Raw genomic sequence first — 57,671 nt, forward strand, 5'->3', positions numbered from 1 at the left:
TTTGGTCGGCTACATTTTTTACAATCTTAATGATTTCGTCCGTCTTATTGAGCTGCACGACCGTTTCTTTCGCCAAATCAAGCAGCTGTTCTGTATGGTCGGCCAGTGTATTTGATCCGCTAGCCACAATATTAAGCTCGTTGCTCGCTTGTGAAAGGGCGCTGGATATTTGACCGGAAATGTCCATTAGCTCTCTTTGCTTCCGCACCTGAACCGCTATGCCTCCAACCACCTGTCCCTCCGGATCATGAAGAGGGGTGGCCGTACCCGTAAACTCAAACCCGTAAAATTCGGCAGGGACATCGGCCTTGATAGGGGCACCCCCTTTAATCACCTGGGTCAGCGGTTCTTCCTCATGCAGTAGCTGTCCAGCTCTAATAGGAAGCTGGATATTCTCGCCTGGCCAGTAAGCTATAAATCTCTCCTTGTCACAAACTGCAATGGATAACTCAACGGGAATCGCTTGTTTGAATACAGGGACCATCGCAATCAGTTGCTCTAAGGATGTAATCGTCATGGTGTAAATCCCCCAATATATTTGATGAAAAATTTCCTGTTATATAAACTATCGGAAATTTTTTTGTTAAAATCAATAGAATTTCATTATTCCATAAAATCGTTTAAAGACAGCAGGGATTAGCGAAAAGCTTCGCTTGATAGGCGGTTTCCTTCTTTGTCCAGGCCCACTACGTTGTAGTGATCCGCTTTGGCGGGCAGGTTCACAAACCAATAGGTGTCTCCATCTTCACTTTTGATCAACTTGGCCGGATAAAGATGGTTCAAATGATCGGACACCTGGATTTGCTGAATCCGTGAGTCCTTAATCACCCCGAAGAACACCGGAGTATGTTCCAATTCAAGCCAGCCGCTTTGTAAAGGCTTCTTGGCAGGTTCACTGGAATTGTATTCAAAAGAAACCGAAGCTTGCTGCAGCGGGGACCACTCCTTCGATTCTTTAGTGTATTCATATTCATCTACCTCCAGCAGCAAGGTACGGGACCCGTCCATTTCGTGAACCCTTCTGCTAAATATCAGCATCCTGTTGTCTTCAAGACTCTGCTTGAGCAAAACTTGATTACGTGTATCCGGATGTGCCGCATCAAGGGCGTTCTGCCAATAAAGATCCGTCACAGCAGTCTGGCTTTGACTAGCATGAAGGCGCTCCTGTACACCTGGAAGAGGGTGTTTCATTAGCAAAATGGTCACTGCCGCGCCTGCCAGAATCACGGAAAGTCCGACTATACCTGATCGGCCAAAGCCTTGCCGTTTCTTCTGATTGGTGGAAGCTAAAGCCTTGCTTTTGATTTTCTCTTTCAATTCCTGGGTAAAAGCTGCCGAACGCAGCGGATTGTCCTCCAGTTCCTCGTACCATGCCGGTTCAGACGGTTTCATAGCAGTAGTCCTCCTTTAATAAGCTGAACATCTTCTTGCGCGCCGTATATAATCTAGACTTCACGGTTCCCTCCGGAATTTGGAGAATGTGAGCCATTTCAGCCAAAGAAAGTCCATATTTCGCTTGCAGCAGAAGAACCTCCCGATATTTCGTGGGCAGACTGAGTAATTTCCTCCAAACCTCATTCGTAGCCTCATGCTCTAGATAAGATTGCTCCGCTGAATTCCCCTGTCCCCTGGACCGAATCACGTCAACCAGCAGAACTCTGCGAAAAAAAGCCGACTTCCGGTAGTTGTAGCTAACATTTCTCGTAATCCGCAGCAGCCAAGTCTTTACGGAAGCTTCTCCCCGAAACGAAGCTATGTTCAAAAAAGCCTGCAGAAAGACATCCTGGGCAATATCATCAGCCATACTTCGATTTTTGGTCAGGGAATAAGCAAAATTCCAAATATCCTGCCCAAAATGATCCATCAGATGTTCAAGTGTATTTGTGTCCATATTGGCCAGGTGCTTCATATAATCCTCGTTCAACATCCTCACCTCATTCAAATAGACAACTTAAGGCCTGCTTGGGTTCATTGTGGAACTGGGATTATCCACAGATTAATAAAAGAGACACTCTTGGTGAGTGTCTCTTGATGAGTGGAAGGATATAGGGACGCAAAAGCTGATTCGATTCCTTGGATGAATGGGGGTTAAGGCTCACCATTCCTCGCCATGTTCTTTCAGAATAGAGGTGATTTCCTCAAACGAGTGAAGTCTTTTCGCAATGTCCACGATAAATTCTACTGCAAATCTACGTTCCATTCTCATATGATAGCCGTTTAACATCAAAAATGACTTTGTTACCAGGTAGGCCGTCCGCTTATTTCCGTTATGGAAGCAATGATTTTTTACGAGGGATTCAAGCAAAGCTGCAGCTTTCTCAAATAAAGTCGGATAAGCATCTTCTCCAAAAATGCTTTGCTGTGGTCTATGTACCGCAGATTCCAGCAAGCCGTGATCCTTGACCCCCGCCTGCTCTGCGTCATTCATTCTTGTCATTATGAAATAATGTGCTGAAATAACCTCTTCCTTGGTAAGAAAGGTCGTCATATTATTATCGGTCCCTTAAGTCTTCAAGAATGCCGGTATCTTCTTCAAAAACATCAAAAAAGGCCTCAAGCACCTCTGGTCTTACGTGATCAGGAAGCTGGCCTTGGTGAGCCTTTCTCAACACTATTTCACCACGGTCATTTTCGATAAATTCAATCTCGTCACCTTGTGATACATTCAGCTTGCCAGCCAGATCTTTAGGTACACTTACGCCCAAACTGTTGCCCATTCTTCCTATTTTTCGGGTATAACGGTTATTATTAGGTTTATCATTTGCCACTTTAACCACACCACCCATTCTATTTCTTCCCTCCTACAGCATGATCCTAACCCATAAAAATATACATACGTTATAACGGTATTTACAGTTATAACGTATGTATATTTTATCAGATTATTTTCATTTTAAAAATGGGTCCATTTATCTGTAGAAAGTACCCCTTTTGATTCCAACGATCCCTCGCTCGATTTAACGCTTCGTCTGGTTAGGACTTGTATTGGCTAAAATAGGCAGCATTTTCTCACTCTTTTCCATAAGCGAGCTGCATTGGCCACAGATCGGTTGATTCAATAAAACGAAGTTGTCCCTCATCCATCCGTTGCAATTTTCGTTGGTGCATGACCAAATCGCTGTCATTTCCTCTGGAAGGTCGATCATCTGTCTTTTCCGTGAATAGTACAAGTAGCATCCCTCTTTCTCTTCTGGAATAATGAGCGAAAAAAAAGCCCCAACACCAGTTGGGACTTTCTCACACTGTCTTACAGTTTAACAACGTTCTCGGCTTGCGGGCCGCGGTTGCCTTGTACTACATTAAATTCAACGCGTTGACCTTCGTCCAGCGATTTGAAGCCGTCGCCAACGATAGCGCTGAAGTGAACGAATACGTCGTCTCCGCCTTCTACCTCGATAAAACCAAAACCTTTGTCTGCGTTAAACCATTTTACTGTTCCTTTTTCCATGATTCATTACCTCCATATATTTAATTTGTACATGATCTTCAAATTTCAAAAAAAAATCACATATTGTACAAGGCTATAAATGAAAATCATAACCCTCTACAATATGTGAGTTCAGGTCGAAATTCCAATAAAGTAACTATAACACGATTGAGTCGGTTTTGCAAGTTTAGTGCAAATGCCAGCTGATTGATTCCCTTAACCTAATCATGAACATGCGACATGCGACTGTCATCGAAAGCAATACCGAAGCGCACCGTAACCAATCCTGTGGCTATTCAAATCCACAAATTTTTCAAAGACTCATGGTCTAGTATCTATCCGCTTTCGTAATTGGAATCCATACCTCCACACAAAAAATGCCCTTATCCTGACTAAACATCTCAAATTCCGGACCCTCAGCTTGCGTGTAGCCGGACGTTGGGAACCATTCAAGGAAAATCCGTTCGCGTAAGCGACGAACAACCCTTGTGGTTTCCGAACCAGCATGCTTATCGGTAAAGAACACCGCCCAGGTAAGTGACGGAACAGGCAGCACGAAGTATCCCGGAGGCACGTTACTGCTAGGCGAATCATAGCAAATCATATAGGAGAACATCCTCGGCGAATAATTGAAAAGCGCAGCGTTAAGCGGAGTATTATAGTCCAGCCTGATATCACGATGGAATTGGGCCACGGCGCCGCTGCCGATATTATCATCCCAGAACTTAGTGATCTGGGCGTTCGTCCGCTCCGAATCCACGATGATATCCGTTTTAATTCCGCATACCTCGAAAGCAGGCTTCTGCATGATCCGATAACTGATCTCGCTATCGCCATCCATAGACATATGGAAGGAAAGCTTAGGATAGGCCTTGAGCGACGTGCCCGGGTTCCGCGCCAGCGTGGGCATGATGCCGTGCATGCTTTTGAATGCCCGCGAGAAAGCTTCAGGTGATTTATACCGATACTTGGCAGCTACATCGATGACTTTCTCCCCGCCCTCACGCAAGTCGAACGCGGCCAGCGTTAGCCTCCTGCGGCGAATATATTCAGAGATGGAGATATCCGTTATATAGGAAAACATACGTTGAAAATGGTATGCCGAGCAGTACGCTCTTCGAGCCACCTGCTGAAAGTCAATTTCCTCTGTGATATGGGCTTCAACATAATCAATCGCACTATTGATTCGTTCCATTGAATTCATAGGTTTTACCTCATCCCATCCATTCGGCTAGATTTCCCTTCTGCGCGAAATGATAACTCTCGTACATGTATGGCAAGGCTATCCTTCTCTTCTTTTGATAAATAGATTATCTTTACCATTGAAAGCGATTACGTCCTTAGTGTTATTCTATATTTTTTAGGATGCAGGATCAACGCATGCGGACAAAATCTTATTCGATGCTCCGTTTATTTCACCATCCCATTTATTTGGCTCCCTTATGAGAGGACCTGATATCTGTCGTGCATATACTGCAAGGCTAGCCTTCATTTTTTTTGATATACATAAATTATCACCGCTTATGTATGCGATTACATTACACAAAACTTCAGGAGGTCGAGCCAACAAAACAGCAGTGGGATGAAGGCAGGGTTGGCGGTACAAGAAAATCCTTGTGCCGCAAACCTCGGAAAGTACCGAGAGGCTAGATCATATTTGGGGAGGGGAAGTAACACCATGAATAAACGGTTTAAGCAGATTTGGATGGTGTTGTTTGCAGTTGCCTTATTTTTGTCACAGTTTGGAATAACGCACAATGCAAGGGCGGCAGATCCAAGCAGCCCAAATGTTATCTACGATATGCAAAGCGATGCCAAGCTTGTCGCTGGCGCATTCACTTCTACCGATAACTTGCAAAAATCTGGTGACAATGCCTTTAACGTTACTGAAAATGACGGAGTAAAAACAATCGAAATTTCTGGAAGAACAGCAAACTATAACGGCGTTGATATTCTGACCGCCCCAATAAAGGCGATTGGCGGGGCAACCTTTGAGCTTCAAGTAAAAGGTCACCTACCAGCAGATGCAACAGGCTACGAGGACGATCAAATGCTGCTTGGCAAGTCTAATGATGGCTATGACTATTTAAAGACTACGGATAGCGCTGCAGCAGGTGATTCGTTTACATTGGATTATACTTTTGACTATGCAACACTTAGCGGCTATGTCGATAAATCAACCAACCTAAGGATCCAAGATACTAAAGGCACTTTAGATAAGTTCGTTATCGACAGTATCATGATCACATCCACAGGAACTACCCCAGCAATCCCAACACCTCCTACCGACACACCTCCGGCTTCTGATGAGGCTGTTACTGCCTACGACTTGCAACAGGATACCGGGCTTGCTGATCTCGTTTCTGCTGGTGGAAATACCTATTTGCAAAAAGCCGGCCCTCTAACCATCAACGCGATCTCTAACGGTAACGGCACAGTATCTCTTGACCTTTCGAACAGAACAGATAGCTGGCATGGCGTTGACATTAAAGCTTCTGCAATCGGCTTAACAGCTGACGCTGATTACACTGTTGAACTGACAGGGCATGTTCCTGCTAGCGTTACGATTCCTAATGGCGCACAAATTATTTTAGGTGGTTCAGCATCTTCCTATACAACTTTAAAATCAGTTGATGCAGCTGAGACATTCACATTAAGTTATAGCGGAACAGCAGCTGCAGATACAGGCGAAACCTCGGGGCTTAGAATACAAGCCGACCCTGGTTTATCCCGATTTATAATTGATACACTTGTAATTAAAGTTAAAGGTGGAACAGCCATGCCTCCTAAATCATTGTCAGATGTTCCTGGTGTCCATGTTTCGCTGACATCCAATGGCGACAGCTGGTCAGGCGCTAACATTATTTTGGGTACCGACAGTTCAGTATGGCCTTTCTCTACTGGCGACGCAGTAGCTTTCACTCCGGTTAAAGATGCGAAATATCACCTTACATTCAACGCGACTTCCACAGGGGCAACTGGATATCGAGTACGTTGGATTACAGGCAATGATAATGGCGGTTATACTCAAGGAGATAATGGAGTTGTCACAGCAGATCCTAACCGCACCTATGCAGTTGGCGTAAAGGCTGACGGAATTCCGGCTTCGTACACGGGTGTCGAAAAAGCTGAAGCGACTGACTTTGCAATCGACTTCACCATGAGCGGCAGCGAACCTGATCAAGGACTTATTGGTAACATTGGTATTCGTGGCACATCAGGAAGTAATGACTTTATTCTGAACAGCATTAAGATCACGGATGATAGTGGAAACGTTCTGGTAGATTGGGCTGCCGAGGCTTCTACATTCGTGCCAGACGATTATGTATGGCCGGAACCGAAGTGGGATCTGTCGCTGCCCTCGCTGAAAGACGCTTACAGCAAATACTTCAAAATCGGCAACATCATGGAGCCAGAGCAAACTACGGATACAACACTTACTGCCATGTACGACAAGCAGTACAACGTAGTAACCGCTGAAAATGCGATGAAGCCTGAAAATCTCTTGAAGAACATCTCTTCGGCAAGCGATTTACCGGATCTCAGCAAATATAACTTTGCAGGTTCTGATCAAATTGTTAAGTGGGCTGAAGAGAATAAACAGTCCATCCACGGGCATACGCTTGTATGGCATTCACAGACTCCAGCTTTCATTAACTCTGGGGATTCTGGTACACGTGCAGCCGCCAAAGCTAATATGGAAACTTATATTACCAACGTAATTAAGCATTTCAATAGTCCTAACTTTATTTCCTGGGACATTGTAAACGAAGCTTTCGACGACAACACAGCAAAATTCAACGGTACAGATTGGAGAACAGGCTTACGCAGTTCGCCTTGGCTTACAGCTTATACTAATGGCGCGGACGCGAGCAAAGGCGAGAGCGGCGCGGATTATATTTACGATGCGTTCGTATTCGCACACTTAGCTCAGGCCCAAATTGGCAGCACAGCTACGTTGTATTACAACGACTACAACGAGACTTACAAGTACGAGGAAATTGCTCAAATGGTTGAAGACCTTAACGCGCAGTGGGAGCAAGATTCCCGTTATGATGATCGCAAGTTGATCGAAGGCGTTGGCATGCAATCTCACTTCTGGATTAATAGCAAGCCGGACGTGAATGCACAAGAAGTAGAAAGAGCTATCAAGAGATTCGTTGATGCTGGAGCTAGAGTCAGTGTTTCTGAGCTTGATATTCCTTACTCAGCCAACAACAACTATCACCTTGACGAAGCGAAGTTAGCTGAACAAGCGAATGAGTACGGCACCCTGTTTACCATTTACAAGAAATATGCTGCCAATATCGACCGAGTTACATTCTGGGGTAAAGCCGATATTCAAAACTGGCGTGGATCGGGTATGCCTTTGCTGTTCGACAACAGCTTTAGACCTAAGGCGGCATTCTATACGATTATAGGTTTAGGTGCAAATACCACTTCCCCGTATACGCCACCGGTAAGCAACCCCACCGCTCCGACGGGCTCCAGCAATGGAGCGGGTTCTGGTTCTACAGAGCAGACGCCAACTCCAGAGCAGAACCCAACTCCAGAACAGACACCAACTCCGGAGAAGCCGCTGTTGGATAGTAAACTTGTAGACGCAAAGCAAGTGAAAGCTGCTGTGCAACAAGCACTGCAAGCGAACGAGCCAATCAACTTCTCTGACGTACCTGCTACGCGCTGGTCTACTAAGGCAATACAATTTGCTTCGCAACTGGGTCTTATCCAGGGTAAGCCTGATGGTACGTTCCGCGGTTCTGAAGAAGTAACACGCGCAGAATTTGCTACGATGATCGTTCGCGCGCTGGGTCTTGACACGACAAGAGCGGATGGTTCCTTCTCTGATACGGCCGGTCACTGGGCGAGTACTGACATTAGTGCATTGCATCGTGCAGGTATCGTGAACGGTACGGGTGATGGCAACTTCAAGCCGGATCAAGAGATTACTCGCGCCGAAATGGCTGCAATCTTGGCTCGTATTCTGAATATGAACGCAGCTAATGGAACGAAGTTCTCCGATATCGACACTAACTGGGCCGCTAACTATATCAATCAGCTTAGCCAGGCAGGTATCGTGAGCGGTGTCGGCGACGGCAAGTTTGCGCCGAACGCCACCGCTACCCGCGAGCAGTCGGTAGCAATCATCGTACGGATGCTAAACATTGTGCTTGACCTGGGACTTGACCTGTAAGCCATATAGTAAGGTAGTCAATAGCATTTGAAATTAAAAGGCCGTCCTTTGCTCCAATGAGTAAGGGAGGGCCTTTTGTTGCAGTGAGGACAACCAACATATTGTAAGCATCAAAGCTGCTGACAGTACAGTTCATGAATCACCAACAGCCAGCGATAGGTTTTACGGCTAATCAGTGTGAGCAGACGTAACACGGAGGCTCGACTGGTTGAAGCCCAATAGACCTCAAAAATGCAGAATTCAAAAAGTTTGGGCTCTATCTTGGACTACAATTGAGTTTAGACAAGGCAAAAACCCGCTCAGTGAGCGGGTTTTTAGTATGGAGGCGAGGGGAGTCGAACCCCTGTCCGAAGGCAACGCCACATAGGTTGAGCTTCGCTGTGGGTGTATTGACAGATTTGGGGTCACCTAAACGCTTGCTCCGCAATGCTAGCATCGTAAGCGATACTTAAGTTCACAGTTCAGATAAGCATCAGTTGCTCAATAAAACGTTTGATGGCTTTGACTGGTTGCGAATCCTTGGTTGCTTCTGAAATCCACTCATTATCTTGAATTAAAACTTGGTTAGCTTTGCCGGGTTTAAAAACATTAGCTATGCAACCAACGCTTTAGAACCAACTGTCGTCCCCAGTCTTTTTATATCGATCTTCAGTACTATCAATATATATGTTTTAGCTGTTGCTAATAGTCTGGGTACACAATGGAAGCACATTCTAATAGAGCATCCTCTAAAGTTCCCGGATTATTGTTATTAGGGAAAATATAAATTTCGCCGATCTATCGGAAACCGTCGGAAATACCATCAACATGTTCCAGAACAAGGCAGACATCGCAAACCGAAACTATACATTATAAAACTCTAATCATTCCCTTTATTACAATAATAGAGGTAATATAAACTAAAATATGTATTATGTTTACAAAAAGGAAGATTAAGTATATTATCTCAATATAGATATGTTTTTGTTACAAATATGAGAGTTGATTACCTATTACATTGCTCAGAAATGTATCTAAACTATGAAATGAAATGGGGAGGATTTAATGAAAAAACCAATTAGTTTTCTATTGAGTGTGGCTCTAGTATTCGTATTTAGCATGCCTGCATACGCAAAGGAATAAATTTCCATCAATGAAGCCAATGGTATCTCGATGCCACTTACAGCATTTGACACTGAATACGGGCAAGCTGATAGTAAGCCGGATGCACTGAGTAAAGAGGGGAAGAATGCAGCAATCGATCTTCAGAATATTCAAGTTGAAAACAATAATATTAGTTTTACCGCAGCTTTAGAATATAACAACCAACATGCAGAGATTTCTGCTTCGGGTAAACTGTATAAAAGTTCCAAACAAAAAGATGGCGTAAATAGTGTTGTGGGCGATATCCAAGATAAAACAAATACTTTTAATTTCTTGTTATTCGAAGTATATAATGACAGTTCGAGGAATAAAGTTACAACAATCAACTCTGCAATTATTGACTCCAATTTTAGTCATAAACCACATATGAACATCTACTTAACTGACGCGTCCGGTAATCTCCTTTTATTTGAAATTCCAATCCCAAAAGAATTAAGTAAGTTATCAGTTTCAAACAATGACCAAATTGAGCCTACTAAAGACTACGCTTGGTTCATAAATGTCCTTAAACCTCACGAGCCTATAATCGTTCCCGCAACGCCTGAAGCCCTTCAGGCGGCAGGATTAAGTATCCATAGCGACGTATCGATACTAGCTGTGAATGGGTACTCCGACTGGGCGGACAACCTTGTTACTTATAGAGAAACCTTGGGCGGAACACCCTATCAATGGACTACATTAGCATACGGAACGTGGAAAGCTGCAGATGTAACAGGACAAAACACCTGGACAAATACTTTTAAAATTTCCGAAAGTACGACGATTAATGGCATTGTTGTCCCCGATGTTAATAATCTTTTGAGATTCCGAAATGTAACCCTTACAAATGCAGTGGGTGCAAAATCGAGCATTTCGCGTTCATTTGTACAAGGGCAACTGGATGGCAAATCTAATGGCTCATCGTTAGCCATGCTCGTAGGAAATAAAATTTGGTCAACTGCATTGCCTGCGGCACCCTCGCTTAGCGATATCCAATCATGGATTACTGCAGTCAATAATGCCTTGTCTAGTAAAACCGTCACCCTCGGCAGTTCCGGGACGGTTTTGAACAGCGGACCAGTCGTTACGCAAAGCGCAGACTCAGCTAGCTATGAAATGTTTAGAAAAACGGCAGATGCAAATGGAAATACGTTGTCCAATGGTCATTATTTAACATTGCAAAGCGATGTACAATTCGAGCAAGGTAGTACCACAGCAACATCCGCCACTGCAAATGGAATGATGACAATCAAATGGGATATCTATACAGCTAGCACTAAGTACTCTTCTGAAAGTAAAACAATTTCATTCCAGTATAACGTTAAGAAGAATTAGTTCGTATCTTATTCAATCATTGGCGGCCTTTAACCTTTGGGCCGCCAATGATTGTTCATTTATAAAGAGTAGAATATATGTTTAAACGTAGTAGAACTATTTTTATAGTACTCCTTTCCAGGTTTTTAGTATCGACGTTATTTAACTACCTATTTTATCAAAAAGCTTTTAAAGCAGTATCTACACTGGATCAATCCGTTAATATCGTCATTAATAATGATCTCATAGATTAGAACGTGATTCATTCCATACCCTTCTTATTAAACCATGTCATTTCCGAGAAAAAGATATACCTTGGCGATGCAGCCTTTTTTCAAAGGACCTTAATCCATGTAAGTTTTAAGTACGAAGAATTAATACAACTCCATGGGAGTTTGCGAGGTTGGAAAGATATTAGCGACGTCAGCAAAAATCGGCTGTTTGGTATGTTACAAGACTATGCTGGTTATTTTGATAGGCTGTCCAATCAATCAACAATTGAAAATAAGCACTCAAGAAAACACGCGATATTATCAGAACCGGAAATTCAGATCATGCAGACTGTATCAGAAGAGATTGGTGAGTTAAACGTAATAAAAAGCAATACCCAATCAAATTCCTTACAAGAAAATTGGATTAAAATGATGAAAGCAAATGAAGATTACGTTAACTCGAATAAAGTAATTCAAAAGCACCAAATAATTTCCAAATATATTGTCCATACAAATACAGAGAAGCAATAGTTGTACTTTGCTAATTATTCTAATTTTATTGAAATCGGGATTGATTGATTTATCATTTGAAAACTGCTTCAGATATGATACAGTGAGGCATCGCTTAAAAAAGATTTTGATTACTTTATTCTGTATACTATCGATTGTAATGTTTTCAATTCCAGTAATCGCAAAAAACGAAGATCCACATAACAGTTAATTATAGGATTAAAAAATGGAGTTGATGTTGACGAATTTATATTAAAACATAATCTATCTGGGGGGTGTATACTATGCAAACTATAAACTCCTTGCAGTATGTTGAGACGATACGAAATTCGTTGATGACCAATGGGACAAAATTAAGGATCTGCTGCAGCCGGGAAGAAAAGTACAAGGAGGGAACCCCGAACGATCATCACAAGATGCTGAATGCTATGCCTCCTAATGCTGGTAGATGAGAATCGAGGAGCCATTCCCAAGCAGATGGAGATTGCCCAGCGAGTGGGTGTCAGTGACGTCATGACCCATCATACCGTGAAGAGTTAATGTACCCGAGGCTTAGAGGCCACATTTCAGTACCGAAAACGGTCGGAGCTTGGGCATCCCTCTGTGATTACCGGAGAATTGGAGTCCCGAATCATTTCACTGGCCTGTTCAGAGTCCCCGGAGGGCTATACCCGCTGGACCATTCAATGTTTTGATCGGCGGGATTAGCTCTATCGTACAATTGCAACGAGAAATCACGGCACGGGAAGTTGACCATAACCAAGCACAGCAGTCCGTGGAGTGATACTTTACTCACCCAGCCGCCAGAGGTAATTAAAGCATCTTTATCCTCAAACTGAATTTGGTCAAGGCATTAATTAACTCGAAAAAAATTTCTGAATTGTTATTATTTAGGGAATTCTGCAGGCAAATTCTATTAGTTGGCGTATAATTGAAACGAGGTGATTCGAATGTATTTTGAACGCACAAATAACGCAAAAATTGTTATGATTGTGCTAGGTGTTTTGTTTACCCTTTTGACATTTATATTTTATGGTATAAGCAACTTTGGTGAGCTAATTCATTATGGCATTGCCGATCGATTGATGCGAAAAATTGATACAGTTGTGTTTTTTATCTTTGCGGTTTTATCGTTCGCTGCCAGCATCGTGCTTCATTTCATCATGAAAGATGCGCAAGATGAACTTGATGCGATGGCAGCACAAATTTCACGCGAAATTGAAAAAGCAAAACAGGCCAAATAAACATGCCAAATCTTAGAGTTCAGCTTTTTTGTTACGTTACAAATTGGAGAATAGAGCGATATATGAAATTTTGTTGATCCGACCTTCAAGTTTGTTTCTGCCAAAATGACAAATATATAGAGATCAAAGTAAAGACAGTAATTGAATTTTATAAGCCTCTTCAATGATACATCCTAACAAAAGAAAATGGTGGTTTAACAACCTACACACTTTAAGAACGACTACGATGCCCTTTTTAACAACTGGGTTTGGTATCACCCTACATCAGCAGAATTATTTCTTACGCATCGTCAGAATCAACACAATCCCAGCAACCACTCGTTTATACTAACCGTAACGTATTCGAAAACGCAGAAAAGCGACCTCACGAGGTCGCTTTTCTGATACTACATATGGAGGCGAGGGGAGTCGAACCCCTGTCCGAAGGCAACGCCACATAGGTTTCTACGGGTGTAGTGACAGTTTTGATGTCACCCTAGGAACTCCCCGTCACCGGATTCCCTTTGGGTCAGCCTGGTTGTCTTCTTCAGCTAGCCGCAGGCGGAGACTAGACAGCGTATCCCACTATAGGTTGAGCCCTCATCCCGGCACATGGGCGATGCAGAGCGAGAGCACGTCTGCAGGTTATTAAGCTGCGAGAGCGTAGTTAGATTGTTGTTTGCCGTTTAATAGGCTTTAGCGTTGATGAAGTGGACGCGTCCCCACTACCCGCTACCCATGCTCGAACAACCCCCGTCGAATCCAAAAACGCCCCCGTAAAATGAGAATCGGCTCACCAGCACCTTACAGCGCCGGGCCTATCTGCAAAAAGGGTGTCTTCCGGATTAAATCGGATGCCGAAGCTCCAGGAAGCACATTACTTACTTGATCCTTCCCTCCATAAAAGAAGGTCAAGCGCCATCGTATAGCAGAAACGCTATATCAACGGTACATCAATTATTATAACACAACCGGCGAAGAACTGCTCGCCAAGTTGCTGGAACTGCCGATAAATCCTGCTAATTCGCTGCGAAGTTACCGTGCAACCTTCTGACGTTCCTTCAAAGCACGCTGAATATCGCGCTGAGCGTCTTTCTTGGCTGCTGTTTCGCGTTTGTCGAACTGCTTCTTACCTTTACCAAGGCCAAGCAGCAGTTTGGCGTAACCGTTCCGCACATAAACCTTTAGCGGTACAATTGTGTAGCCTTCCTGCTTCGACTGTCCAAGCAGCTTGTTGATCTGCGATTTGTGCATCAGCAGCTTGCGCGCGCGCGTCGGATCGGTCGGATTGTTGCGGTTGCCCTGTTCAAAAGGACTAATATGCATGTTGTGGACGTGGATTTCTCCGTTCCGAATCGTCGCGAAAGCGTCACTGATGTTCGCCCGCGCCGCCCGCAGCGATTTAATCTCTGTTCCCGTCAGCACCATGCCCGCCTCATACGTATCTTCGATGAAGTAGTCATGGGAAGCTTTCTTGTTTTGGGCCAAAACTTTGCCTTCCGTCGTTTTCTTACCCATGTGCTCACTCCCTTAATCAAATAATACCTGGCGACTCAGAACTCAATTGTATCAACAGCCGCAGGCAAAATCAAGGCTGCGGGCACAAAGCCCGCAGCACAAGATGAATACCTTATTGGGAACCTCATTCATCGAAAAATGAACAGTAAAGAATTGAGGCTTTTCTTATTTCTTTTTCTTCCGGACGAAAGCCGCGGTAGCGTTCTTGGCAGAACCCCCTCTGCCCGAACCGCCTTCGCCGCTGCGGCTTGAACCGCCAGCGCCGTTAGCGGCTTTGCCGCCGCCCTGCTTTTTCTTCTTGCGTTTCTTGCTGCCGGAGCCGGAAGGATCTCCGGTGACGGCAGCACCGCCCGCGCCGCCAGCGTTAAAGATCCCGCTGGCGGACGTCTTTTTGCGGCGTTTGCCATTGTCACCGCCGCCCCCCTTGCCATACCCGCGGCTGTCTCCGCCGCGGGTGAAGCCGTTCGGCGAGCCGCTGGCGTAGCCGCCTTTGCCCGAGCCGAAGCCGAAACGGACGCCACCGGCGCCAGCTTCCGGCTTCGCGCTTTCGCCGCGGTCCACCGCCGCGGCCAGCACCCCGTCACCGGCTTCGCCCCGGTGACGGCCCTGCGAGCCGCCCGATGCCGGCGGCTCGCCTGCGCCCGGACTCCACGCGTCCGGGCTGCCAAACACGCCGCGCGCATCGCCGCGCGTCTTGCCCTTGCCGACGGCTTTGCCTTTGCCGCCGCCAGCACCGCCGCTGCCTTTGCCGCGCCCGGCAGCGCCAAACCCGCCGGCCGCGCCTTTCTTCCCGCGGCCGCCTTTACCGCCGCCCCGGCCGCCAAAGCCGCCGCCCGGCTCCAAATCCCCGCCGCGTTCACGGCGCCGCGGCTTCATGTCCACCAGCTCGAAGTCGATGGTGTGGTCGTCCATGTTCACGCGGGCCACGCGGATCTTGACCTCGTCGCCGATCCGGAAGATCCGCGACGTGCGTTCCCCGATCAGCGCCATATGCTGCTCATGGAAATGGTAATAATCATCCGTCATCGCACTGAGACGGATCAGGCCTTCCACCGTATTATCCAGCTCGATAAACATGCCGAAGCTGGTTACGCTGCTGATCATGCCGGTGAATTCCTCGCCGACCTTGTCCAGCATGAACTCGGCTTTCTTCAGTTGCTCCGTGTCGCGCTCCGCATCTACGGCAATCCGTTCCCGCTCCGAGGACTGCTGCGCAATGTCCGCCATCCGGCTCGCCAGATATTCCTGGCGGTCGTCAGGCAGGGCGCCCCCGGCTTCGATTACCTCGCGAATGACCCGGTGAATCACCAGATCGGGATAACGGCGGATCGGTGAGGTGAAATGCGTGTAGAACTCCGCTGCCAGTCCAAAGTGACCCGTGCTTTCAGCGTCATATTTCGCCTGCTTCATCGAACGAAGCAGCATCGTGCTGATCACCGTCTGCTCCTTTGTGCCGTCAATATCCTCCAGCAGCGACTGAAGGGCGCGCGGATGCACCTTGTTGCCTTTGCCCCGCACCGCATAACCGAAGTTCGCGATGAATGCCATAAAGTTCATCAGCTTCTCCGGATCCGGGTCCTCGTGAATCCGGTAAATGAACGGCACCTTCAGCCAGTGGAAATGCTCGGCCACCGTTTCGTTCGCCGCCAGCATAAATTCTTCAATGATCTGCTCAGCGATCGAACGTTCGCGTTTGACGATATCGACCGGCTTGCCCGATTCGTCGACGATGACCTTCGATTCCTCGAAATCGAAGTCCACCGCGCCGCGTCTCATCCGTTTGTTACGCAGACGCAGGGCGAGATCGCGCATATTTTTAAAGGTATCGACCAGATCGCTGTAACGTTCCGTAACCTCAGAATCTTCCTCTTGCAGAATCTTGCGCACATTTGTATAGGTCATCCGTTCTTTCGTCCGGATTACGCTCGTATAAATATCATGCCGGACCACGCGCATTTGATCATCGAATTCCATATCGCAGGAAAGCGTAAAGCGGTCCACCTTCGGATTCAAGCTGCAAATCCCGTTCGATAAACGGTGCGGCAGCATCGGAATCACGCGGTCCACCAGATAAACGCTGCAGCCCCGGTTATAGGCTTCCTGATCGAGACGCGAATTCTCCTTCACATAATAACCGACATCGGCGATGTGTACGCCAAGCAGGTAGTTGCCATTCTCCAGCCGCTCCACATTCACTGCATCATCCAGGTCCTTGGCATCTTCGCCGTCGATCGTCACGATCACCCGGTCCCGCAGATCCCGGCGCCCCTGGCGCACAATCTCTTCCTGTTCGATGGTGTCCGGCACGGCGGCCGCTTCCTCCAGCACGTCCTCAGGGAATTCTTCCGGCAGCATATGCTTGCGGATAATGGACAAAATGTCCACACCCGGGTCATCCTTATGGCCGAGAATCTCCGCGACCTCGCCCGTAGCGGCAGCGCGGCCTTCCGGATAAGAAACAATCCGCGCGACCACTTTGTCGCCGTTAGCGGCACCGCCCATCTTCTCCTGAGCGATAAAAATATCCCGGTTAATCCGTTTATCATCCGGCACCACAAATCCAAATGTCTCGTGATGCTGGAACACGCCGACCACCTGGGTCACCGCCCGCGTCACGATGCGGACAACCTCGCCCTCCAGCCGGCCATCCGACGGCCCTTTGCTGTTCACGCGGACCAGCACCGTATCGCCGTTCATGGCGCTTTTCAAATCGTTCGCATGGACATAAACGTCCGGGTGCTCCCGGTCCTCCGGGATTAGGAATGCGAAACCTTTGGCATGCACCTGCAACCGTCCACGCAGCAGATCCATCCGCTCAGGAACGCCGTAGCGCTGCGTGCGGGTCAATACGATTTTGCCGCTTTGCTCCAATTCATTCAGCAGTTTCAGAAACGCTTTGAATTCAGAAGCATCCGAAATTTGAAAATGTTCCTCAAGCTCCTGGTAAGTCATCGGTTTATAAGCGGTTTCCCGCATAAAATCGAGGAGCATATTTTCCGTTATCATGATTTCACCTCAAAAGCCCCGTCCAATGAAGAAGCCGTTATAATATAATCCCAATATTTTCTTATCCATGTATATAACCTAGTATACACGAATTTAACCCTGCGCATCCGCAAACCCCAAAATCCTTTCCCAGCAGGCAGAATCCTGTATAAATAAGCGGCCCGAATTCCCCGATAATGAGGGTAAGGGGCTTTCCTTACGTGACCCTGTAACGAACCTATATCCGCTTCCAAAAAAAGGAGGACAAGCAATGGATCGTAGCGCGTTTTACCGGTCTCGCAACGGCTTTTTCATCGTGCTGGTCTGGGTTCTGCTTATACTGAATGTGCTGAGAGATCCTATGCTGAGCAGCGACGACCCTAGACTGCTGTTCATGATCATCACCGGAGGTTTGGCTTGCTGTCTCCCCACTTTTCTGCATGTTAAAAACCGAAGCCCTGCCACAATCCCTTACCTTTCAGCAGCGCTGTTCAGTCTGATGACCTTTTATGAGCTGGCCCGCCACTTTTGCCTGTTCAGCTTCCTTCTGCTCTATATCAGTATCCTGGTATTCTCACTCTACTCGAACTTCAGGCTTATCCTCTTCAACGGCTGTTTAGTCATGACCTCCATGATCATGGTCATCCAAATTTTTCAGACGAACAACGAATTCATGACAAACAACCTGCTGCTTTTCCTTGGCGGAAGCCTGCTTACCACCGCTGTACTCGTTATCCATGCCCGAAGGTTTGAACAAACATCATATGTCCTAGCAAGCAGGACACAAACCTGCGAGCAGATCCATATCCGCACTAACGCGGCTGCTGTCGACCTGCATTCAACCGCCGATCTCTTGCACAGCTGGAGCACCGAGCTGGAGCTAGAACTTCAACATGCATCCCAGATCTGCCAGGATATCCGGAAATCTTTGGAATACGCCAACGACAGAATCGAAGGGATATGGAACAAAGGCACCGCCCGGCCTTTAGGCGATCAGACTTCAACCGCCGTCCTTCCGGACGCAGCTGAAATCCGGGAGCGATTACTCAGGATTACAGCCAAGACGCTGCATTTATCCGAGCACATGGAGGCGAACAAACAAGCCATTGAAGACATTCATGCCGGTTTGTCCCACCAGTACGGCAAATTATCAGACCTGATTGATAAAATTCAAAGCCCGAATTCGGCGGCGAAACAGAAGGCAGACTATGTGAACGACGCCCCTCTTTTCTCTCCAGCCTTTCTAACCAGATTCAAGATTAGATAGACTCGTGTATTTTATACATAACCGGCAGCTTGGCAAAAAAAACAAAAGCCCTCGATCCTGAAGATCGAAGGCTTTTATCATTTATCTGATCCGAATCTCTGATTCGAACATCTTTGTCTTATTCAAACATGGCAACCAGAATCGCCAAAATAAAAAATCCCGCTGCCAAAACCACTGTTGTGCGTTCCAGCACCAATTCCATGCCCCGTGCTTTCGTTTTACCGAAAAGATGCTCTGCACCTCCGGAGATGGCACCGGCAAGACCTGCACTTTTGCCTTTCTGCAAAAGAACGATGGTAATCAAACCGATCGAAAAGATAACCAACAAGATTTTAAACAGAATATCCATTCATTCCACCTCCCAGGCTGATACATCTATAATCATCAAAAAACAATTTTCCAAACTACACATTGCTTATAGTTTATCACAGTCGCTTCGCTGAATACAAGTTATAATTCACATCAAGATGAATAGTGAGGGGATTTCTGATGGCAAAGAGGTTCATAATATATTGCACCGTGTCCGGATCTATCCCGTCTATTGTAAATAAAGTCCGATTTCTATTGTTATGAAACAATAAAACTTTGACCTTCCACCCCTTAAATTGTTAAAGTAGGATTGAGGTGATGACATGTTAACGAGACTAGGTGTTCTCGACCAATCGCATATAAATGAAGGCGGAACGGCCGTGCAGGCCTTATCCGATACCACCCGGCTGGCTCAGGAGGCAGACCGCCTCGGCTACCACCGATATTGGGTATCCGAGCATCACAGCTCGCGCAGCCTGGCCCACTCCAGCCCGGAGGTGCTGATCGCCCACCTGGCATCGCACACTTCGCGGATCCGGGTAGGCTCCGGCGGCATCATGCTGCCGCACTACAGCGCCTATAAAGTGGCGGAGAATTTCCGCCTGCTGGAGGCACTGTACCCCGGCCGGATCGATCTCGGGATCGGCCGCGCGCCGGGCGGCCGGCCCTTGTCCACACGGGCGCTGCAGGAAGGCCGGTACCATCACGGCGACACTTATCCGCAGCAGGTCGTTGACCTGATTGCGTACCTGAACGACGCCGTACCGGCCGACCACCGCTTCCCGGGCCTGCTGGCAGCCCCGTCCGTGCCAACGGCACCGGAGCTGTGGCTGCTCGGGTCCAGCGGCGGCACCGCTGGACTGGCTGCCGAAGTCGGTGCTTCGTATGCCTTCGCGCAGTTCTTCGGCACGGCCGGCGGCGCGGAGTCGGTCCACATGTACCGGGAAAGGTTCGTACCGTCCCTGATGGAAGAAGGACCCCGTGCCCTTGCCGCCGTCATGGTGATCTGCGCCGAGACCGAAGAAGAGGCGCTTGATCTGTCCTCCAGCGTCAGCTTGTATTTCTACGCGCTGGAGACCGGCATGGAGCTTGCCTATCTGCCGTCCGTCGAAACAGCGAAGAACTATCCTTACACGCCATACGATCTATCCCGCCTGGAAGCTGCACGAGAAAGACGGGTTATCGGTACACCTGAACAGGTCAAAGCGAAGCTGGAGAAGCTGGCGGAGGAATATCAGACCGAAGAGCTGCTGCTTGTGTCTCCGATCTACGATCTGGAAGCCCGCCTGCGTTCCTACCAGCTTGTAGCTGAAGCTTTTGGCCTGCAACAGGCTTAAGAGTAAGATCTCAGGGTTGAAAGCTCAGCAAAGCTTTTAGCGCAGCTCCTTTTAACCCTGTACGACCCCGAAATACGAACGGCGCCCGTTAGCGGGCGCCGTTTGTATTAGGCTTACTGGTCCAGGGATTCTTTTTTAAAACTTGTAAAAAATACGTTCCCCGGCCAAATAAGGCCTGCATAAGTCCCTGCACAGCTTGTGCATACGCTCCCGCATCCAATCCTGATAAGCCTCATTCTCCAGCTCAAAAGCATAGAAACCGATAATGGCAATTAACATCAAGCCTTCTACTAGTTGCAAATCGTAGGGCTCCATTCCAAAATACTCATAATAACTGTCCAGAAAGACATTCCTGTGACTGGAAGGAAAATAGTAGCCCGGGCCAAAAAATCCAAAATCAATGAAGCTGGTTTCTCCTTCGTCATTAATTAGCGTATTGCCCATCCCCAGATCGCCGTGGATGAGCCCCCACGTGTCCTCGGTGATCTCGAGCCACCGCAGCCTGGAATTGACTAGCTGGATCGTTTCCTCAAGGATGAGGACATCCCCATTTGCAAACAGACCGACCGGAGCTCCCCGCTTGATCGTTTGCACCAAACGTTCGTTATACGAAAGGTCTTGGCTGGGGCGGTACTTCAGCCCGGCATACTTGTAACCTTTAAAAAAAGCATGCAGCTTCGCCACCTGTGTCCCAAGCTTCTGCGCCATCTCCGGAGCAGCCGTATCCTCTCTTTGTATATCCCGGCCTTCAAGCCAGGTGAGCATAGAGCAGTTTAGCGTCTCCCCTCCCTGTTTCAGGACAAAGATCAACTCTCCATCCGTCTGACGTAAAGGAGCTTGTACAAGCAGGCTGCTTCCTTTGGCAAGCTGCTCAAGCATGTCCAGCTCAACAAGGAGTCCTTCAAAGGTATGCTGCGGGCCGGCCATGCTGTCCTTCACGGGCTGATGAATGCGCAGCAGGTAGCTGCCACCGTCTGCTCCATCCACCCTGTAAGTCCGATTCTCGCTGTGCCTAATATAAGTAATCACAGGCTGTTGAATTCCATAGCTTCTAGCGATCACATGCAGAACGTCCGCAGTCACGATTTTGCTTTCCCCTCCCCCATCCTCCAACTCTCTGGTTTGGCTTGAAATCCCAGACGGGCTGAACCTGCCAGCCTCGGAAATCCGGATCTCATCCACCTTCCAGGCCTTCACATTCCAAGGTCAGGCTATGTACCACCGCTTATAAAAAAGGCCGCAGAAACCTGCGGCCTTCGAGCTATTTATGAAACCTTCTGTCTTATTGCGCCGCCTTGGCGGCTGCCACCTCAATATCAGGCTCGGTTGTCAGTGCAACATTTCCTGCTAGCGCCCGGGAGATCATGCAGGCTCCCTCCGATTTACCGGCGATTAACCTCGCCCGCTCCACCTCGCGCTCACCGGAACCGGCCTTAAGCACGATATGCGGCCGATGCACAATACTTTCATAGGTGAAAATATTGTTGGTGACGTCCACCGTCCCTTCGGAGTTCAGCGTCAAGCTCTCTGTCTCAATTCCGGCTCTTTCCAGTGCGGCTGCCAAAGTAATCAGATAACAGGTTGCCGCAGCTCCGAGCAGCATTTCATCCGGGTTGGTTCCGACTCCAGGTCCGCCCATAGGCTCCGGAATGGAGATAACCGTTTTCAAATTGCCGGTCTCGATAGTTCCTTCACTGTTGCGGCCGCCGTTCCATACGGCGTTCAGTTGAAATAAGTGTCTCATGCCGCCCGCCTCCTTTATCACAAATGGTATGGACGTATGGCTCTCCCTGCAGTCATTGTATACGAATGAACACAAGTTTGCCATATTTAAGTCAAATTCGAAAGGATTCATGCAGGAGTGAAACGACCTCCAGCTCGCCCAAATATAAAAACCCCCGGCATACCGAAGTATACCAGGGGATGGATGGCTTATTTGGAGCCGTAAGGCTAAGGCCACTACAAACCTTCTTATTTCTTCAGGTTGTAGAAGGATTTCAAGCCGTTGTATTGAGCAAGTTCGCCCAATTGGTCTTCGATGCGAAGCAATTGGTTGTATTTTGCGATACGGTCTGTACGGGAAGGAGCACCTGTTTTGATTTGGCCTGCGTTTGTCGCAACTGCGATGTCGGCGATTGTGCTGTCTTCGGACTCACCGGAACGGTGGGAGACAACAGCTGTGTAACCAGCACGTTTAGCCATTTCAATAGCGTCGAAAGTTTCTGTCAAAGTACCGATTTGGTTAACTTTGATCAGGATCGAGTTGCCGATGCCGTCTTCGATACCTTTAGCCAGACGTTCTGTGTTCGTTACGAACAGGTCGTCACCAACAAGTTGGATTTTGCCGCCCAGTTTCTCAGTCAGCAGCTTCCAGCCTTCCCAGTCGTCTTCGGAGCAGCCGTCTTCGATCGTGATGATTGGGTATTTATCTACCCAAGAAGCGAGCAGGTCCACGAATTCAGCAGAAGTGAAGGATTTGCCTTCGCCTTCCAGGTGGTATTTGCCGTCTTTGTAGAACTCAGTGGAAGCAACGTCCATACCGAGGAATACATCTTTGCCTGGCGTATATCCGGCTTTCTCGATCGCTTCGATAATGGAGCTCAAAGCGTCTTCGTTGGAAGTGAAGTTAGGAGCAAAGCCGCCTTCGTCGCCAACTGCTGTATTCAGGCCTTTGCCTTTCAATACGGATTTCAGGTTGTGGAAGATTTCAGCACCCATACGAAGCGCTTCTTTGAAGCTTGGAGCGCCTACAGGGAGTACCATGAATTCTTGCACGTCAACGTTATTGTCGGCATGTGCGCCGCCGTTCACGATGTTCATCATAGGAACCGGCAGCTGCTTAGCGTTGAATCCGCCGAGGTAAACGTACAGAGGCAGGTCCAAAGCATCAGCTGCAGCGCGGGCTACAGCCATGGAAACCGCCAGGATTGCGTTGGCACCCAGTTTGCCTTTGTTAGGGGTTCCGTCCAAAGCGATCATCATTTTGTCGATGCCCAGTTGGTCCAGAGCGTCCATGCCAATTACTTCAGGAGCGATGATGTCGTTAACGTTGGCAACGGCTTTCAGAACACCTTTGCCCAGGTAACGGGATTTGTCGTCGTCGCGAAGCTCAACCGCTTCGTGAGCGCCTGTGGAAGCACCGGATGGTACGATTGCGCGGCCGATAGCGCCGGATTCCAGGTAAACTTCAACTTCAACAGTCGGATTGCCGCGGGAGTCAAGGACTTCGCGTGCGTATACGTCAGAAATAATAGTCATTTTGAGTATTCTCCTTTTCGAATTCATTTTTCATTCTGGCTGCAGGTAACAGCCAGTGTTGGCTGATAAACATTCTCTGAGCAGAAGTCTAACGCTTTATGTCTGCTTTCGCAAGCAAGCAGGCTTATTTGCGGCTGGCGATCATGGATTGGCCTGTCATTTCGGCCGGCTGAGGCAGCTGCATCAGATCCAGGATTGTTGGCGCAACGTCTGCCAAAATGCCATGCTCGCGCAGAACAACGTCATGGGAAGTTACAATGAACGGAACCGGGTTCGTTGTATGAGCCGTGAAAGGACGGCCATTCTCGTCAAATACCATGTCCGCATTGCCGTGGTCGGCGATAATGATCGCTACTCCGCCTTTGGATACAACGGCATCCACGACTTTCCCTACACATTCGTCCGTTACTTCAACCGCCTTGATCGTTGGCTCCAGCATGCCGGAGTGTCCAACCATGTCCGGGTTGGCGAAGTTCAGGATGATCGTATCGAAGTTTTCTTCTTCGATCTCTTTCACGGCTGCAGCCGCTACTTCGTAGGCGCTCATTTCAGGCTTCAGGTCATAAGTGGCCACTTTCGGCGAATTGATGAGGATACGGGTTTCGCCCGGAAGCTCCACATCGCGTCCGCCGCTGAAGAAGAACGTTACGTGAGGGTATTTTTCAGTCTCTGCAATGCGAAGCTGTTTCTTGTTATGCTGCACAAGCACTTCACCCAGCGTGTTGTCCAGGTTCTTAGGCTCGTAGGCTACATATCCTCCTACCGTTTCACTGAACAGGGTCAAGCATACGAAATGCAGGCCTTCAGGGAATTTCGGTCCACGGTCGAAGCCGCGGAAATCAAGGTTCGTAAACACTTGGGACAGCTGGATCGCACGGTCCGGACGGAAGTTCAGGAACACGACGGAATCGCCGGACTCCACGGAACCTACCGGCTCTCCTTGACCGTCCACAATTACGGTCGGCACCATAAATTCGTCAAACACGCCGTTGCTGTAAGAATCCTTAACAGCTTGGAGTGCGTCCACGTAATGAGGGCCTTCACCGTAGACGATCGCACGGTAAGACTTCTCTACGCGGTCCCAGCGTTTGTCGCGGTCCATGGAGTAGTAACGGCCGGAAAGGGTGGCGATTTTGCCGATGCCAATCTCTTCAATCTTCTTGATCAGCTGGCTCAGGTAACCTTCACCGCTGTCCGGAGCTACGTCGCGGCCGTCAAGGAAAGCATGGATATACACTTCTTGCATATCTTCTTTCTTGGCCAGCTCCAGCATCGCAAACAAATGGTCGATGTGCGCGTGCACGCCGCCGTCGGACAAAAGGCCGTACAGATGCAGCTTCTTGCCGTTTTTCTTGGCAGAGCGAACCGCTTCAACCAAGGTTTGATTCTCGAAAAACTCGCCTTCGCGAATCGATTTCGAAATCCGGGTCAGATCCTGATAAACAATGCGGCCTGCGCCGATGTTCAAGTGACCAACTTCGGAGTTGCCCATTTGGCCTTCAGGCAAACCTACCGCTTCGCCGCAGGCGGTCAAAGTGGTATTCGGATATTCTTTCAGGTAACGGTCATAGTTCGGTTTCTTGGCTTGGGCAACCGCATTGCCTTCTACCGTATTGCGAAGACCGAAACCGTCCATGATGATCAGGGCTACGGGTCTAGGTACAGTATTTCCAGCCATCTTACTTGGCCCCCTCAACCAGAGCGATGTAGGAAGCAGGCTGCAGGCTTGCGCCGCCTACGAGCGCGCCGTCGATGTCGTTTTCGCTCATGTATTCCTTAACGTTCTCAGGTTTCACGCTGCCGCCGTATTGAATGCGGATTTTGCCGGCCGTTTCGGAGCCGTACAAGCCATCCACCAGACTGCGGATATAAGCGATAACTTCGTTGGCATCTTGAGCCGTGGAAGATTTGCCTGTGCCGATCGCCCAGATTGGCTCATAAGCGATAACGACTTGAGCAGCCTGTTCGGCTGTCAAACCTTGAAGCGCAGCTTCGGTTTGCACCTTAACTACCTCTTTGGTTTGACCCGCTTCACGCTCTTCCAGCTTCTCCCCTACGCAAGGGATCGGCGTGATGCCGTATTTGAATGCAGCATGTACCTTTTTGTTTACGATTTCGTCCGTTTCGCCGAAATAAGCACGGCGTTCGGAGTGCCCGATGATGACGTAATCGACACCGAGCTCCTGCAGCATTTTGCCGCTGATTTCGCCGGTAAATGCGCCTTCGTCTTCGAAGTGAAGGTTTTGGGCGCCGATTTTGATGGAAGTGCCTTTAGCGGCCTCCACCAAAGCCGGGAGGTTGGTAAACGGAGCGCAGATGACGCTTTCCACGCCGGCTACTTCCGCTTTGCCCTTAACTTCTTCGAAGAACGTTTTGGCTTCGGAAACCGTTTTGAACATTTTCCAGTTCCCTGCAATGATTGGTGTTCTCATGCCGTTAAACCTCCAGTGTTTCTTTCTTAAAAACTTGGGGACAGGCCCCTGCGGCCTGTTCTTATTTATCGTTCAGAGCCACTACGCCTGGAAGAGCTTTGCCTTCCATGAATTCAAGGGATGCGCCGCCGCCGGTGGAGATATGATCCATTTTGTCAGCCAGATGGAATTTCTCTGCTGCCGCTGCGGAGTCGCCGCCGCCGATGATGGTGTAGCCTTCTGTAGTTGCGCAAGCTTCAGCTACTTCGCGTGTTCCGTTTGAGAACGGCTCGATTTCGAATACACCCATAGGTCCGTTCCAAACGACGAGTTTGGAGTTCTTGATGACATCAGCATACATAGCACGGGTTTTCGGACCGATGTCCACGCCTTCCCAGCCTTGCGGGATGCTGTCGATATCTACGATATCTTTGTTGGCATCTGCTTTGAAGTCGTCAGCGATCACGCAGTCGACTGGAAGCAGGAAGTTCTTGCCGAGCTTCTTGGCTTTCTCGATGAAGCCCAGAGCTACGTCCAATTTGGAATCGTCGCACAGGGACAAACCGATTTCATGGCCTTGAGCCTTGAAGAAGGTGTAGGACAAGCCGCCGCCAATAAGTACGTTGTCTGCAAGGTTCAGCAGGTTGTCGATCACGTCGATCTTATCTTTAACTTTGGAGCCGCCGATGATCGCGGTGAAAGGACGGTCCGGATTGGACAAGGCTTTGCCCAGAACGGACAATTCTTTCTCCATCAACAGACCGGATACGGCCGGCAGATAATGTGCGATACCTTCCGTGGAAGCATGCGCACGGTGAGCGGCGCCAAAAGCGTCATTGACGAACAGATCGGCAAGCTCGGCGAATTGTTTGGCCAGCTCCGGATCGTTTTTCTCTTCGCCCGGATAGAAGCGCACGTTCTCAAGCACAAGCACATCGCCATTGTTCAATTCGGCGATTTTGGCTTTCACGGCTTCGCCTACAGCTTCATCCGCTTTGGCAACCGGTTTGCCCAGCAGCTCAGCCAAACGTTCAGCAGGAGCAGTCAAACGCATGGATTCGTTGACTTCACCTTTGGGACGGCCCAGGTGGCTCGCCAGAATCACTTTCGCGCCGTTTTCGATCAAATATTTGATCGTAGGAAGCGTTTCGCGGATCCGAGTGTCATCCGTAATTTTGCCGTCTTCGAGCGGCACGTTAAAATCTACGCGCACAAAGACACGTTTGCCTGTTACTTCTACATCGCGAACACTTTTTTTATTCATGGTTCGTTCCTCCGCACCCTTAAATTTGATTATCTGCAATTCAAGGAAAAGCACTCATCATGTATAAAGAGCGGAAACACTGGCTGTTTCCGCTCTTTGGTTTCAAGCAAGGCTATTATTTAGCCAGTTTTGCGAAGTGTTCCAAAGTACGAACGAGCTGTGCAGTGTAGGACATTTCGTTGTCGTACCAAGCTACTGTTTTCACCAATTGTTGGTCGCCAACAGTCAACACTTTAGTTTGAGTAGCATCGAACAGGGAGCCGAAAGTCATACCTTTGATATCGGAAGAAACGATTTCGTCTTCTGTGTAACCAAATGTTTGCGGGTCAGCTGCAGCTTTCATAGCCGCATTAACTTCGTCAACGGTTACTTTCTTGTTCAATACCGTTACCAGCTCAGTCAGGGAACCAGTTGGTACAGGCACACGTTGTGCAGCGCCGTCCAATTTGCCTTGCAGTTCAGGAATAACCAGGCCGATGGCTTTAGCAGCGCCAGTTGTGTTAGGAATGATGTTCTCGGCAGCGGCACGAGCGCGGCGGAAGTCACCTTTCGCATGTGGAGCGTCCAAAGTGTTTTGGTCGCCAGTGTAAGCGTGAATGGTAGTCATCAAACCTTCAACGATGCCGAAAGCGTCGTTCAAAGTTTTAGCCATAGGAGCCAAGCAGTTCGTTGTGCAAGAAGCACCGGAGATAACAGTTTCAGAACCGTCAAGCGTTTCATGGTTTACGTTGTAAACGATCGTTTTCATGTCGCCTGTAGCTGGAGCAGAGATAACCACTTTCTTAGCTCCGCCTTTCAGGTGAAGCTCAGCTTTTTCTTTAGTTGTGAAGAAGCCTGTGCACTCCAGAACGATGTCAACGCCCAGGTCGCCCCAAGGAAGCTCTTCAGGGTTGCGGTTAGCCAGAACTTTAACTTCTTTGCCGTTTACTTTGAAGAAACCTTCGTGAACTTCAACGTCACCGTTGAATTTGCCTTGAGTTGTATCATATTTAAGAAGGTGTGCCAGCATTTTTGCGTCAGTCAAGTCGTTGATTGCTACTACTTCGATACCTTCTACTTCTTGAATACGACGGAATGCCAAGCGACCAATACGTCCAAAACCGTTAATGCCTACTTTTACACTCATTGATAGATCCTCCCAAAGAAAATATATTTTTTATATTTAGTCAGGCCTGATGACCTGAGTAAAACAACGTTAATTCGTACCGTTTCTGCGTTCTACAGCGACTTGACAATTTCTTCGGCTGCCGCCTCGTCCGTGATCAGGATATCCTCCTGGCCAAACTTCAGAACAGCATGAATGGCCTGCGCTTTGCTGCGCCCGCCCGCAATACCGATGATCGTCTCCGTAGATTTGATGTCCTCAAGCCTCAGACCCAAGGTCAACATCTTGTGAACTACGGCGCCCTGCTCGTTAAAATAATAACCGAAGGATTCGGCAATGGCTCCGTCTCTTGCGAGCTCTTGCACCATCTCAGCATCCAGCTTGCGTCTGCGCGCCATCTCCATGGCGTCTCCAATGCCGTGCACCACGATCCGCGCCTTGCGGATCAGGCTTACGATCTCTTGAATGTTGTGATCATGAACAAGGGATTCATAAGCTTCCCTGCCCAGCAAATCAGGCACATGCAGCAGCCGGTATTCGGCGCCGACACGTTTGGCCATGCCGGAAGCGATCGTGTTGGCCTGAATCTCCAGGCTTTCACCCAAACCTCCGCGAGCCGGTACAAACCAGCTTCCTTTAATAGGTGCCGATGGGGGGGTGAGCTGCTCGGCCATAACGGCCAGCGTTGAACCGCCGGTTACGGCGACTACGTCATTTTCCCCGATTACTTCAAGCAAAGCTCTTGCTCCTGCGCGTCCCAGTTCGCGTTTGGCCGTTGCGGCCGCTTCGCAGTCGCCTGGAACCACAACCACCTTGCGCAGCCCATAGGTATCGCGGATCTTCTTCTCCATTTCGGACAGCCCCAGCAGTTCTTTCACGAACGGCTTCATCTGCTCCAGCAGCTGGCGGCCAGCTTCACTGATTCTCATGCCCACATTCTCGATTTCAATAAGACCTTGAGCTTTAAGGAGATCGGTTTCCGCGCGCAATACGCGTTCCGTCATATTCAGGGAGAGCGCCAGTGTGCGCCTTCCGATGACTTCTTCAAGCATGATCTGGTTCAGGATCAGATATCTCTTCTTGAGAACGTCCATGAGATCAGGCAGAAGCTGCTTTTGGATCTCCAACAAATCTCGCAATGTCTTCACTCCTGCGGCTTCGACTATCTCTCTCCATTCCTCTGGTCTTAAAATGTCCCGGGTTAACGTTTTAAGTCCCACTGATATTCTAACCAATTTCTGCTCCTGTTGCAAGTGTATCGTCCGTAGAATGAGCAAGTTTTCCATGCGTTATTCGCAATCCCGCGATCCTGCAGAAAATGTGACTCAACTTTGCTTTTATGGGCTTGCTTTTTAATTTGGATGCGGCTATAATGAATTCTGTTGACTTTATTTGAGGTCAAATGGATTTTTTTCTTTATGCGCCCGTGGTCCAATGGATATGACGTAGGCCTCCGGAGCCTGAGATCGAGGTTCGATTCCTCGCGGGCGCGCCATCTTATTTTTAACCTTTAACAGCGTCCTATATATGTTTAACCATTAGTCCGAGGATTCGGGCTTTTTTTGATCGGTTAGTTTGACTTTCTTTGACTTTCTGTTTGAAATTGTTTATGATGTGGTTATTAACAGTGTCTGACTCTGGGGGCGGGGTTTAAAGTACGGGGTTTTGGTCAATCCTGTAATCGCCGGACCCAATCGGGTTCAACCTGTTAAGGCCTGCTGCGGCTTCTGATTGCCGGGCACTGAGCATATGACTTAACATTATTATTTAGGAGGGTTTTATCGTGAGTTATATTCCTATGGTCGTCGAACAAAGTAACCGCGGAGAGCGTGCTTACGACATTTATTCCAGATTGCTCAAAGACCGGATCATTTTCCTTGGCTCCCAAGTGAACGACGTTGTGGCCAACTCCATTATCGCGCAAATGCTGTTCCTGGATGCCGAAGAGCCTGGCAAGGACATTCACCTCTACATTAACAGCCCTGGCGGTTCCATTACGGCAGGCATGGCGATTTATGATACGATGCAGTTCATCAAATCCGACGTCTCCACGATCTGCGTGGGCATGGCCGCTTCCATGGGCGCGTTCCTGCTGAACGCCGGCGCGAAAGGCAAACGCTACGCGCTGCCAAACAGCGAAGTCATGATTCACCAGCCGCTGGGCGGAGCCGAAGGTCAAGCAACGGATATCGAAATCCGCGCTCGCCGCATCCTGAAAATGCGCGACAGCCTGAACAAAATCCTGGCGGAACGCACGGGTCAACCTTTGGAACGCATCGAAAAAGACACCGACCGCGACTACTTCATGACCGCGGCGGAAGCCAAAGAATACGGCTTGATCGACAAAGTGATCGAGAAAGTGAACTCGGAAGGCGTATAAACAGCTGCCTGAACAGATCGAGATTCACAGAGAAGAACTCACAGACTTCAATTCTGTGAGTTCTTTTTCTTTTTGGGAAAGGACATACCCCTTTGTCCAAACAAGAGAATGTCCGTCCCTCCAAACAACAAAGCAGATACTCCCCGGGGAAGTATCTGCTTTGTTGTTTTAGACCCAGTCTGTTTACGATTACTGCTCTTCAAACGGACTTGCTCCATTAGGAAGCAGCGCAGAGAAAGGAATATAATATTCCGGGAAGCCCGCTGCATAAGGCAGGTATTCATACAGCTGGAAGAATACGACGATGCCATCATCCTTCAGATAGAAGTCCGGTTTGTCTCCCGCCGTAGTGAACCCGCCAAAATAACCTGGATCTTTCTTCAGCTTGGCCGCTACTGTCTTGTCTACGACCTTCAAATAATCCGGATTGGCTTTCAGCAGATTGGCAAGCTCGATCTGTTTGCCGTCGCTCAGCCGGATTGTAATTCCTTCGAGACCGCTCATGCCGTGCGCTCCGCCTGTGTAATCATAATTCAGCATGCGGAAGCTGATATAGCCGTTGCGATTATACGTAACCAGATAATTCATGTCGAATTCATTTTTCGCGCCCTGAGGGCCAGGTCCCAAATCCTTGGAGCGCTTCAGCGAATCCTGCAAATAAGCGTCCGCCCAGTCCTTAAACCGCTTGTTGATCTGCTGCTGAACCTCCGCATTTGTCAAGCCGCTGATTACCGGATATTCGATTTGAATATTCGTTACTTTATCCGATTGCGACAAGGTTTGGACCGTTACTTTCATGTTGTTCAGCTGAAGCGGAACCAGATTGACCGTCTTGGTGGCGTTGTCCCATCCGGCCCGGTAACCCAGGCTGTCCGTCAGCAAATGTACAGACACATAATTGTAGCCCTGCTTATTGACCCATTCGTATCCCGTGTACGATTTGGCTCCGTTGATCACGGTCTGAACAGTGCCGTAACCGCTGGGTACCAGCTTGACTGAAATATTGCCTCGTGTGATCTGGTAGGTTTTTGTCTTGGGCTCATAAGAGACCTTCAGTCCCAACCCGTCGCGGATCGCCGCCAGCGGCACCAAGCTGCCTTCTTGTCCGGCCAAAGCCTTCCGGGCCAGCTGTTTTCCATTTAGTTTCAGATTAAAAGCTGCTGGTGCTTGTACAGCCGGGGCTGCCTTTGAGGAGGCCGCTGCCGCAAACTCGGCGGAGCCGGCTCCTGCTCCAAACAGCAGAGCAGCTGCCAGCAGGGCTCCCGTCCATTTTTGGTTTCTGTTCATGTTTGTCATCCCTTTCCTGCCTAGCTTTCTGGGGTTGTCATTTGTTTCCTTGTTTCCTTGTTTCCTTATCTATCTTTCTTTATCTTACTTTGTTCATTACCATTCTTTACCCGTTTTATTATAGCCTCTCTCTTGTATCCAGTATTAAAGTTCAGGTAACAATCCAGAGACAATCCTGCCATTTCCTCCTCTCCCCCAAAAATAGTAAAACCGCATTCCATCAGGAATGCGGTCCGAAGTCTATGACATTTTTTTATATCAGGTTTCGATCTGTAACCATCCCGCCCAAGCCTCCGGCCTTACCACAGGCTCGCTACCCCAGTCTTCCATATCCAAGCGCGTTCAAATGCTCGGCGATCGTACGATATCCTCTTCCGTTCGGATGCAGATGATCCAGGAACAACAGCTCCCTCTCCCGGCCCACGAAATCCGGATAAATGTTGGCGAGCCCGTACACTTGATTGGTATACTGACCCGCATAACGGTTAAACTGCAGAACCCAGTCCGTTGCCTCCCCAATCTGAGGATAAGGATTATATAAACCTACAGCCCTAATGATATAAGGCTTCCGGGAGCCTGATTTCAACCGGTACACCTGTCCAACAACATTGGAGAAATGCTGCTTGCACTCCTCAAGAGCGCTGCGCAGAATCCGAGATGAGTTCGAAGGCTGGCTTTGTGCCGCTTTTGCCGCCCGAATCAAATCGTTGCCTCCTATGGAAATGGTGATGATATCGGCTTCGCGCAGCGACTGCCGGTAAGCCGAATACCGCTCCACCCTCCGGTCCAGCTCCGAGCTGATCAGCCCGTTGACCCCCAGATTGGAATAAGCAACAAATCCGCGAAGCTTCACTTCCGCCATCCGGCGGTAGACGGGCACAAAGCCGTTCCCGGGCAGCGCGCCAAAGCCGGTCGTGAGCGAATCGCCGATTGCCGTGTATTGATAACTCATGTATCTCCCTCCAGCATCTGTCAGCTAAACTCTCTATCTAACATATGAAGACTCGGGAGAAGCGGCAACCGGAGATCTGTCCCCAAGGGATAAAAGGCTAGTATAAAGAAAAACGGCCCGCCATGGCGGACCGCTCATCGAAGACAGCTCACAAGATAACCGATAACGGAATCGGCTTCAAGCAGGCTGCGGTTATTCAGCAAATCCTTATTTCATTGCATATTGGACAGTCAGCGTCGTTTTCACTGTCAGCTCGCCGGTTTCGATCGACGTGCTGGCAGCACTGTCGGCGGCAGCATGCGCAATCAATGCTTCCCCTTGTTTAACAATCGGCGTATAGCCGCCATCGTTCTGAACCACGTTCACTACAACGCCCAGGCCTCGTCCGGACGCTTTCGCGATAATGCCCGCTTTAACCCCGGCATCCGCCATAGCTTTAGTAATGACTTGCTCCTGATATTGATCCGGATTATCGACGGTAAAAGTTACGTTATCGATCCGGTTGGCACCGGCATTTGAGGCTGCATCCAGCAGCTGTCCGATCTTATCAAGGTCTTGATATTTGACGCGGAGGGTGTGATAAGCCGTATACCCGGTAACTTTTTGGCCTTCTTTGTCATTATACGTGTAGTTCGGCTGCACATAGAACTGGCTCGTCTGAATGTTGGCTGTGCTGATCTTCCAGGTATCTTTCAGCAGCGAAGTCAGCTTTTGCAGGCTGGCCGCATTTTTCGCTTGGGCTTCTTTGGCTGTTGCCGCCGAGGTCTCCACGCCCAAAGATAAATAAGCCACATCCGGTTTAACAGACACTTCACCGCTGCCAGTCACCGTAATCGTATTCTGAGTTTCGCTGTCTGCCGCATAAACCTCAGCCCCCGGCTGGAGAAGTGAAACCGCTGCCGAACCTCCTGCAATCAGTCCACCCGCTAACATCATTGCTCCCAATCTCTTTGCCCAAATATTCATTTTGAACCCCTCCATCTTCTGAATTGGTAGTTATTACTTGTTGATTTACTGCTTAAGACGGACCCTTCCAGATAAAGGTTGCACTTCAGGAGGCGATTTCAAAGAAATTTAAGAGCTTGTCCAAATATTTTTCAAAGTGAAAAATAAAAAGCCGTTCCGACGGCAGGCTGTGCCCCGGAACGGCCGGTCTTTCAGCTGATTGGCCTCTATTCGGTTAATTCACCTTGGTAAAAAACCATCGCTGCGCATCCGTCCCGTTGTCCGTATACTGCTGAACAGCCGCTCCATCCGCCGTGGAGGCGCTGGCTACATCCAGGACAAGACCGCTGGCCTTAGATACCACTTTGAAATAACCGCCTCCGGCATCTACAATACTCCACCTTTGGGCATTGGAGCCATTGTCGTCCCACTGCTGAAGCTGTACTCCGCTAGCCGTCGAAGAGCTTGGCACGTCCAGCACCTTACCGCTGTGAATAGCGGTTAATTTGTAATAGCCGTCCCCTGTGCTGTCAACCCGGAACTGCTGGTTAGGAGCCGTATAGTTGGTCCACTGCTGTATTTTGGCTCCGCTTGCTGTGGAGACATCCGTGACATCAAGCACTTTACCGCTTACCTTGGAGGCAATCGTATAAACTCCGCCGCTGACAATCGGCGATGGAGATGGCGTGGACGACTGCTGGTACACCCGCACATAATCCACAAGCATCTGCGAAGGGAACGGTGTGGAGTTGTTTGGACTGCCCGGCCAGTTGCCGCCGACAGCCAGGTTCAAGAGAATAAAGAACGGCTTCTGGAATTCTTCTGTATTCCCTGTGCCGTTAGCAATATAGAATTCATTAAATTGGTTGCCGTCTACAAACCAGCGGATATAATTCGGGTCCCACTCAACGCTATATACATGATACTGCGAGAAATCGAGGTTGCCGGAGGTTCTGCCGTAATCAGCTTGTCCATTGGCATCCCAGTGAACGGTTCCGTTTACAGAAGCGTTGTTGTTGACCCGCTCCATAATGTCGATCTCACCGCTTTTTGGCCAGCCAACCGTGTCAATATTGGAGCCGAGCATCCAGAAGGCAGGCCATAACCCTTGTCCGGAAGGCAGCTTGATGCGGGCTTCGATTTTCCCGTAAGTAAAACTCTTGAGTCCCTGCGTTTTGATCCGGGCCGAAGTATAGTTCATGCCGCCGTATGCTTCCTTCTGAGCGGTGATGACCAGATTACCGCCTGTCACCTTCAGATTCTGAGGCCGATCCGTATAATACTCAAGCTCATTATTCCCCCATCCGCCGCTGCCGGTCCCGATCTCCGCCTTCCAGTTATTCGTATTAAGAGAAGTTCCGTCAAACTCATCGCTCCACACGAGATTCCATTCCCCCGCCGCATTAGCGCTAGTAAGTGGAGTCAGTGCGATCAGGAGTGCAAACACGGTCAACAGACTGAGCCATTTTCCAGGTTTTCGCATCATTCCATAGCCTCCTCTTTGATTTAAGCTTCCTACCCTGTCCTGCCAAACGGCAGTCAGGAAACCTCCGAACAACATCCGGCCCCGGGCCGAGCAACCACCTCGTTTCATAGAGGATTTCATCAGATGACACGCTGTCTCCAGGCGTAATCCGATCTGAGGAAGGAGCCTCCTAAAGCCTATTAAGGACTCCAACCCGTCTTCAGGAGCAGGATCATTTATGGAAAAATAACCCTTATCCCTCCTTTATTATAAAGCGCTTACATAAGGAAATGCAACCATTTTTTACTAGATTACGGAGGGTATTACGTTCCTTTCGCTGCAAGCCGCTGATCGGCCACCGCACCGTTTACATCCATAAAAAAACAGCTCCCGCACGAGGCGAGGGCCGTTTCTTCCGCTCTATTAAAAATAGCTCTTACCGGTCAAAATATTACTGGTTCTCCAGCTCTTCCTTGCTAACCAACGTGACTAAAGCGTTTGCAGCCTGTTCGGCATCCGCGCCTTCGGCACTAATGTAAATTTCAGTTCCTGTACTGATCGCAAGGCTCATGATCCCCATGATACTCTTGGCGTTCACTTTCTTGTCGTCCTTCTCCACGAAGATCTCGGACGAATATTTATTCGCTTCCTGTACGAAAAGCGCAGCCGGCCGGGCGTGGAGCCCTGTCTTCAAACGGACAGTTACCGGTTGTTTGATCATGGAAACTTACCCCCTCTTCAAATCATTCCGCATAGTATGGTCATTTTAATAAAATTAGTATACCATACTAAACTCGCTGCAAACCAGCCTTTAGCCCTGCCGAATTTTATCGGCCATTTCATCAATCTTCCGCAAACGGTGATTCACGCCGGATTTGCTGACTCCACCCTTAAGCAGCTCGCCTACTTCCTTAAGGTTCATATCCGGATAAGCCAGCCTTACCTCAGCAACTTCACGCAGCTTATCTGGTAGATTATCAAGGCCAATCTCACGCTGCAGCAGTTTGATATTTTCAATCTGGCGCACGGCCGCTCCAATCGTTTTGTTCAGATTGGCCGTTTCGCAGTTGACGATTCGGTTGACGGAATTCCGCATATCCCGCATGATCCGGACGTCCTCGAACTTGAACAAAGCTTGATGCGCCCCGATCAGGCTTAGAAACTCGATGATCTTCTCGCCTTCCTTGATGTAGAAAATAAAGCCTTTCTTCCGCTCAATGCACCGGGCGTTCAGATGAAACTCCGCTGCAAGGTCGACCAGCGCCTGGCAGTGCTCCTCATACATGGAGGCGATCTCCAGATGGTACGAGGAACCCTCCGGGTTGTTGACGGATCCTCCCGCAAGGAAAGCTCCGCGCAAATAGGCTCCCTTACAGCAGTCGTTCTGGATCAGCTCCGGATGGATTTCGTCCATGAACATAAATCCCTCCGAAACGATCTTCAGCTCTTTCAGTATTTCCTGAACGCGGGCCGGAATACGGACAATGTATACATTATTTTTCTTAAGCCGCATCTTCTTTCGAACGAGCAGCTCGGTATGCACATCAAAATGCTTTTTGATCAAAGAGTAAATCCGCCTCGCGATCGCGGCATTTTCCGTCGAGATATCCAAAATGACTTTCTTGTTCGAAACCGATACCGCGCCGTTCATCCGAATCAGGGCCGAAAGCTCGGCCTGTTCGCAGCAGGAATCCGCCTCGACCATGGTCAGTTCTTTTTTGGTTTGTGCCGCAAAGGACAAGGGACTCACCTCTTTCTTAACATCCAGTTTTGGACCAGGGACCAAATATGCTCGCTTAGTTTATCCGCATCGTGACGTAAATAACGGCGGAACAGCACGAGCGTATCGGCAATCACCTTATAACCTCTGCTGGTCAGCACATCATAGTCAAGCTGAACGGGTTTGGCGCCTTTCTCGGCATAAACATCCTGAACATGAAGCGGGATTTCCCCATCGTTCACAATGACATAATCGATCAAATGATGGCCTACATGCTCATAAACGGCCTGCAAATGGTCGCTGACCGTATACCCGTCGGTTTCGCCGGGCTGGGTCATGACGTTGCAGACAAATATTTTAATCGCCTGCGTATTGTTAAGCACCGCCTCAGCCAGCTTGGGGACAAGCAGATTCGGCAAAATACTCGTATACAGGCTGCCGGGACCAATCAGGATCGCATCCGCTTCCCTGATTGCCTGGACAGCCTCAGGCAACGGCTCCACCTGTTCCGGCTCGAGGAAAAGGCGTTTGATCCTCCCCTTCGCCTCCGGAATCTTGGACTCGCCGGTTACGATACTTCCGTCCTCCATCTCGGCATGAAGAATAACAGCCTGATCCGCGGCGGGCAGCACGCGCCCGCGAACAGCAAAGACACGGCTAAGCTCCCGCACAGCCGTCACAAAATCACCTGAAATATCGGTGATCGCCGCCAAAATCAGATTGCCGAGGCTATGCCCGGCCAGCCCTCCCGACCCTGCCGGAAATCGATAGCTGATCATATCGGACATCAGCGGTTCGACATCGGCAAGCGCTGTTAAGACATTACGAATGTCGCCTGGCGGCGGCATCTGCAGTTCATTTCTCAGAATGCCTGAGCTGCCGCCGTCATCGGCTACAGTCACGATAGCCGTAATATCGAGCGGCTTCTGCTTCAGCCCCCGCAGCATGACGGACAATCCAGTTCCGCCGCCCATCACCACAATGCGCGGCTTTCTTCCTTCGGAAGGCTGTTTACTCAATGTTGTTCACCTCTTAGGAACGGTCCCGGTCCGAATCACGGTGACTGACACGCACCGTCTCCGTTTCACTCGTACCCAGCATCCGTCCCAAATATTCGGCAATAGCCACCGAGCGGTGTTTGCCGCCCGTACAGCCAATGCCAATAATGACCTGGCTTTTTCCTTCTTTGTGATACTGAGGGATCAGAAAATGCAGCATATCCATCAGCTTGGTCAGAAACGATTGGGTCTCCGGCCACTTCATAACATATTCATATACATCGCTGTCTTGTCCCGTGTGTGGACGAAGCTGCTCGATATAGTGAGGGTTGGGCAGGAACCGCACGTCAAACACCAGGTCTGCATCAATCGGAATTCCGTATTTGAAGCCAAAGGAAGTAATATTAACCGAAAGGTTGCTGCTCTCCAAATGAGAGAACCGGGAAATAATCTTCTCGCGCAGCTGCGCAGGCTTCATGTTGGAAGTATCCAGCACCTGGGTCGCGGAAAGCTTCAGCTCGTCCAGCATCTTGCGCTCCAGCCGGATCCCGTCGAGCGGCATCCCCTGCGGGGCAAGCGGATGGCGGCGGCGGCTTTCCTTGTACCGCTGAACCAGTACGGAGTCGGTCGCATCCAGGAACAGAATTTCCGAATGGATTGTGAAGTGGTCCTTGATAAAGTTGAGCGATTCCGACAGCGCCGTAAAGAATTCACGGCCCCGAAGGTCGATGACGAGAGCCACCTTGGCTATTTTACCGTTGGACTGTTCGATCAGCTCCGCGAATTTCGGGATCAGCACAGGGGGCAGGTTGTCCACGCAGAAGAAGCCCAGATCCTCCAGGCTTTTGACGGCAACCGACTTCCCCGCTCCCGACATCCCGGTAATAATAATCAAATTGGCTAAAGAAGTATGTTCCTGATCCGGCATCAGAATTCCCTCCCTCTATAGTCTGACTCTCTCTATAACACATGAATATTCACTGCTGGCAAGGATAATAAATAGACAATAAGATAAGAGCCGTCTAGGCCAATCTGGATGCCAACTCAGAAATCAGGAGCGAAGGAACAGACCTGCCGCTCCCACGATTCCCGCATCGTTGCCCAAAGTAGCCGGCACGATTTCCACCCCGCGCTGCAGCGGTTCCGGGGCAAATTTGGCAAATACGCTGCGGATTTCATCAAACAGAATGTCTCCAGCCTTGGAGACGCCCCCGCCGATAATGAAACGCTGCGGGTTCAGCACAGCAGCGACTGCCGCCATGGATTTGCCCAGATAGAAAGCGGCGCGGTTCACGATGCGCTCAGCAACTTCATCGCCGTTCTTGGCAGCGTCGAACACGTCTTTCGCCATAATGTTCTCCACTTGGGCTAAAGACGTACGATCGCCGCGTTCAACGGCGTCTTTCGCCATGCGAATAATGCCTGTAGCCGAGGAGACGGTTTCGAGGCAGCCCATTTTTCCGCATCCGCATTGAATCGCTTCCAGATCAGGCACTACGGACATATGACCAAGCTCTCCGGCCAGACCGGAGAAACCTTGGTAGATTTTGCCGCGAATAATAATTCCGCCGCCTACGCCTGTTCCCAGGGTATAGCAGACGCAATCGTCCACGCCTTTGCCGGCGCCGCCCCAAGCTTCGCCGAGGGCCGCCACATTGGCGTCGTTATCTATTTTGATTGGCTTGCCGAGCCGCTCTTCAAGAATCGCGCGGACCGGAACGTCCCGAAAACCTACATTGGGAGCCAGGATCACAACGCCTTCTTTAAGATCCGTAAATCCTGCGACGCCGGCCCCAACACCTGCAAGCTGGTCCCAGCTGTATGGGGAATCCTCTACAATCTGGCGGACGTACTTCTCGATATTGGCAAGCACAGCATCGGTTCCCTTGGCCACTTCTGTTGGTCCTTCATAGGTCTGCAGAAGTTTGCCTTCCGCATTACAGATTCCGACCTTAACAGCCGTGCCGCCCAGATCGACACCAATGTAGATTTGTTCAGACATAGATTAAGCCACCTTTTTTCTAAAATAAAATAGTTGCTCCTAACTACCCACTATAAGCGAACCTCTCCTTGTGGTCAAGAGAATCAAAATGGTAGAAACCTTGTCCAATCAGGCTTTCACCCCCCTGCTCAAAGCGAGTGAAGCACCTGGCCAAACCGGTAAATTTCATTTTACTGTAACAATTTTAAAGCGCCTCGCGTATAATGATTAAAATACATAATTTGGAGGATTTTCCACTGATGTTTCCCAATTCCCCTTCTGGCTTTGATTTCATGTTCTCTGTCTTTCCTTATCTCTTTGTTATTGTGTTTCTACTGATCATTGGCAGCCTGTTGTTCCGAGGTGCCCGTTACGCTAGAAATGTCTCCTCTCCCAGACAGTCCTCCTTCGTCAAAGTCGTCGCCAAACGCACGCGGGTGGACCATCACGGCGGCACCAGCTCCTTCACCGGCGATCACCTCACCAGCACACCGTCCCGTTCTCATACCTACTACTATATTACGCTGGAATTCGAGAACGGAGAACGAAAGGAGTTTCTGGACGTCAAAGGGCTTTACGGACTGGTAGCTGAAGGCGATACCGGCTATGCGGCTGTGCAAGGCGACTGGATCGTGGCGTTCGAGCGGACTGCCCCTTCTTACTACTCATGATATAATGCCAAGGAAGGGATCTTGTTCGGAAAGGACGGGCTTAACGTTGAACACGGCAATCAAACTGCTGTATATCGAAGACGACCCGGAGATCGGCAGCTGGGTCAGTAAGGATCTGGAGAGCCGGGGATACGAAATCATATGGCTGAAAAATGGCGAGAAGGCCCTGGAGCAAGCGGCCTCCTGCCAGCTGGTTATTCTGGACGTCATGCTGCCGGGCCTTGACGGCTTTACGGTGGGACAACGACTGAAGAGAGAGCACCCCGGCACTCCGATTCTGATGCTGTCCGCGCGCTCCTCCATTGATGACAAGCTTCAGGGACTGCAGTTCGCGGATGATTATCTGACCAAGCCGTTTCATCCTGAGGAGCTGGTGGCCAGGGTGGACGTGCTGCTGCGGCGTTTCGGCGCGCATGACAGCCAGCCTATCAGCCTGAAGCATCTGCTCGTTTATCCTCAGGAGAACCGGGTGACGCTGAAGGACAGCGGGGAAGAAATTCTGCTGACCGGCAAGCAGTTCCAAATCTTTTATTATCTGATCCGGCACCTGGGGCAGATTATGACCAAAGAACAAATTTATGAAGCGGTTTGGGACGAGCCCTATCTCGAAGGCGACAAAACGCTGATGGTTCACATCCGGTATTTACGGGAGAAAATTGAAAAGGACCCCGCCGTCCCTGAAGTCATTGAAACGATCCGCGGCGTTGGATACAGGATCAAGGCATGAGACGGTACCCGAAGAAGTCAGACGGCATCAAACGAAAGGCCCTGAAGCGGGTCCGGGTAATCCGGTTCAGGCAGTCGCTGCTGTCACGGTATCTGCTGATCCTGCTTGTGGCTGTTGCTTTTGTTCCTATTTTCCTGCCGGCCAGCTTCCTGGGCTCTTGGCTGGTCAGCCGGATGATTTTCCCGGAGCCGGCGGTTAGTCCGGAAGTGAAGCTTTACCAGAGCAGCTATGACCTGACCCAAATGTGGCATAAAGAAGCGCTCCAGCTCAAAACGGCGACCGAAGATCAGATCCTCCAGCGGCTGAAGCAGCTGAAGCAGAAGTATCCCGCCGCTTCCCTGTTCAGGGTCGATCATGAGGGAAGAACAACCCTTCAGCTGCCTGAGCAAAGCCGCCTGCCGAAGTTCTGGTCTACAGAGCAGCTTATCGATTATATGAAGAACGGACAAAACGGGCAGCAAACCTTCACCATTGTTGCCTTTATCGGCGACAACCCGGACACAGGGAGAGGGTTTATCGCTTTCGAGCTGCCAAGATCGCTGCTGAATCCGTCTTCCGTCCGCAGAGCCGATGGCCGTTTCTACGGCTTGCTGCTGGCAATGCTGATCCTCCTGTTTGTAGGGATGTCCTATTGGTTTATCCGCGACATCAAACGCAGGCTGCTGCGGCTGTCCGCCGCGATGGACAACCCGCCGGCCGGAGGCATCCCGCAGCCGATCAAACCCGGACGGCCCGATGAAATCGGCATGCTCGAGCAGGCGTTTAACGGGATGATTGCCGAGCTCCGGCTCAGCCGCCGCAGGGAGCAGGAGGAGGAAGCGCTGCGCAAGTCGCTGATCAGCAATCTGTCCCACGATCTGCGCACGCCTCTGACGGTCATCAACAGCCATCTTTATTCGCTGAAGGATGAACCCCTGACAGAGAAAGGCCGCAGCTCCGTTGCTTTGATGGAGACAAAAATGGATGATCTAAGCGGTCTGATTGACCACCTCTTGTCGTATAACCTGCTGATCAGCGGCAAATACAAGCTGGAGCCGCATCCTCAGGATGTGCACCGGCTTGTCCGGGAAAGCGCTGCGGCCTGGTATCCTTTGTGGGAGAACCGGCAGATCGAACCGGAAATTGAGCTGGGCTCACAACCGCTGAGCTGGACAGTGGACAGCCAGGCCTTCCGCAGGGTGCTCGATAATCTGTTCCAGAATATCGTGCGCCATGCGGCTTCCGGGCAATACATCGGACTGTTTGCCGAGCAGCGCCGCGGACAGGCCGCTTTAGCCATCCGGGATCGTGGACCGGGCATGGAGGCGGACAGTACAAATAAAGGCGCAGGTTTGGGGCTTGCGATCGTCGACCTGCTCCTGAAGGAGATGGGGCTCGTTCGCGAGACCGAAAGCAGCTCCGAAGGAACCACCACATGGATTTATCCGAGGCCTGGACAGCTGAATTAGCTGTCCGGGTTCTTTTTTTAAACAAAATTTAAACTTGGCCGCCCCCTCGCTTTAACCTTGCCCCGGTAAGATAGGAATCGAGGTGAAGAACATGAACGACTTTGTGATCCAAACACGCGGCCTGACCAAAACCTATAAAGGCAGAGCTGCGGTTGATTCGCTGAATTTAAGTATACCTAAAGGGGAAATTTACGGATTTCTGGGCCCAAACGGCGCTGGGAAAACCACCACCATCCGCATGCTGCTTGGTTTGATTCGGCCGACCAGCGGAAGCGTGGAAATCTTCGGCAAAGACCTGCGCAAGGAACGTCTGTCCATCCTGAAAAAAGTCGGCTCTCTGGTTGAATATCCTTCCTACTACGGCCATTTGAACGCCATACAGAACCTGGAGGCTATCCGGCGGATTCTTGAGGTGCCGAAATCGCGCATCGCCGAGGTGCTGGATATCGTTTCACTGACGAAAGAAGCCAAACGGGCGGTCAAGGGTTATTCGCTTGGCATGAAGCAGCGCCTTGGCATTGCCGCCGCTCTCCTCGGATCACCGGAGCTGCTCATTTTGGACGAGCCAACAAATGGACTTGATCCGTCCGGTATTCAGGAAATCCGCGAGCTGATCAAGCAAATGCCGCAGGAGCACGGCATCACCGTTCTCGTATCCAGCCACCTGCTCAGTGAAGTGGAACAGATGGCCGGTTCAGTCGGCATCATTGCGCAGGGCCGGATGGTATTCCAGGACAGCATCAAACATTTGAAAGAACAGTCGGCCGGCACGATTTCGCTTAGAGTGTCGGAAGCCGATTCCGCCTTATGGCTGGCCCGGGACGAAGGATTAGTTGGGGAATTGAAGGACGGGAACCTCCGCTTTTCCGGGTTGTCCGATCCGCAGGTTGCCTGGCTGATCCGGCGTCTGGTCGAGAATCGCCATAATATTTACCGGGTCGAAGAGAAACGGCAGTCGCTGGAGGACATCTTCATGCAAATCGTCGGAACGGAGGGATCGCTTTGATGCTGCGCGCTTTATCCGCCGACTTTCTGAAGATTCGCGGCAAAGGCATCTGGCTGCTCATCGTCATTGCCCCGCTTGGGCTGATTGCTATGCAGGCTCTGAATTATGGACTCCGTTACGACTTTATGATGAAGTCCTATGAAGGACGTCTGTGGGAAGGACTGGTCATGGACAATCTATTCCCTTTCGTCCCGCTTGCTCTGTTCCTTGGCGCTACGCTGGTCAGCTCGCTGCTGGCCGGCATAGAACATCAGCTCAGCTCCTGGAAGCAGCTGCTGGCTCTGCCGATCTCCCGTACTGCCGTCTTCAGCGCCAAATACGTCCTGTCAGTTCTGCTGCTGGCCGTATCCTGCCTGCTGTTGACGCTTGGGACGGCCGTTTTGGGACGGGTTCTCGGGTTCCCACATGAACTGCCTTACCAAGAGCTCTTTACACTCAGCTTTTGGCCCTTGATCGGCTCCCTGCCCTTGATCGCTTTCCAGCTGTGGCTTTCGCTGACGCTGAAGAATCAGTCGCTCCCGGTTTTCCTCGGGATCGCCATGGCGCTTGGCTCCTTGTTCACTGGCAATCTGGGCGAATATTTCCCGCTCAACTGGCCTTCCATGACGCTCCAAAGCGAACACTCCGGCTTCTACCTGGGCATGGGTACCGGCCTCGGATTACTGATCATGCTGCTGGGCCTGCTGCATTTTACGCGGAAGGATGTGGACTGAGATGAAGAAATTTCTGAACATTTTGGCTGCCGAACGACTGAAAATGTCCCGCTCCCTATTGTGGCTGCTTGTTCTGGCAAGCCCTGTACTGGCCGTCCTTATCGGCCTGCTGATCAACGAGGAGTTCGGAAATTGGCCGCTCCTGCTCGGCGGCATGTCCATGTTCCATTCCATGCTGTTCCTGCCTGTGCTGACCGGGCTGTTCTCTTCGTTCATCTGCCGGTATGAGCATAACCAAGGCGGCTGGAAAGCGCTGCTGGCCCTGCCCGTCACCCGGAATGCCGTTTATTGGGCGAAGTTTCTGATCGTTATTCTGCTGCTCGCCCTGTCACAAATCCTGCTGCTGGCCGGCATTCTGATCGTCGGCAGGGTTCGGCATTTAACCGGAGATATTCCCTGGAATATGCTGCTGCAGAGCATGCTCGGCGGCTGGATCGCCTGCTTCCCGCTGGCGGCGCTGCAGATGTTCTTCTCCCTGCGCTGGTCCAGCTTTGCCGCTCCTCTGGTGATAAACGTGATCTTTACGGTGCCAAACATCCTCATCGTGAATTCGGCGACTTACGGTCCCTATTATCCTTGGGCCCAGCCCTTCCTGGCCATGATCCCTAAAGGCATGCAGGGTTATACGTTCGGGGCCTTCAGCCTGCCGTTCGAGAATCTGATGATTACGGTGCTGGGCAGCTTTGTCGTCTTTGCAGCCTGCGGGCTGGTCTACTTCAATCGAAAAGAGATTTAACCCCGACCTGCGGTTCACCTGCCGGCCCATCTTTATCTCCTTTAATGAAAAAAAAGCACCGGCCCTCCTTCAGAGGTTCCGGCGCTTTCCCGGCAATGCCTTAGAGGCATTGCTTTTCTGTTTAAATCAGCTGTCCAGCATAACGCTCCAGTCGTGGATCATTTCGCCTTCGAGATATTTCTCGCAGTCCATGGCCGCCATGCAGCCCGAACCTGCTGCGGTAATCGCTTGGCGGTAACGAGTATCCTGTACGTCTCCGCAAGCGAACACCCCCGGGACGTTGGTCTGCGTAGTACCCGGTTTCACGACAATATAGCCGTTAGCATCCGTCTTCACTTGTCCGCCCAGAAAAGCGGTGTTCGGCGTATGTCCGATCGCAATAAACACGCCATCCGCTTCAACCAGCTCTTCCTGATTGGTCGCGTTGTTGCGGACCATCAAACCCTTAACCGCGCCGCTCTCATCCGTCGCCACAGAGAGAGGCAGGCGGTTCAGCGCCCACTTCACTTTCTCGTTGCTCCGCACGCGGTCCTGCATAATCTTCGACGCCCGCAGCTCCTCGCGGCGGTGCACCAGCGTCACGTCCGAAGCAAAGCGGGTCAGGAAGCCGGCCTCCTCCATCGCGGAGTCGCCGCCGCCGACGACGGCAATCTTTTTCCCGCGGAAAAAGAATCCATCGCAGGTAGCACAGGTGCTCACGCCGCGTCCGACGTTCTCCTGTTCACCCGGAATACCGAGATAGCGGGCCGAAGCGCCAGTCGAAATGATGACGGTTTCGGCCTGGTAGGTTTGACCGCCGTCCACCTTTAACGTAAAAGGACGTTTGGAGAAATCGACCTCCTCCACCCAGCCGCTGGTGAATTCGGCTCCAAACCGTTCCGCCTGCTTGCGCATATTGTCCATCAGATCGGGACCGAGAATTCCTTCCGGGAAACCCGGGAAGTTCTCGACCTCCGTAGTTGTCGTTAATTGGCCGCCGGGCTGTACGCCTTCAATGACGAGCGGCTTCAAGTTGGCGCGGGCCAGGTAGATGGCCGCAGTTAATCCGGATGGTCCTGTTCCGATGATAATCGATTTATACATCTCATTACCTCCTCGGCATTTCAATTGAAAGGCTGCCGCTTTCTTCTTTAGAAAAACGTGTACCTTCTATTTATTAACCCGAAGGGAACATTGCATTCATTTTTTCCTTGATTCCGCACACTTCATCAAGCCGTTTGGTGCAGCGGCTGGCCGTTGATACCGAAATGCCATACCGCTTCGCTACCTCCTCAAACGTCACATGGCGCCGATGCAGCTTGGCCGTCACATACTCCAGCGCAGCGGCCCATCCGCCAAGATGCGAGACCGACGGCACGTCCGGATAAGACCGGGTGATAAATTCCACCCAAAGCGTCTCCACGTCATGAAGCTGCAGCAAATTATAACGTTTCACCATCCGCCGTTTCGCTTCATCCAGCACCGCCTGCCATTCCGGCTTCCAGACCGGAAGTCTGGCCGAGACAAAACCCGGGTCCACCGTCTCCGTTTTGCCTTCCAGCACAATCGGCAGCGGTTCGTTGACGCCCAGGCTGCGGAGCGCAAACAGCGCGATGTCCTTGAGATATTTCTCTTCCTCAGGTTCCATCAGGAAAGCGCGAAGCGCTTCCTGGACTTCACTGTCGGCGATCTGGCTGAAAGCTTCAATCACCTGAAGTTTCGTACGGGCATCGCCGTGGCGCAGCCCCCAGAAGAACGAAGAGCGGATCAGCGGATCCTGCTTCATTTGATCCGGGATGCCTTCTCCCCATTTCTGCCATTTGCGAAGCTGCTCCTCAAACGGCAGCCCGTATTGGTAGCTGATCCGGTCAGGCCTTGCGGCAGCCGGCAGGCTTTCGCCTTCCCCAGCCTCCGCCTGGCTGTATTCCTCCAGGCGAGCCAGATAGAAGCCGGGCACCTCCGATTCCGGGTCCCGCTTGGCGGCCTGCTTCCAAAGCGCCTTCGCTTCTTGATAACGGCCGATATTAAAGGCTGCAACCGCCGCATAGTGGAACAAGCAGGGATCGAAATTGACCTCATCGTCTCTTAACAGCCGTTTGAAATGACCGTAAGCCGCTTCATGGCGGCCCAAAATTCCCATAGTGGTCGCCAGCTTGAATACATGCTCCTGGTGAAAGGGAACAATACGTGCAAGCTGCTCTGCCAGCCGCTGCAGCGTCTCCGGGTCTCCATCATGCTGAATGAAGACCGCCAGATTGCAAAGGCCGTGCAGGTTGCCGGGATCCCGGCTCAGCACATCTTCAATCGCGGCCATGGCTTCACCGAACATCCCCATATAGTAATAGCCAAGCGCAAGGTTGTTCCGGGCCGCCAGGAAATCGGGCTGCTCTTCCAGGAGCTTCTCCAGCAGCTTAACTGCAGCCTTGAACTCGCCGCGCTCCAGCATGCTGCGAGCCTGGTCATGCTCTGCCGTTCCCTGAAGCGAGCGAATCGGACCGACCTTCGTCGGCCGGTTCAGCTCATATTTCAGCAGCTCCATCATTTCCTCCGCTTCGGCCAGAAACTGCCCGTCCGGGTCCTTCTCCAAATAAGTCACAAGCGCTTCCTCGGCCTCTTCGAACCGATCCATATTGGCATAATTATTCGCCATGTAGAAATAACATTCCGTCATTGTATCGTCTACTTCGGTTAAAACGTGCGAGAGCACCTCGTTCGAACCCTCGTAGTCCCCGGTCTCTGACAAAATGCCAGCCATATTGCAATGATTAACCGGATTGTCCGGCTCATATTCCACAGCTTTGCGAAAATATTTCAATGCCTTGTCGTACCGCAAGCGTTCCAATGCTGAAACAGCTCTCTCGAAGAAAAAGTTAGCGTCCATACGGACCGGCACAAGGTTACCGGATGTTCTGGATTTGTTCCCACCGGTCCTGCTTTCTTCCGTCAATCAAGGCACCTCCTTAAAAATGTTTCCATTCTTCCTCCCAGTATACCACAAGGCCCCGGCAACCTCCTACCGGGAACTATGTCCTGCAAGGCCTGTCCAGTATTAGGTTTGCAGGAAGCTTTATATATCCTTTTAAGCCGAAGCAGAGAGGAATAAACTTTAAATAGCCGCTTTGAATAGCCGCTATAAATAGTCCTTGAGAGAAACTCCAAATAAGACAAGGCAGGAAGAGAATGAACTCCCCCTGCCTTGTCCAGCTTTTTTTCAAATCTGATTTGTTCAATATACTTGTCAAAGACTTTCAGGACGTAAGCAGCGATTTGCCAGGCTGCCCTTTTAAATGCCCCGGTTCCGGAACATTGTGGCAATGGACCCGCCTTCCATAATGTAACGGATCGCCCGGGAGAACAGCGGAGCTACGCTGAGCATATGCAGCCTAGGGATAAGCAGCTCCTCAGCCGCAAGCTCGATCGAGTCCGTAATGACGACTTCCCGGATGTTCGGATGATCCAGCCGCGCCAGCCCCTTATCCGAGAACAAGCCGTGCGTGGCGCATACAATAGCGTCTCCCGCTCCCCGCTCCTTCAGCCCTTCCACCACCTGCAGAATCGTGGAGCCGGTATCGATCAGGTCTTCGATAATAATCGGGGTCCGGCCCTCCACGTCTCCAATGACGTGAGTAATGACAGATTGATTATGAGCCGGGCGTTTCTTGATCATGATTGCAAAAGGAGAGTCCATGCCGCTGGCCAGCTTCTCGGCCATGGAGGCTCTTCCCGCGTCCGGGGAGACGATGACCGGATTCTGGATATTTTTTGAAAGCAAATATTCAGTCATCAGATCAAGCGCCGTCAGATGGTCCACGGGGATGTTAAAGAACCCCTGAATGGCGGGGGCATGCAGATCAAGCGTGACCACCCGGCTTGCGCCAGCGGTCGTCAGAACGTCGGCAACCATTTTTGCGGAGATCGGCTCGCGGGGCGCTGACTTCCTTTCCTGCCGGGCATATCCGTAATAAGGCAATACAATTGTAATGGTATGGGCGGAAGCCCGCTTGGCCGCATCAATCATGACGAGCAGCTCGACAAACAATTCATTGATCGGATGCGACAGCGACTGCACCAGGAACACATCGCAGTTCCGAATGCTCTCCTCATAGTGGACATATACTTCCCCGCTTTTGAATCGCGAGATTTCGATCTTTCCGGGTTCTACACCGAGCTGCTTGCATATCGTGGCGGTAAGCGCTTTATTCGACGATCCTGAGAAAATGCGCATTTTGGACTGCTGCATAGCGCCCTTCCAGCTCCTTCATCCTGAATTCGTAACCGTAACTCTCATATCTTAATTATATAAGGTCAGCCCTCTATTTCCAAAGGGATCATTTGCCTAACTCTTCCCTCGAAGACGGCCAGCTCCCGAAATCCAACCTCATAGAGCAAAGCCCGGGCCAGATCCAGGTGCTCGGACAGCTTCCTAGGGTCATGCGCATCGGAGCCAAGCGTCAGCGGAATGCCCAGACGGCAGGCCTCCTCCAGCATCCGGCGGCTCGGGAACATTTCCTCGCATGCCTTGGACAAACCCGATGCGTTCAGCTCCATAACCATACCGGCCTGCTGTACAGCACGCAGCGCTTTGTTCTCCAGCTCTTCAACCTCCTGCTGACGGGAGCGGTCCGGTCGATAAGCGAATCTCTTGATCACGTCGAGATGGCCGGCAATATCATAGAATCCGGTACCCGCCGCTTTGACAACCGCCTCGTAATACTGCTCATAGACGGCAAAAATATCTTTCCCTTCCCAATTATGAGTCTGACGGAAGTCCGAAATGTCCCATGTCCCGAGAAAATGTACGGAACCGATCACATAATCCCAGGGATAGGCCTGCAGGATCGTCTGAATCTCTTGTTCCCAGCCTTCGATGTAGTCGGCTTCAAGCCCGACCCGGACTTCGATTTGCCCTTTGTATTTCTCCTTCAGCCGGAAGCATTCTTCAACATAAGCTGGAAGCTCTGCCATCGGCATGGCCATTTCCGGATAATATTCTTCGGGCTTCACGTGCAGCAGGGGCATATGATCGGACAGGCCGATATGTGAAAGGCCAATTTCAATGCCCCGCTTCACGTAGTCTTCCAGACTGCCTACCGCATGGCCGCAGCGTTCATGGTGCGTATGGTAATCAATCAGCATCCTGCTTTCCCTCTCTCCAATATGGTTAAAGGGCGCCCATGAGAGACGCCCCTGTTTCCACTTCCTATTAGTCCCTGCGTGGTCTTTCGTGACGCAGCGCCAGCTCGCCCAGCACATCGTCCAGCGGAAGCCGGCGTTCTCTCAGCAGCACCAGAAGGTGATAGATCAGATCGCTGACCTCCATGCGAAGCTCATCGTTGTCCCAGTTCTTCGCGGCGATGATGGATTCGGCCGTTTCTTCGCCGACCTTTTTCAGGATTTTATCCAAACCTTTCTCGAACAGATAAGTCGTGTAGGTTCCTTCCGGCCGTTCGATGTCCCGCTGGGCAATCACGCGCTCAAGCTCATTCAGCACCGCAAAGCGGGCCAACTCTCCTGCTGGCGCGCCAGAGAAGGCGGCATTTTCGTCAGCCGCTGGCGCCATAGCCGCTGTTGCTGTGGTAGCCGAATTCAAGCTGCCGGAACTTTCGGTACTATCGGTATTGTCGCTGCTTCCGTTGCTGCTGTTCTGAAATTCAGCCGTCCGGTCCACCGCCACCTCGAAGAAGCAGCTTTCAGCCCCCGTATGGCAGGCCGGGCCTTTCCGGTTCACCAGCACGAGAACAGCATCCCCGTCGCAGTCGTATTTCAGCTGCACCACCTGTTGGGTGTTGCCCGACGTGGCTCCTTTGTGCCAAAGCTCCTGCCGGGAACGGCTCCAGAACCAGGTCTCGCCCGTTTTCAGCGTTTTGCCCAATGACTCGCGGTTCATATAAGCCAGAGTCAGCACCTCAAGCGTGGAGGCATCCTGCACGATGGCCGCTACCAGGCCTTGACCGTCCCATTTAATCTTTTGTTCCAGCTGCTCAAGCGTACTCATCGTATTTCTACCCCTTTGCTCTTCAAGTCCTGTTTCAATTCCGGAATGCCCAGCTCTTTATAGTGAAAAATCGTTGCCGCCAGCGCCGCATCCGCACGGCCTTCGGCAAACACGTCATAGAAATGCTCCTGCCGGCCAGCGCCGCCGGATGCAATGATCGGGATACTGAGCAGATCGGAGGCCGCCCGGGTCAGCGGCAGATCAAAGCCGTCTTTCGTGCCGTCCGCGTCCATGCTGGTCAGCAGAATCTCGCCGGCCCCGCGCTCCTGCGCTTCCTTCAGCCAGTCCAGCGCCTTGATGCCGGCGGCTTTCCGGCCGCCGTGCGTGTACACCTCCCAGGTTCCCCATTCCTCGTTGTATTTGGCGTCTACCGCCACCACGATGCACTGGGAACCAAACCTTTGGGCTCCGTCCGAGATCAGCTGCGGATTCAGCACCGCCGCCGTGTTGATGCCGATCTTATCGGCACCCGCCCGCAAAATCCGCTTCATATCGTCCACCTGCGAAATACCCCCGCCAACCGTAAACGGGATGGAAATTTCCCCGGCAGTCCGTCTGACTACATCCACCATGGTAGCCCGGCCTTCCGCCGACGCGGAGATGTCCAGAAAAACCAGCTCATCCGCCCCTTCGCGGTCATACAAAGCCGCAAGCTCCACCGGATCTCCGGCATCACGCAGATTGACGAAATTTACGCCTTTGACCACACGGCCGTCTTTGACGTCCAGGCAAGGCACGATCCGTTTTGCCAGCATGCCGCTCTCCCCTTTCTCTTTATCTTCTCTGTATTTGTAAAAATCTGTACGCCTCTTCTTCCCTTCGCCTGACTATTGGGCTGCCTTAACCGCCTCAATCGCCTTCGCCAGCTCAATGCTGCCGGTGTACAGCGCTTTGCCCACAATAGCCCCGCCAACACCCTGCTCGGCGTAAGCTGCCAGCTTCTCCAGATCCTGCTGCGAGGTCACACCGCCTGAAGCGATCACCGTTTTGCCGGTCGCCCGGGCCAGCGCCACGATGGCTTCCGTATTCGGTCCCTGCATCATGCCGTCGCGGGAGATATCGGTGAAAATAAACGTCTCCGCGCCTTTGGCCGCCAGCTCCTTGGCCAGCTCCTCCGCCTTCACTTCCGTCGTCTCCAGCCAGCCGCGCGTGGCTACCAAACCGTTGCGCGCATCCAGGCCGATCGCAATTTTGCTGCCGTATTTGGACAAAACCTCTTCCGTAAATGCCCGGTCCTCAATCGCAGCTGTTCCCAAAATTACACGGCTGACGCCGAGTCCGAACAGCAGCTCTACATCCGCGAGCGTCCGCAGGCCGCCGCCTACCTGAACAGGCACCTTTACCCCGCGGGCAATTTCGCCAATCATCTCGTGGTTCACCGGATGACCGGCTTTGGCGCCATCCAGATCGACCAGATGAATAAAAGCGCCGCCCTGCTGCTCCCACATGCGGGCCGCCTCCACCGGGCTGTCATGGTACACCGTCTCCTGGCCGTAATCCCCTTGAACCAGCCTGACGCATTTCCCGCCCCGGATATCAATCGCCGGGTATATAGTAAATGAAGACATTCTCCTCGTCCTTTCTATGAAAAAGCTAGTCCTATGATTTTCCCGCCGCCAGGCGCAGGAAATTGTCCAGCAGCTGCATGCCCAGCTGCCCGCTCTTCTCGGGATGGAACTGCATCCCGAACACATTGCCGTGACCGACGATCGCGGTCACGGGCCGCCCGTAATCGGTGACCGCGATCAGGTCACCGGGCCGCTCCGCCAGCGCGTGATAGGAGTGCACGAAGTACACGTGCCCTTCCGCGAGGCCGCGGAGCAGCGGGCTGTCCGGCTGCCGGAACTCCAGCCGGTTCCAGCCCATGTGCGGCACCTTCAACGTGCCGCCTTCAAACCGCACCACCCGGCCGGGCAGCAGCCCAAGGCCGGCGTGTGTGCCGTGCTCTTCTCCTTCGTCGAAGAGCAGCTGCATGCCGAGGCAAATGCCGAGCAGCGGTGTCCCGCTCTCTGCAGCCTGCCTCGTCACAGCGTCCAGTCCGCTCGATCGCAAATGCTCCATCGCGTCCCCGAAAGCGCCGACGCCCGGCAGCAGTACGCCGTCCGCGCTCAAGATCACCTCAGGGTCGGCGGTTACCACGCCTTCGCCGCCCAGGCGCTCGATCGCCTTGCTGACGCTGTGCAGGTTGCCGAGGCCGTAATCGACGATTGCAATGGCCATGCTTACAGCACCCCTTTCGTCGATGGAACCCCCGTTACACGCGGATCGATCGAAGTCGCTTCATCCAAAGCGCGGCCCAGGGCCTTAAATACCGCCTCGATCATATGGTGTGTGTTCTGGCCGTAATGCACGATCACATGAAGCGTAATCCGGGCCTCCAGCGCCAGCTTCCACAGAAACTCATGCACCAGCTCCGTATCAAACGTGCCTACCCGGGCGGAAGGATAAGAGGCGCGGTATTCAAAGTGCGGACGGTTGCTGACGTCAATCACTACCTGAGCCAGCGCTTCGTCCATCGGTATAAACACGCTGGCGTAACGTTTGATGCCTTTTTTATCGCCAAGGGCTTCACGCAGGGTTTGACCCAGGCAGATGCCGATATCTTCGACCGTATGGTGGTCGTCAATGTCCACGTCGCCTTTGGCTTTAACAGTCAGGTCAAACTGCCCGTGTTTCGTGAACAGGTCCAGCATGTGGTTCAGGAACGGCACGTCCGTTTCAATGACCGCCTGCCCTGTCCCGTCCACACCAAACTTCAGCTGAATATCCGTTTCATTTGTTTTGCGGCTGATACCGGCAGTTCTTGTATGTTCTTTGGATTCGCCTGCTCCAATTGCTCCATCCATCTCCATCAGCATAACTGGTCTCCCTCTCCTTCTGTTTCTGCTTTCACCCGGATTTCAATCGCCCGGGCATGCCCTTCCAGCCCTTCCTTGCGGGCCAGCTCCATAATGTCGCCCGCCGCGCCGAGCAGCGCTTCCTTGCTATAATAAATCAAACTCGATTTCTTAATAAAATCGTCCACGTCCACCGGCGAGGAGAACCGCGCCGTTCCGTTCGTCGGAATGATATGGTTCGGTCCGGCCAAATAATCCCCGACCGGCTCCGAGCTGTACGGTCCCAGGAAAATCGCCCCCGCGTTCTCGACCAGCCCGAGATAATTCAATGGGTTCTCGACCAGCAGCTCAAAATGCTCCGGCGCAAGCCGGTTAATGATGCCGATGCCTGCTTCGATGGAATCGACCAGCAGGATCGCTCCATAATCGCGAATGGATGCTCCGGCAATGTCCTTGCGCGGCAGCTCCGCCAGCTGGCGCTCCACCTCAGCAGCACATCGCTCCGCAAATTCGCGCGAAGGCGTCACCAGAATCGCCGAAGCCATCTCGTCATGCTCCGCCTGGGACAGTAGATCCGCCGCCACATAAGCGGGATTGGCATGCTCATCGGCCAGCACGGCGATTTCGCTTGGCCCGGCGATGCTGTCGATATCGACCACGCCGTAAACCTCGCGTTTGGCCAGCGCGACGTAAATGTTGCCCGGTCCGCAGATTTTATCGACCGGAGCGATCGTCTCCGTGCCGTAAGCCAAAGCGGCGATTGCCTGAGCGCCGCCAACCCGGTAGATTTCGTGCACGCCGGCTTCGGCCGCGGCCACCAGGATGTAAGGGTTGACGCCTTCCTTGCCGCCGGTTGCCGGAGGAGTGACCATGACGATCTCCGGCACCCCGGCCACCTGGGCGGGGATGACGTTCATCAGTACGGAAGATGGATAAGCGGCTTTGCCGCCCGGAACATATACGCCCACCCGCTTCAGCGGCCGGATAATCTGGCCAAGCAGGCTGCCGTCCGGCTGAAGATCCATCCAGGAGTTGCGCTTCTGTCTCTGATGGAAAGCGCGGATGTTCGCTGCCGCCGCCTGGATCGACTTGACGAAGGATGGCTCCACTTGACCGTAAGCGGCTTTGAGCTCGGCTTGCGTGACCCGGAGCTGATCAGCCTCCAGCCGCGTCCCGTCAAACTGCTCCGTAAAGCGAAGCAGCGCGGCATCGCCTTCCTTTTTAATCTGCTGCACGATTTCCTTCACCGCTTCATTCTGCTGCGGCGATCCGTATTCAACCTCCCGCTCAAGCTTGAACTCGGCACTGGATAAGATTTTCATATGTTCTCCCCCTCATACGCTCCCAAAACTAAACCTGCCCTGAGTATCTATCTATCCTGATTCTCCTTCGTCTCCAGCCTGCCTGCAGCTTGCAGCCCGTTAAGACTTCTACAGCCCGGCCGGCGAGCCGATTACCTGATACAGCGCATCGCAGAGCGTTTGAATTTCTTTATTTTTTAACCGATAGCTGACCCGGTTAGCTACCAAACGGCTTGTAATTTCAAAAATTTGGCTTTGCTCCACCAGTCCGTTCTCCCGCAGCGTCTGTCCGGTTTCCACCATATCGACAATCCGGTCAGCCAGGCCGATCAGCGGAGCAAGCTCAATGGAGCCGTTCAGCTTAATCACCTCGACCTGCTGCCCTTGTTCGCGGAAATATTGGGAAGCCACGTTCGGGTATTTCGTAGCCACCCGCTGCTGAATGCCCGGCTGCCAGCCCGGCAGACCGATCACCGACATGCGGCAGCGCGCGATGCCCAGATCCAGCAGTTCATAAACGTCGCGGCCTTCTTCCATCAAAACGTCTTTGCCAACGATGCCGATGTCGACGGCCCCGTATTCCACATACGTCGGCACGTCCACCGGCTTCGCCAAAATAAACTCCATATTCGCTTCCGGAATCGGAATGACCAGTTTCCGGCCTTCCTCGCCTTCCGGGGGAACCGGCAAACCGGCGGCCCGGAGAAGCTCAGCCGCTTTGTTGTATATCCGGCCCTTCGGCATCGCCACTCTTAATCGTTCAGACACGTTTAGTTCCTCCATTTCAACAACTTGCTGTTATAGTCATCGGATCATCCTTGTTCAACCGGCTTGCGGTTTATCCCCGTTCACTCACTAGCGAAACAAACGTATAGACCGCCTGGTACCGGTCCGCCTCTGGCAAGTCCGTTCCGGAGGGTGCCTTGCGGCCTGTCTCCAGGGGGGCGGATGCCTCCTCAACCAGGCTGGTAACCACCGGCTTGCCTTCGCTGCGAAGACGCCGGGCTTCCGCAAGTCCTTCTTTGCGATGCTCGCAGTCATATTGAATCAGAATCGGCAGCTCTCCGTGCTCCTGATCCAGCCCCCCGACGAGGTCAAGAATCCGGTTCGTTTTGAGCGAGAAGCCGGTGGCCGGCACGGAACGCCCGAAACCCTTGAGCAAATTATCATAACGGCCGCCGCTGCAGACCGGGAATCCCAGGTCCGCTGCATAGCCTTCAAAAGTCATTCCCGTGTAATACGTGAAATCCCCGATCATGGTCAGATCGATCAGGACATGCTCGGAGACGCCGTACGCCTCCAGCACTTCCCAGATTTTGCACAGATGGTCCAGCGATCGTTTGGCCAGCTCATGGCCGCTCAGCTCCAAGGCCTGCTGGCAGATCTCCATCCCGCCGCGCAGCCGCAGCAGCCCGCTCATGCCTTCCTTCTGAGCTTCGGTCAGCTGCATCTTTTTTACCGTTTCCCGGAACCCGACGTGATCCCGTCCAAGCAGGTAGCCCTTCAGTTCCTCCTGCTCTTCCTTCCGGCCGGGCAGAACCTCTTCGAGCAATCCATTAAGGAAGCCGACATGGCCCATTGCAATCTTAAACGATTGAACCCCAGCCGCCTGCAAAGAGGCAATGGCCAGTGCCAGAACCTCGGCATCCGCGTCCGGGGAACCTTCTCCGACAAGTTCGACGCCGGTCTGGTAGAACTCTGCATCACGTCCCGCCTCCTCTGAGATGGCGCGGAACACGTTGGCGTGATAAGACAAACGGAGCGGCAGCGGTTCATCCTTCAGCAGGGAAGACACCACCCGGGCCACCGGCGCTGTCATTTCCGAGCGCAACACCAGGGCCTGGCCGCGGTTATTCAGCAGTTTATACAGCTTCTGATCGGAGGTCGAACTCGCTACTCCAACCGTATCGTAATATTCCAGAGTAGGGGTCATAATTTGCTGGTACCCCCAGCGGTTCATGCAGTCCAGCACCTGGCGTTCAATTCTGCGAAGCCTGGAAACGGCCAGAGGCAAATAATCGCGTACGCCTGCCGGTTTCTCGAAGTTCTTCGGCTTACTCATCTTTCCGTCACC

The 57,671-nt window shown here is 51.2% G+C and carries 53 protein-coding genes, 1 tRNA gene and 1 other RNA gene (1 of these 55 only partly in view); 14 read left to right on the top strand and 41 right to left on the bottom strand.

Annotated features, from left to right (window positions below):
• From AWM70_RS17985 to AWM70_RS18015, 8 genes are all read right to left on the bottom strand, one after another.
• A protein-coding gene (locus tag AWM70_RS17985) for a methyl-accepting chemotaxis protein (protein WP_083180407.1) crosses the window boundary here: on the bottom strand, positions 1–517 show its 5' portion. It extends 95 nt beyond the left edge of the window; only the first 517 of its 612 coding nucleotides appear in the window; the start codon lies at positions 515–517; the stop codon falls past the left edge of the window.
• 119 nt (positions 518–636) lie between these two features.
• On the bottom strand, positions 637–1,392 hold the full coding sequence (locus AWM70_RS17990) for a hypothetical protein (RefSeq protein ID WP_068698703.1): 756 nt from the start codon (positions 1,390–1,392) through the stop codon (positions 637–639).
• Positions 1,379–1,927 (bottom strand): RNA polymerase sigma factor, encoded by a 549-nt coding sequence (locus AWM70_RS17995; protein WP_068698705.1) that lies wholly within the window; start codon positions 1,925–1,927, stop codon positions 1,379–1,381. The genes AWM70_RS17990 and AWM70_RS17995 overlap by 14 nt, the downstream gene beginning before the upstream one ends.
• Before the next feature lie 168 nt (positions 1,928–2,095).
• Positions 2,096–2,488, bottom strand: coding sequence for a type II toxin-antitoxin system death-on-curing family toxin (locus tag AWM70_RS18000; RefSeq protein ID WP_068698707.1), 393 nt, complete (start codon positions 2,486–2,488; stop codon positions 2,096–2,098).
• A gap of 4 nt (positions 2,489–2,492) precedes the next feature.
• The gene (locus tag AWM70_RS18005) at positions 2,493–2,786 is read right to left on the bottom strand and encodes an AbrB/MazE/SpoVT family DNA-binding domain-containing protein (RefSeq protein ID WP_068698709.1); all 294 of its coding nucleotides are present in this window, start codon (positions 2,784–2,786) and stop codon (positions 2,493–2,495) included.
• Positions 2,787–2,957: 171 nt separating this feature from the next.
• The gene (locus AWM70_RS22955) at positions 2,958–3,146 is read right to left on the bottom strand and encodes a cold-inducible protein YdjO-related protein (protein WP_418303186.1); all 189 of its coding nucleotides are present in this window, start codon (positions 3,144–3,146) and stop codon (positions 2,958–2,960) included.
• 101 nt (positions 3,147–3,247) lie between these two features.
• The gene (locus AWM70_RS18010; protein WP_068698711.1) at positions 3,248–3,448 is read right to left on the bottom strand and encodes a cold-shock protein; all 201 of its coding nucleotides are present in this window, start codon (positions 3,446–3,448) and stop codon (positions 3,248–3,250) included.
• Positions 3,449–3,755: 307 nt separating this feature from the next.
• The gene (locus AWM70_RS18015; protein WP_068698713.1) at positions 3,756–4,631 is read right to left on the bottom strand and encodes an AraC family transcriptional regulator; all 876 of its coding nucleotides are present in this window, start codon (positions 4,629–4,631) and stop codon (positions 3,756–3,758) included.
• Positions 4,632–5,105: 474 nt separating this feature from the next.
• Between AWM70_RS18015 and AWM70_RS18020 the strand changes: the two genes are divergently transcribed.
• From AWM70_RS18020 to AWM70_RS18035, 4 genes are all read left to right on the top strand, one after another.
• On the top strand, positions 5,106–8,621 hold the full coding sequence (locus AWM70_RS18020) for an endo-1,4-beta-xylanase (RefSeq protein WP_169823473.1): 3,516 nt from the start codon (positions 5,106–5,108) through the stop codon (positions 8,619–8,621).
• Between the two features lie 1,152 nt (positions 8,622–9,773).
• Entirely contained in the window at positions 9,774–11,078 is a 1,305-nt protein-coding gene (locus AWM70_RS18025; protein ID WP_068698717.1) for a hypothetical protein, read from the top strand.
• A gap of 236 nt (positions 11,079–11,314) precedes the next feature.
• Positions 11,315–11,800, top strand: a complete 486-nt coding sequence (locus tag AWM70_RS18030; RefSeq protein WP_068698719.1) for a hypothetical protein — start codon at positions 11,315–11,317, stop codon at positions 11,798–11,800.
• Between the two features lie 929 nt (positions 11,801–12,729).
• The gene (locus AWM70_RS18035; protein ID WP_068698721.1) at positions 12,730–13,023 is read left to right on the top strand and encodes a hypothetical protein; all 294 of its coding nucleotides are present in this window, start codon (positions 12,730–12,732) and stop codon (positions 13,021–13,023) included.
• A 390-nt stretch (positions 13,024–13,413) separates the two neighbouring features.
• On the opposite strand, the gene ssrA is transcribed toward AWM70_RS18035, so the two are convergent.
• The 3 genes from ssrA to rnr all read right to left on the bottom strand — a co-directional run bounded on the left by ssrA (position 13,414) and on the right by rnr (position 17,526).
• Positions 13,414–13,778, bottom strand: a transfer-messenger RNA (tmRNA) gene (ssrA, locus tag AWM70_RS18040).
• A 259-nt stretch (positions 13,779–14,037) separates the two neighbouring features.
• The gene (smpB, locus tag AWM70_RS18045) at positions 14,038–14,520 is read right to left on the bottom strand and encodes an SsrA-binding protein SmpB (RefSeq protein ID WP_068698723.1); all 483 of its coding nucleotides are present in this window, start codon (positions 14,518–14,520) and stop codon (positions 14,038–14,040) included.
• Between the two features lie 165 nt (positions 14,521–14,685).
• On the bottom strand, positions 14,686–17,526 hold the full coding sequence (gene rnr / locus AWM70_RS18050) for a ribonuclease R (protein ID WP_068698725.1): 2,841 nt from the start codon (positions 17,524–17,526) through the stop codon (positions 14,686–14,688).
• Positions 17,527–17,776: 250 nt separating this feature from the next.
• Between rnr and AWM70_RS18055 the strand changes: the two genes are divergently transcribed.
• Positions 17,777–18,772, top strand: coding sequence for a hypothetical protein (locus AWM70_RS18055; protein WP_068698727.1), 996 nt, complete (start codon positions 17,777–17,779; stop codon positions 18,770–18,772).
• Between the two features lie 118 nt (positions 18,773–18,890).
• Here the strand turns inward: AWM70_RS18055 and secG are convergent, their stop codons facing one another.
• Positions 18,891–19,121 carry a preprotein translocase subunit SecG gene (secG, locus tag AWM70_RS18060; protein WP_068698728.1) on the bottom strand — a complete coding sequence of 77 codons (231 nt, stop codon included), beginning with the start codon at positions 19,119–19,121 and terminating at the stop codon, positions 18,891–18,893.
• Positions 19,122–19,404: 283 nt separating this feature from the next.
• On the opposite strand from secG, the gene AWM70_RS18065 reads away from it, so the two are divergent.
• Positions 19,405–20,418 (top strand): LLM class flavin-dependent oxidoreductase, encoded by a 1,014-nt coding sequence (locus AWM70_RS18065; RefSeq protein WP_068698729.1) that lies wholly within the window; start codon positions 19,405–19,407, stop codon positions 20,416–20,418.
• 135 nt (positions 20,419–20,553) lie between these two features.
• Here the strand turns inward: AWM70_RS18065 and AWM70_RS18070 are convergent, their stop codons facing one another.
• From AWM70_RS18070 to AWM70_RS18105, 8 genes are all read right to left on the bottom strand, one after another.
• Positions 20,554–21,615 (bottom strand): phosphotransferase enzyme family protein, encoded by a 1,062-nt coding sequence (locus AWM70_RS18070; RefSeq protein ID WP_237167752.1) that lies wholly within the window; start codon positions 21,613–21,615, stop codon positions 20,554–20,556.
• 85 nt (positions 21,616–21,700) lie between these two features.
• Positions 21,701–22,162 carry an OsmC family protein gene (locus AWM70_RS18075; protein ID WP_068698731.1) on the bottom strand — a complete coding sequence of 154 codons (462 nt, stop codon included), beginning with the start codon at positions 22,160–22,162 and terminating at the stop codon, positions 21,701–21,703.
• Positions 22,163–22,389: 227 nt separating this feature from the next.
• Entirely contained in the window at positions 22,390–23,676 is a 1,287-nt protein-coding gene (eno, locus tag AWM70_RS18080) for a phosphopyruvate hydratase (RefSeq protein WP_068698733.1), read from the bottom strand.
• Positions 23,677–23,800: 124 nt separating this feature from the next.
• Positions 23,801–25,354 carry a 2,3-bisphosphoglycerate-independent phosphoglycerate mutase gene (gene gpmI / locus AWM70_RS18085; protein WP_068698735.1) on the bottom strand — a complete coding sequence of 518 codons (1,554 nt, stop codon included), beginning with the start codon at positions 25,352–25,354 and terminating at the stop codon, positions 23,801–23,803.
• 1 nt (position 25,355) lies between these two features.
• Positions 25,356–26,108 carry a triose-phosphate isomerase gene (gene tpiA, locus AWM70_RS18090; RefSeq protein ID WP_068698738.1) on the bottom strand — a complete coding sequence of 251 codons (753 nt, stop codon included), beginning with the start codon at positions 26,106–26,108 and terminating at the stop codon, positions 25,356–25,358.
• A gap of 61 nt (positions 26,109–26,169) precedes the next feature.
• Entirely contained in the window at positions 26,170–27,351 is a 1,182-nt protein-coding gene (locus AWM70_RS18095; protein ID WP_068698740.1) for a phosphoglycerate kinase, read from the bottom strand.
• A 115-nt stretch (positions 27,352–27,466) separates the two neighbouring features.
• Positions 27,467–28,477 carry a type I glyceraldehyde-3-phosphate dehydrogenase gene (gap, locus tag AWM70_RS18100; RefSeq protein WP_068698742.1) on the bottom strand — a complete coding sequence of 337 codons (1,011 nt, stop codon included), beginning with the start codon at positions 28,475–28,477 and terminating at the stop codon, positions 27,467–27,469.
• A 92-nt stretch (positions 28,478–28,569) separates the two neighbouring features.
• The gene (locus tag AWM70_RS18105) at positions 28,570–29,595 is read right to left on the bottom strand and encodes a sugar-binding transcriptional regulator (protein WP_068698744.1); all 1,026 of its coding nucleotides are present in this window, start codon (positions 29,593–29,595) and stop codon (positions 28,570–28,572) included.
• 281 nt (positions 29,596–29,876) lie between these two features.
• On the opposite strand from AWM70_RS18105, the gene AWM70_RS18110 reads away from it, so the two are divergent.
• Both AWM70_RS18110 and clpP read left to right on the top strand, forming a co-directional pair.
• A tRNA-Arg gene (locus tag AWM70_RS18110) sits at positions 29,877–29,951 on the top strand.
• Positions 29,952–30,239: 288 nt separating this feature from the next.
• Positions 30,240–30,836, top strand: a complete 597-nt coding sequence (clpP, locus tag AWM70_RS18115; protein ID WP_068698746.1) for an ATP-dependent Clp endopeptidase proteolytic subunit ClpP — start codon at positions 30,240–30,242, stop codon at positions 30,834–30,836.
• Positions 30,837–31,025: 189 nt separating this feature from the next.
• Here the strand turns inward: clpP and AWM70_RS18120 are convergent, their stop codons facing one another.
• The 9 genes from AWM70_RS18120 to AWM70_RS18160 form a co-directional block, all read right to left on the bottom strand.
• Entirely contained in the window at positions 31,026–32,123 is a 1,098-nt protein-coding gene (locus AWM70_RS18120) for a PdaC/SigV domain-containing protein (protein ID WP_068698748.1), read from the bottom strand.
• A gap of 313 nt (positions 32,124–32,436) precedes the next feature.
• Positions 32,437–33,075, bottom strand: coding sequence for an SGNH/GDSL hydrolase family protein (locus AWM70_RS18125; protein ID WP_068698750.1), 639 nt, complete (start codon positions 33,073–33,075; stop codon positions 32,437–32,439).
• Between the two features lie 207 nt (positions 33,076–33,282).
• The gene (locus AWM70_RS18130) at positions 33,283–34,041 is read right to left on the bottom strand and encodes an SIMPL domain-containing protein (RefSeq protein WP_068698752.1); all 759 of its coding nucleotides are present in this window, start codon (positions 34,039–34,041) and stop codon (positions 33,283–33,285) included.
• Positions 34,042–34,255: 214 nt separating this feature from the next.
• Positions 34,256–35,503 carry an RICIN domain-containing protein gene (locus AWM70_RS18135; RefSeq protein WP_418303224.1) on the bottom strand — a complete coding sequence of 416 codons (1,248 nt, stop codon included), beginning with the start codon at positions 35,501–35,503 and terminating at the stop codon, positions 34,256–34,258.
• 433 nt (positions 35,504–35,936) lie between these two features.
• Positions 35,937–36,206, bottom strand: a complete 270-nt coding sequence (locus AWM70_RS18140) for an HPr family phosphocarrier protein (protein WP_068698756.1) — start codon at positions 36,204–36,206, stop codon at positions 35,937–35,939.
• A 90-nt stretch (positions 36,207–36,296) separates the two neighbouring features.
• A complete protein-coding gene (whiA, locus tag AWM70_RS18145; RefSeq protein ID WP_068698758.1) occupies positions 36,297–37,226 on the bottom strand; it encodes a DNA-binding protein WhiA in 930 nt (309 codons plus the stop codon).
• Between the two features lie 5 nt (positions 37,227–37,231).
• Positions 37,232–38,179: a gluconeogenesis factor YvcK family protein gene (locus AWM70_RS18150; RefSeq protein WP_099093166.1), complete on the bottom strand. Its 948-nt coding sequence runs from the start codon at positions 38,177–38,179 to the stop codon at positions 37,232–37,234.
• Positions 38,180–38,237: 58 nt separating this feature from the next.
• Positions 38,238–39,131 (bottom strand): RNase adapter RapZ, encoded by an 894-nt coding sequence (gene rapZ, locus AWM70_RS18155; RefSeq protein WP_068698762.1) that lies wholly within the window; start codon positions 39,129–39,131, stop codon positions 38,238–38,240.
• A 123-nt stretch (positions 39,132–39,254) separates the two neighbouring features.
• A complete protein-coding gene (locus AWM70_RS18160; RefSeq protein WP_068698764.1) occupies positions 39,255–40,205 on the bottom strand; it encodes an ROK family glucokinase in 951 nt (316 codons plus the stop codon).
• A gap of 239 nt (positions 40,206–40,444) precedes the next feature.
• Between AWM70_RS18160 and AWM70_RS18165 the strand changes: the two genes are divergently transcribed.
• The 6 genes from AWM70_RS18165 (at position 40,445) to AWM70_RS18190 (ending at position 45,485) form a co-directional block, all read left to right on the top strand.
• Positions 40,445–40,855, top strand: a complete 411-nt coding sequence (locus AWM70_RS18165; RefSeq protein ID WP_068698766.1) for a DUF2500 domain-containing protein — start codon at positions 40,445–40,447, stop codon at positions 40,853–40,855.
• Positions 40,856–40,901: 46 nt separating this feature from the next.
• Positions 40,902–41,582: a response regulator transcription factor gene (locus tag AWM70_RS18170; RefSeq protein ID WP_068698768.1), complete on the top strand. Its 681-nt coding sequence runs from the start codon at positions 40,902–40,904 to the stop codon at positions 41,580–41,582.
• A complete protein-coding gene (locus tag AWM70_RS18175; protein WP_083180414.1) occupies positions 41,579–43,030 on the top strand; it encodes a sensor histidine kinase in 1,452 nt (483 codons plus the stop codon). Before AWM70_RS18170 ends, AWM70_RS18175 begins: the two co-directional genes overlap by 4 nt.
• 91 nt (positions 43,031–43,121) lie before the next feature.
• Positions 43,122–44,036 carry an ABC transporter ATP-binding protein gene (locus AWM70_RS18180; RefSeq protein WP_068698770.1) on the top strand — a complete coding sequence of 305 codons (915 nt, stop codon included), beginning with the start codon at positions 43,122–43,124 and terminating at the stop codon, positions 44,034–44,036.
• Complete coding sequence (locus tag AWM70_RS18185; protein ID WP_068698772.1) at positions 44,033–44,749, top strand: ABC transporter permease; 717 nt, start codon at positions 44,033–44,035, stop codon at positions 44,747–44,749. Before AWM70_RS18180 ends, AWM70_RS18185 begins: the two co-directional genes overlap by 4 nt.
• A 1-nt stretch (position 44,750) precedes the next feature.
• On the top strand, positions 44,751–45,485 hold the full coding sequence (locus AWM70_RS18190; protein ID WP_068698773.1) for an ABC transporter permease: 735 nt from the start codon (positions 44,751–44,753) through the stop codon (positions 45,483–45,485).
• 126 nt (positions 45,486–45,611) lie between these two features.
• On the opposite strand, the gene trxB is transcribed toward AWM70_RS18190, so the two are convergent.
• The 12 genes from trxB to AWM70_RS18255 all read right to left on the bottom strand — a co-directional run bounded on the left by trxB (position 45,612) and on the right by AWM70_RS18255 (position 57,659).
• The gene (gene trxB, locus AWM70_RS18195; RefSeq protein WP_068698775.1) at positions 45,612–46,568 is read right to left on the bottom strand and encodes a thioredoxin-disulfide reductase; all 957 of its coding nucleotides are present in this window, start codon (positions 46,566–46,568) and stop codon (positions 45,612–45,614) included.
• A gap of 73 nt (positions 46,569–46,641) precedes the next feature.
• Positions 46,642–48,345 carry a tetratricopeptide repeat protein gene (locus AWM70_RS18200; RefSeq protein ID WP_068700831.1) on the bottom strand — a complete coding sequence of 568 codons (1,704 nt, stop codon included), beginning with the start codon at positions 48,343–48,345 and terminating at the stop codon, positions 46,642–46,644.
• 402 nt (positions 48,346–48,747) lie between these two features.
• Positions 48,748–49,704, bottom strand: coding sequence for a ribose-phosphate diphosphokinase (locus AWM70_RS18210; RefSeq protein WP_068698779.1), 957 nt, complete (start codon positions 49,702–49,704; stop codon positions 48,748–48,750).
• Positions 49,705–49,769: 65 nt separating this feature from the next.
• Complete coding sequence (hisJ, locus tag AWM70_RS18215; protein ID WP_068698781.1) at positions 49,770–50,600, bottom strand: histidinol-phosphatase HisJ; 831 nt, start codon at positions 50,598–50,600, stop codon at positions 49,770–49,772.
• 67 nt (positions 50,601–50,667) lie between these two features.
• On the bottom strand, positions 50,668–51,459 hold the full coding sequence (gene hisI, locus AWM70_RS18220; RefSeq protein WP_068698783.1) for a phosphoribosyl-AMP cyclohydrolase: 792 nt from the start codon (positions 51,457–51,459) through the stop codon (positions 50,668–50,670).
• Complete coding sequence (gene hisF / locus AWM70_RS18225) at positions 51,456–52,214, bottom strand: imidazole glycerol phosphate synthase subunit HisF (protein WP_068698784.1); 759 nt, start codon at positions 52,212–52,214, stop codon at positions 51,456–51,458. Before hisF ends, hisI begins: the two co-directional genes overlap by 4 nt.
• Positions 52,215–52,286: 72 nt before the next feature.
• Complete coding sequence (gene hisA / locus AWM70_RS18230) at positions 52,287–53,027, bottom strand: 1-(5-phosphoribosyl)-5-[(5-phosphoribosylamino)methylideneamino]imidazole-4-carboxamide isomerase (protein ID WP_068698787.1); 741 nt, start codon at positions 53,025–53,027, stop codon at positions 52,287–52,289.
• Positions 53,028–53,058: 31 nt separating this feature from the next.
• Entirely contained in the window at positions 53,059–53,679 is a 621-nt protein-coding gene (gene hisH / locus AWM70_RS18235; protein ID WP_068698789.1) for an imidazole glycerol phosphate synthase subunit HisH, read from the bottom strand.
• A 2-nt stretch (positions 53,680–53,681) separates the two neighbouring features.
• Complete coding sequence (gene hisB / locus AWM70_RS18240; protein ID WP_068700833.1) at positions 53,682–54,305, bottom strand: imidazoleglycerol-phosphate dehydratase HisB; 624 nt, start codon at positions 54,303–54,305, stop codon at positions 53,682–53,684.
• 5 nt (positions 54,306–54,310) lie between these two features.
• The gene (gene hisD, locus AWM70_RS18245; protein ID WP_068698791.1) at positions 54,311–55,618 is read right to left on the bottom strand and encodes a histidinol dehydrogenase; all 1,308 of its coding nucleotides are present in this window, start codon (positions 55,616–55,618) and stop codon (positions 54,311–54,313) included.
• A 108-nt stretch (positions 55,619–55,726) separates the two neighbouring features.
• Positions 55,727–56,365 carry an ATP phosphoribosyltransferase gene (hisG, locus tag AWM70_RS18250; protein ID WP_068698793.1) on the bottom strand — a complete coding sequence of 213 codons (639 nt, stop codon included), beginning with the start codon at positions 56,363–56,365 and terminating at the stop codon, positions 55,727–55,729.
• A 70-nt stretch (positions 56,366–56,435) separates the two neighbouring features.
• Positions 56,436–57,659, bottom strand: a complete 1,224-nt coding sequence (locus AWM70_RS18255) for an ATP phosphoribosyltransferase regulatory subunit (RefSeq protein ID WP_068698795.1) — start codon at positions 57,657–57,659, stop codon at positions 56,436–56,438.
• Between the last annotated feature and the right edge of the window lie 12 nt (positions 57,660–57,671).

Source organism: Paenibacillus yonginensis (assembly GCF_001685395.1).
GTDB lineage: Bacteria > Bacillota > Bacilli > Paenibacillales > Paenibacillaceae > Fontibacillus > Fontibacillus yonginensis.

Coding starts and splice junctions, on each gene's coding strand:
- AWM70_RS18135 (WP_418303224.1), bottom strand. CDS start 35,503: ATGCGAAAACCTGGAAAATGGCTCAGTCTGTTGACCGTGTTTGCACTC.
- hisI (WP_068698783.1), bottom strand. CDS start 51,459: ATGAGTACGCTTGAGCAGCTGGAACAAAAGATTAAATGGGACGGTCAA.
- AWM70_RS18020 (WP_169823473.1), top strand. CDS start 5,106: ATGAATAAACGGTTTAAGCAGATTTGGATGGTGTTGTTTGCAGTTGCC.
- tpiA (WP_068698738.1), bottom strand. CDS start 26,108: ATGAGAACACCAATCATTGCAGGGAACTGGAAAATGTTCAAAACGGTT.
- AWM70_RS18200 (WP_068700831.1), bottom strand. CDS start 48,345: ATGGACGCTAACTTTTTCTTCGAGAGAGCTGTTTCAGCATTGGAACGC.
- AWM70_RS18015 (WP_068698713.1), bottom strand. CDS start 4,631: ATGAATTCAATGGAACGAATCAATAGTGCGATTGATTATGTTGAAGCC.
- AWM70_RS18130 (WP_068698752.1), bottom strand. CDS start 34,041: ATGAATATTTGGGCAAAGAGATTGGGAGCAATGATGTTAGCGGGTGGA.
- gap (WP_068698742.1), bottom strand. CDS start 28,477: ATGAGTGTAAAAGTAGGCATTAACGGTTTTGGACGTATTGGTCGCTTG.
- AWM70_RS18210 (WP_068698779.1), bottom strand. CDS start 49,704: ATGCAGCAGTCCAAAATGCGCATTTTCTCAGGATCGTCGAATAAAGCG.
- AWM70_RS18000 (WP_068698707.1), bottom strand. CDS start 2,488: ATGACGACCTTTCTTACCAAGGAAGAGGTTATTTCAGCACATTATTTC.
- AWM70_RS18125 (WP_068698750.1), bottom strand. CDS start 33,075: ATGAGTTATCAATACACGGCAATCGGCGATTCGCTCACGACCGGCTTT.
- AWM70_RS22955 (WP_418303186.1), bottom strand. CDS start 3,146: ATGATCGACCTTCCAGAGGAAATGACAGCGATTTGGTCATGCACCAAC.
- AWM70_RS18005 (WP_068698709.1), bottom strand. CDS start 2,786: ATGGGTGGTGTGGTTAAAGTGGCAAATGATAAACCTAATAATAACCGT.
- gpmI (WP_068698735.1), bottom strand. CDS start 25,354: ATGGCTGGAAATACTGTACCTAGACCCGTAGCCCTGATCATCATGGAC.
- AWM70_RS18190 (WP_068698773.1), top strand. CDS start 44,751: ATGAAGAAATTTCTGAACATTTTGGCTGCCGAACGACTGAAAATGTCC.
- AWM70_RS18055 (WP_068698727.1), top strand. CDS start 17,777: ATGGATCGTAGCGCGTTTTACCGGTCTCGCAACGGCTTTTTCATCGTG.
- AWM70_RS18075 (WP_068698731.1), bottom strand. CDS start 22,162: ATGAGACACTTATTTCAACTGAACGCCGTATGGAACGGCGGCCGCAAC.
- trxB (WP_068698775.1), bottom strand. CDS start 46,568: ATGTATAAATCGATTATCATCGGAACAGGACCATCCGGATTAACTGCG.
- AWM70_RS17990 (WP_068698703.1), bottom strand. CDS start 1,392: ATGAAACCGTCTGAACCGGCATGGTACGAGGAACTGGAGGACAATCCG.
- hisB (WP_068700833.1), bottom strand. CDS start 54,305: ATGGATGGAGCAATTGGAGCAGGCGAATCCAAAGAACATACAAGAACT.
- rapZ (WP_068698762.1), bottom strand. CDS start 39,131: ATGCCGGATCAGGAACATACTTCTTTAGCCAATTTGATTATTATTACC.
- AWM70_RS18140 (WP_068698756.1), bottom strand. CDS start 36,206: ATGATCAAACAACCGGTAACTGTCCGTTTGAAGACAGGGCTCCACGCC.
- AWM70_RS18165 (WP_068698766.1), top strand. CDS start 40,445: ATGTTTCCCAATTCCCCTTCTGGCTTTGATTTCATGTTCTCTGTCTTT.
- AWM70_RS18065 (WP_068698729.1), top strand. CDS start 19,405: ATGTTAACGAGACTAGGTGTTCTCGACCAATCGCATATAAATGAAGGC.
- AWM70_RS18010 (WP_068698711.1), bottom strand. CDS start 3,448: ATGGAAAAAGGAACAGTAAAATGGTTTAACGCAGACAAAGGTTTTGGT.
- hisF (WP_068698784.1), bottom strand. CDS start 52,214: ATGCTGGCAAAACGGATCGTGCCTTGCCTGGACGTCAAAGACGGCCGT.
- secG (WP_068698728.1), bottom strand. CDS start 19,121: ATGGATATTCTGTTTAAAATCTTGTTGGTTATCTTTTCGATCGGTTTG.
- AWM70_RS18175 (WP_083180414.1), top strand. CDS start 41,579: ATGAGACGGTACCCGAAGAAGTCAGACGGCATCAAACGAAAGGCCCTG.
- hisH (WP_068698789.1), bottom strand. CDS start 53,679: ATGGCCATTGCAATCGTCGATTACGGCCTCGGCAACCTGCACAGCGTC.
- AWM70_RS18025 (WP_068698717.1), top strand. CDS start 9,774: ATGCCACTTACAGCATTTGACACTGAATACGGGCAAGCTGATAGTAAG.
- AWM70_RS18120 (WP_068698748.1), bottom strand. CDS start 32,123: ATGAACAGAAACCAAAAATGGACGGGAGCCCTGCTGGCAGCTGCTCTG.
- AWM70_RS17995 (WP_068698705.1), bottom strand. CDS start 1,927: ATGTTGAACGAGGATTATATGAAGCACCTGGCCAATATGGACACAAAT.
- AWM70_RS18035 (WP_068698721.1), top strand. CDS start 12,730: ATGTATTTTGAACGCACAAATAACGCAAAAATTGTTATGATTGTGCTA.
- AWM70_RS18255 (WP_068698795.1), bottom strand. CDS start 57,659: ATGAGTAAGCCGAAGAACTTCGAGAAACCGGCAGGCGTACGCGATTAT.
- rnr (WP_068698725.1), bottom strand. CDS start 17,526: ATGATAACGGAAAATATGCTCCTCGATTTTATGCGGGAAACCGCTTAT.
- hisJ (WP_068698781.1), bottom strand. CDS start 50,600: ATGCTGATTGATTACCATACGCACCATGAACGCTGCGGCCATGCGGTA.
- smpB (WP_068698723.1), bottom strand. CDS start 14,520: ATGGGTAAGAAAACGACGGAAGGCAAAGTTTTGGCCCAAAACAAGAAA.
- eno (WP_068698733.1), bottom strand. CDS start 23,676: ATGACTATTATTTCTGACGTATACGCACGCGAAGTCCTTGACTCCCGC.
- AWM70_RS18160 (WP_068698764.1), bottom strand. CDS start 40,205: ATGTCTGAACAAATCTACATTGGTGTCGATCTGGGCGGCACGGCTGTT.
- hisA (WP_068698787.1), bottom strand. CDS start 53,027: ATGTCTTCATTTACTATATACCCGGCGATTGATATCCGGGGCGGGAAA.
- AWM70_RS18095 (WP_068698740.1), bottom strand. CDS start 27,351: ATGAATAAAAAAAGTGTTCGCGATGTAGAAGTAACAGGCAAACGTGTC.
- AWM70_RS18150 (WP_099093166.1), bottom strand. CDS start 38,179: ATGGGCGGCGGAACTGGATTGTCCGTCATGCTGCGGGGGCTGAAGCAG.
- AWM70_RS18180 (WP_068698770.1), top strand. CDS start 43,122: ATGAACGACTTTGTGATCCAAACACGCGGCCTGACCAAAACCTATAAA.
- hisD (WP_068698791.1), bottom strand. CDS start 55,618: ATGAAAATCTTATCCAGTGCCGAGTTCAAGCTTGAGCGGGAGGTTGAA.